This window comes from Streptomyces sp. JNUCC 63, assembly GCF_054366325.1.
On sequence record NZ_CM135963.1, the window covers coordinates 6,895,543 to 6,953,213 of the forward strand.

The following is a 57,671-nucleotide window of genomic DNA, read 5'->3' on the forward strand; positions in this document are numbered from 1 at the left end:
AATGCCGGGAACGCTGCTGGAAAAGGGACTGGGCGGTGGAAATCGACATCGCCAAGTTCTTCGACAGCGTGCCCTGGGACCTGCTGGTCAAGGCGGTGGAAGCGCACACCGACGCCGTCTGGGTGAAGTTGTATGTACGGCGGTGGCTCGCTGCCCCGCTCGTCATGCCCGACGGTTCCCTGCTGGAGCGGGAGTGCGGGACCCCACAAGGGGCTCCGGTGTCTCCCGTCCTGGCGAACCTGTTCCTGCACTACGCGTTCGACACCTGGTGGATGGACCGGGAGTTCCCGTCCGTCTGGTTCGAACGCTATGCGGACGATGCGGTGCTGCACTGCGTCACCGAGCGCCAGGCCCGCCAGGTGCTGGCCGCGCTCACGGACAGGATGGTCGAAGTCGGGTTGCAACTGCACCCGGACAAGACCCGGATCATCTACTGCAAGGACGGCCACCGCCGCGGCTCTCACGAGCACACGACCTTCACCTTCCTCGGGTACACGTTCCGCGCCAGGAAGAACCGGAGTCGGCACGGGAACATGTTCCTGTCGTTCGACCCGACGGTCAGCAAGGACGCCCTGAAGAAGATGGGGCGGGAGGTGCGGTCCTGGCACCTGCACACCCGCTCGGATCTGTCCTTCCAAGAGCTCGCCCGCAGGATCAACCCTGTGGTGGCGGGCTGGCTCAACTACTACGGCCGCTTCAGGGCGTGGGAGCTGATCCCCTTCACGATGCGCATCAACGCCTACCTGGTGCGCTGGATCCGCCAGAAGTACAAACGGCTCGCGGCCAAGCGGAAGGCCATCGCGAAGATGCAGGAGATCGCCCAGCGATACCCCCGCATGTTCGCCCACTGGCGGCTGACCGCAGGCGCCGTAACGGTCTGATGACCAGGACGACAAGAGCCGTGTAACGGGCGTGCCGAGGGGTGAGATCCCCCTCGGCTACTCGGCAGCGTGTTGTCGGGGCGGGTGCGGGCATGGGTACGGCCACCGTGATCATGAACGTTTGTGACGACGTATCAAGACGCGGTGGCCGTGGAAGCAACGATAGCCGAGCGGGCGTGGGGCGAGGCGTTCGGGAGGGCGATGCGTGCGGTCGCGGGCCAGGGCTTGGGCGAGTTCCGGGGTCGGGGCGGTTGGTCGGGCCGTGACCGCTTGGGGTGCGTAGCAGAGCAGGCACGGGCTTCGTGATCATTGGGGTGTCGAAGCTCAACGATCATGAGGTGGCCCGTGCCTGCCGCTGTATCTTCTCCCATCCCGCCGGTGCTGGTGAAGCTGGGTCCTCTGGATGCCGGTCAAGTCGCTGACCTGCGGCCCTTTCTCGAGCGGGTGCCCGACCCGAGGGCGAGGCGGGGCCGCTGGTGCTCGCTTGACCGCGATCCTCCTCGTCTGTGCCTGTGCGGCCGTGTCCGGAACGAGGAGTGTGGACGAGATCGCCGAGTGGGCGGCACGGGCCTCGGACACCGTGCTGACGGCCGTCGGAGTTCGCCGGCATCCGCTCAGGTGGCGCCGTGCCCCCTCGCGGACCACGATCGGCCGCGTGCTCGCGGCCCTCGACGGTGACGCCCTGGACCAGGCCGTCGGCGCCTACCTCACCGCGCGGAACACCGCGGGAACAGCCTCGGGGAAACGGCAGGTGATCGCCGTCGACGGCAAGTCGCTGAGAGGATCGGCCCGCCTGTCCGCCGGCCGCAGACATCTGCTCTCCGCCGTCACCCACCACCGGGCCCTGACCCTCGCCCAGGCCGAGGTCGGAACCAAGACGAACGAGACCGCGCACTTCCGGCCCCTGCTCGAACCGCTCGACCTGAACGGATCCCTGGTCACCTTCGACGCCCTGCACTCGGTCCAGGCGAACGTCACCTGGCTGGTCGAGACGAAGAACGCCCACTACATCGCCATGATCAAGCGGAATCAACCGACTGCCTACCGGCAACTCGCCGCGCTGCCCTGGCCGGACATCGCCGTCCAGCACACCGCTTCCTCCACCGGACACGGCCGCCGGGAGTCCCGCTCGATCAAGACCTGCGGCATAGCTGACGAACTTGGCGGGATTGCCTTCCCCCACGGCCGCCTCGCCCTCCGCGTCCACCGACGCCGCAAACAGACCGGCGGGCGCGAAAGCCGCGAGACCGTCTATGCCGTCACCAGTCTCGACGCCCACCAGACCACCCCGGCCGAACTCGCCACCGCCGTCCGCGGCCACTGGGCCGTCGAGGCCCTGCACCACGTGAGAGACGTGACCTACGCCGAGGACGCCTCCACCCTCCACACCGGCACTGCACCCCGCGCCATGGCCACCTTCCGCAACCTCGCCATCGGCTTGCTCAAAACCCTCGGCGCTGTCAACATCGCCAAGACCACCCGGGCAATCCGCGACCAGCCCGAACGAGCCCTCCCGCTCCTGGGCATCACCAACAACCCGGACGCTCAAGGAACTTGATCAAGCCCTGGCCGTGGACCGGGAGTTGTACCTGCCCACTGTGTGGACAGACGATCCCGAGTGGCTCCGTGCGGCGAACCTGGACCCCGACGAGGTGCGCTATTTGTTTGGCGCACGGAGTCCGCTTCGTCGAATTTTACCCGCAGCATCCCGGGGCAGAGCGGCGACAAATTCGAACGACTTCGGGATCATCTCCAGCTCCATGCGCTCGTGGCAGAACTCGACCAAATCAGTTTCCGACAAATTCGGCCGTGACCGGACGACAATAGCATGTGGCTGCGCGCCAAGAATGTCATGAGGGCGTCCGACAACTACGACGTCTCCAACGCCATCGCACTCCAACAGGACGTTCTCGACCTGGGTCGGATAGACATTTGCACCGCCTACATTGATCACATCACTGCGACGATCAACGAGATAGATGTACCCGTCCGAGTCGCGAAAGCCGAGATCGCCAACGCTAAGAAAGCCTGCATGCTCACGTAGCTTCCGACCACCTCCAACGTACGTTGGCTGCCGTGGTTCCGCTGACTTCAGATAGACCTGGCCAATCTCGCCACACGCGACTTCGTCCCCGATGTCGTCGAGGATCCGTACATCGACGGCTTGGCCGTCCGCTCCCTTGTCGGGTTGAGGGCGACCAACGCTACCGGGATGGTTCAGCCATTCGTCTCCTCGGATGAGAAGGAACCCGATACTTTCTGCCGCGCCGTAGATCTCGTACAGTCGATGAGCACCGACGAGTTCGATCCATCGTCGCTTGACGTAGTCCGGGCATGGCCCCGAACCGTGATAGACGGCCTCCACGCTGCTCAGATCGAATTGGTCGACGTCTTCGACAGAGATGATGGTGCGCATGAGAGTGGGCACGAGACTGACGAAGTTGACGCGGTGCTCCTGAATAAGGCGCAAGAAGTTTCGCGGTGAAAAGTTTTCCATCACGACGACGGTATGGCCGAGGGCCAGGCCGTTGTGAAGCTCGATGAATCCACCGTGAAACATCGGTAGTGCCACCAGCTGGATCTGCCCCGGTCGCATTCCAGGAACGTCGTAACCTGCGGGCCTGAGATTATTCATGTCATAGACCCACGGGGCCCTGCGCAGAACGACTCGCGACCGGCCTGTGCTGCCTCCGGTCAGTGCCGCAGAGCGCGGTGTGCCCATCGACGAGAAGGCTGAATCATGGCCGCTCTTGAGTAGCTCGGTCGGGGCCAAAGCACCTGGAAGGTCGCCGACCACGACTGCTTCCGGGATTATGTCGCATAGCTCAGTTATTCTACCCTCCGGTAGTGCCGGATTGACTGGTACGACAATGCCGCCAATCTTCCAACTCGCAATGGTTGCTACGATGTGTTCTATTCCGTTAGGTAAAGCGATGAGTGTGACGCCACCTGCGGCCCCCCTGTCACGCAGCACCCGGGCTGCCGCGTTAGCCCGGGCCTCCAACGTGGCCCACGAATATTTCCTCTCGCGCCCTTTCGGCCCGACGAGGATGATCGCGGCATCGTCAGGATGCTCAGAAGCCAGCATGGCGATTCTGTCGCCGATGTGGATGAGACCTTCGGATAGCGATGTGTCCAGGGGGTCCGCATGTGACCCGGCAGACAATTCGTCGTACCCTCCGGGCCTTGTCGAAATATCGAGTGGTTGTCCTCTGCTCACAGTTCCGGTGATCGAAGCCGTGGCCTCCGCCTTCATGATGACCGATCGGCACAGTCCCCCGAAGTCGCCATCTGCAATAACATCTAGAAAGTCCGCATAAGTCATTGTTTCGCCGCAGAAGTCAGTAATAGAGGTGTAAAGCGCGACGGTACCAAGCGACTGCCCGCCAGCCTCAAAAAAATTTTCGTCATTCGGGACGGCATCCTCGCCTTCTTTCCCTAGAGCCGCCAGCCACTGTCGCTCTAGTTCCTTCCGCAGAGCGCCAGCCTCAGTCCCCGATGCTTCGGACATGAATCCTCCTTGAATTGATTGGCTCTCGAAGAACCGCTCGATGGGATCTGAGCCGTTGCGACCCGGCTGAAACCCGATTCACAGATTTCATCGATCCAAGAGGTTAAAACCTTACCGCTCCGCGGTTGGTTGGCAATGCAGTCTATACACCGATCGTGACGAGTGCATCTCGGTCACCGGCACCGCAACGGCGCTCTGATGTTGACCTCGTTGGGCGAACACCCGTCCTGAGGAGACGCAGGTTCCGGATGGCGATCTTGTCGAAAGAGATCGTCTTCATTCCGAAGCCGTATCCGTCGGAGTTCCGGCGCCCTGGATATGCTCTCGACCGGCAGACGAGTTCGTCGCGGACGGATTCACCGTCTGGATCCTCGAGGACAAACCGGCTCCAGGGGACGCTGAACCGGGGATACGCCAAGGCCCGCGCCGGCGAGATCCGCGGCTTCACCGGCGTGGATGTCCCGTACGAGGTGCCGCTGGCCCCAGACGCCCGTGCTGGGGCCCGACGACGGGGATCCGACCGCGATGGCTACCGCCATCCTGCGGGAGATCATTTGGCCGGCTCGGTGAAGTGCTACTTCTACACCTGGCGTGACGACGGCATCGACCAGACCATTCGCGACCTGCTGCGCTGGCAGGTGCGGGAGATGGCGCGTCGAAAGGCGGACCCGAGCCTGGTGGTGCTCGACACCCAGAGCGTGCACGCGGCGGCCGGGCGCCCATGGTGTCGACGGGGCGTGATGTGGCAAAAGTACCGGGCCGCAAGCCGGCCTGGCCGTTGACGTTCTTGGGCTGGTGATCGCGGTGGCGGCCGCGTCGGCGCATGAGAACGCCTACGGAATCGCGCTGCTGGACAAGATCGCCGCCGACCCCGCCACCGTGCAGAAGGCGCTGGCCGACCAAGGCTTCAAGAACGCCGTCGTCGCGCACTGTCAGAAGGTGGGCATCGAGGTGGAGGTCGTGTAGCGCAACCCCGCGCAGAGCGGGTACGTTCCCCCAGGCCAAGCGATGGGTCGTGGAACGCGCCTATGGGATCTTGATGCTGCATCGCAGGCTGGTGCGCGACTACGAGCATCTGCCGCGCAGTTCGGAGTCGCGGGTGTACTGGGCGATGACCGCGGTGATATTGCGCCGGCTGACCGGGGCGACCACGTCGGCCTGGCGCGCCGCACGCGAGGCAAATTCGGTTGACGTGTCCACGCTCGGCGAGGCCATCGAGGCCGCAGCGTCGGGATGGGCGCGTGTCTCGTGGGACATCGTCGGGGTCGAGGGCGATGCGAAGCCGAACGCACTTGGCGTCACGGTCCGCTGCCTCATCGGTGTGGACGGGAGCGTGCCGGATGACGACGACGAACCGGGCATGGTCGCGATCCTCAGTCGCGCCTACTGAGGGTCACTCCCGGCTACCGGGTCCGACGACTAGGCCGTGGTAGAGCGACGGCCGACGATCCGTGTGGACGTTGTTGCGTGGCCCCACGTCCTTGGTCGATGCGCGTTCGAGGTCGCAGGCAGCGTAAGTGATGGTCGCGATCGATCCGCCCGGCCTCCAGGCGGAGGCGAGTGGCCACCCGTTGACGTCGACGATGGTGGAGGCACCTACCCAGCTCATCCCGCGCTCGGACCCAGCTCTGTCACAGGCAGCGATGAACAACCGGTTCACCGAAGCACTTGCCTGGATCCGCACGATCTCCATCGGCATCGCGCCGACCGCCAGGGGCCCTTTTGGCCAGTTCGTGGGTGCGCACAGCAGTTGAGCGCCTCCGAGTGCCGCCAGCCTCACCCACTCAGGAAAGTCCAGGTCGTAGCAGACCATCGTGGCTATCCGCCCGAACCGGGTGTCGACGACCGGCGGTTCTGCGTCGCCGCTCGCGAAGCAGTTGACCTCGCTGTCCCACAGATGAGCCTTCCGATACACCGCGCGGAGCCCTTGTACGTCGACCAGGGCGGCACTGTTGAACAACTGTCCCTGCGACACTTCGCAGAACCCACCGACGACGACGACATCGAGCTCGGCCGCCAATCGGACCCATGAGCTCACAGTTGGACCCTCGGCCGACTCAGCGCAGGCAAACGCCTCCCGATTGTCTTCGACCACGTGTCCACTGGAAACCAGCTCGGGCAGCACGACGACGGACGCCCCGTTCGTCACCGCTGTCCGCACTGCTGCTTCTGCACGTCCACGATTCACGGTGTTCGCGCCTGCCACGGGTGCGAGCTGACAGCAGGCAACCACGACCGACGTCATCGGATGGTCTCCTGTGCCGGCCCCGGGAGCGGCTGGAACGCCACCGGAGCCTGCCGCAGCGTGCTGAGCGGCGCACAAGGGACCCCGGTGGCCCGACTGAAGTCATCGAGGGACCGGCGACAGTGCTGGCGGGTCCGCTCACGGCCGCCCCGGCTCATGATCCGGTGACGAAGCCGACGGGGCCAGGGGAACCACCTCTCGGTGTCAAGGCCGTAGTCGAGGAGGGCTGACTTGGGGACGACGTCGAGGATCAGGCCGAGGTTGTAGGCGAGCAGCGACCCACGAACCCACGGGACCGCTTGCGGTGCCCTGCGGCGGAGATCGTGCCAGTTCAGCGCATAGAGCGGGACGGTGATCAGCTCGTCGAGGAACATCAGGTGGGTGAGGAAGTATCCGGCCGTCCCGCTCACCCCGGTCGTGGTCGAGGTGAGGTTGACCGACATCATCCGTCCCCCCGGCGACGCATACGGCTCGTGCGCGACCTTGCGTGGGCCGAGGAAGCCGGTGCAGTTCACGATCCAGCCGCCGTCGGGGATTGACATACGGGCACCGCTGCGCAGCACCATGACCGGCCCGGCAAGGGTGTCTTCGACGTCGATCAGGTGATCGCGAAGAACTCGGCTCACCCCGTTCCGCACGACATCGGTCTCGGTGCGGGAGAGCATCGCGCCCACGTTGTGGATCGGGTCACGCACAGGGCTGGTGGTGTAGCGAGACTGTGCCCAGCGGGAGACCTCTTCGCTGTTCGTCCCATCGAATCGCCGTAGCGCCTGGGCATACATCGCGCTGGTCGAAGTTCTGCCCCACCACCGTCGCATGCCGGTCGGGTAGAGCTTGTCGCGGTCGAAGAAGTAGGTTCCCGATCCGGCGACGAGGCCGATGCTTCGGCCGGACCCGGCCACCAGAGCCTGCACGGTGTCCATCGCTGTCTTGCCACTCCCGATCACCCAGACCGGTCCGTCGTCATCCGACGACAGGAGACCGTCCTGTGCCAACAGGTGCGGTGCGGTCGACCGCACCCGCTTGCTGGACAACGAGAGCGGGGGGTTGACCGATACGTCGAACCCGGCTGCGTGGATGAGTCGCGCGGCCCTGAACGTGTGCTCCCGCCCTTCGCGATCGCGGGCGCGGATCATGACGTCCTCGGGACCCTCGACATGCGACAGGTACTCCGACCCCCATCGTGCGTCGATGTCGAGATTGCCCGATATGACCTGGAAGCAGTGGCGGAAGTGGGCCTGCACCTCGTCTCCTCGCGCGAGGTAGCCGCGATCGGTGGTCAGGTTCCATGGGATGTTGCCGGCCGTGAAGAAGGAGTACGGCTGGTGCAGTCGCACGTAGGAGTAGGCGTCGTTCCACATGCCACCCGGCTGCTCGTGCCGATCGAGGAAGAGCACCCGCGCGCCCTTGGGCAGGTAACGGCGCGCGACGAAGGCTGCGTTGAGACCGGCGATCCCGGCACCGACGATGCAGAGCTCGTAGCTGGTGGAGTCCGCCGCTGCGGTCATTGATCCCTCGTCCTCGAGCCCGGCCCGGCATCGTCGCCTGCCTCGAGGGACCGACGGCTCGGCACGGACAGCGACCCGCTCGAGCGCACCGAGCGTGCAACTCTCGGTGAGAATGGTCGCGCGATCATCAACGCGTCAGCAGAGAGACGGCTGCCGGGTTCAGGAGGTTGACCCGCACGAACCCCGGGTAACCCTCCCCGCCGAAGCAGTTGATGTCCATCGCCACGTAAGTGGTGGCATCCACCGACGGACGGCCGAAGACGAAGAATCCGGACTCCGGCTCCACCGCCTCCGTCACAGCACCGCTGGCCATCAGTTGCCGATAGCGGTCGCGCGCAAAGCTCATCAACGGCAGAGCACCATCATGCGTGCCCAGCACTTCGACCGCTCGGTGGGCGAACAGGCGGTCCGCCAGGCCCGCGGCTCCGTGCAGTCGTTTGTGGAGCTCGGTGAACGCGGCCGCATGCTGAGACGGCACGACGGCGTAGGCGAAGCGGAATCCGTGCATCGCCAGAGTCTTGGTGGGGCACACCAACCGGAATGTCAGGTCAGGATCGAGGCGATCAGTTGCCTCCTTGGTGGCGCCATCCCACCTCATGTACTGGAAGGTGCCGTCCACGATGACCGTCGAACCCGTACGCCGCTGCCAGTCGGCGATCCGGTCGATGGTGGCATCTCGAAGCGGCACGCCCGCGAACCACACCGGGTCGGTGACCCAGAGCAGCCCGCGGCCCTGGGGCAAGCTCAACTCCGCGCTGTCGGAGAAGTCGACGTCGGATGCCACTCGGCGCACACTCATCCCGAGTTTGCGGATCCACCACGCAGCGTTGTAGTAGACCGGCGGCAGGTAGGCGATCTCCTTGACCCCCTGGAGGAACTGGTACATCAACAGCGTGGTGAGAAAGCTGGTCGAGCCAGCCCCCGTCACGCAGCGTCCTGCCGTGACGGAGGTTTCGCCGTACCGCCGCACGTGCAGCTCGGCGACCGCGTCTGACAGCTCCAGGTCCTCATCCATACGGCTGTACGTCCCGAGCGAACCCAGCTTGCCGATCGGTACCCCGCCGAGATCGCCGAGGAACTGATCCATGAAGGGGTGGTCGCCGTTCCAGTCCGACACGAAGACGCAGTCCGGTCGCTCGATCAGGGCGTCGCCGACCCGGTCGTGCGCTGCGAGCTCGGAGAAGAGCAGCTCCCGATCGTCGATGCGGCTTGCATCGGTAACAGGTAATGGCAACGTCATAAATAAACCTCACGATGAAGACCGACTGAGAAGGGGCGCGTTGCCGACCCCGGGATGCGCATTGGTCGCAAACTTTATGAGACGCGCAGGTCACGCGCAAGGAGCCGTAACGGCCGCCCGGCCCCACTCAGTGAGCCTCTTTCATCCTGAATACGTACAGGTCAGGAGGGTGTGGACGGCCTGGACGATGGTGCCGATGCGGCGGGTGGAGCATCTGGCCCGCCGGAGCAGTCGCCAGGTCTTCAGCTGTGCGAAGGCGCGTTCTCCAGGAGCCCGCAGACGGGCGTGATCGCGGTTGAACTCCTGGTAGTGCGCGGGTTGTTCGCTGTGGTGGTAGTAGGGGGTACGAACGGTGGCGCCGACTCCCTGATAGGCCCTGTCCGCGAGCACGAGGATCTGCCGGGTCAGGCACGCTTGGACGATGCCGTGGGCTCGTGCTGCGGTCAGATCATGGGTGCGCCCCGGTGTGGCACGCGAGAACCAGAGTGGGGTTCCGTCCGGCCGTGCGATGACCTGGACGTTCATGCCGTGCTTCTTGTGTTTCTGGGAGTAGTACGGCTCGTCCGCTCTGATGCGGTCGGTGGGGATGAGGGTGCCGTCGACGATCACGAAGTCGCCTTCACCGAGTCCGGTCAGGGCTTCGTGCAGGCCGGGTGCCCAGGAGGCGAGTATCTCGATCGTCTCGTCGACGTAGCGCCAGGCGGTTGCCTCGGACACCCCGAATCCGGCGCCGACCTGCCGATACGTCTCGTTCTTGCGCAGATGTGCCAGGGCGAGCAGGGCCTGCTTGAAGCAGCTCAACTTGCTCCAGGGCGATCGCAGTTCACGCCTTCGGGCGTAGATGAGCCAGGAGACGTGCTCGACGAGCTCGTGCGGGACGTCGAGCATGGAAGGATACGGAACCAACAGGGCCCCTCGGTCGCCGGTGTGATGAGTGGAATCACCACGCCAACGACGAGGGGCCCTGCCTCGTCACCAGACCCGCTGACCAGCCCCTTTCACCCGCCAGCACAGGATGAAAGAGGCTCAGTGAGCGTTTTCAGCGTTGCTTCTCCAGGGTGAGGATGGCTCTAGTGATGACGGTCATGCGGTTGGGGCTGATGCGGGATCTGCGGAAGATCCGCCAGGACTTCATCCGTGCCATGGTCCGTTCGACAGGGGCCCGAGCTTGGGCAAGTGCGCGGTTGACGGTGCGCTGGGTGGGGGTGAGCTCACCGCCGGGCGGCCGTTTGAGGCCCGTGGTGACCCAGGAGCCGGCGCCCGTATAGGCGCGGTCGGCGAGGACGGGGACGCTCTGGCGTTCGCAGATCCGGATGATGCGGTGGGTGCGTGCGGCGGTCAGGTCGTGGGTGCGACCCGGCAGGGCTGGCGAGATCCACAGCAGGTTCCCGTCCGGGTCGGTGACGGCCTGCACGTTCACGCCGTGCCGGCGATGCTTGGCCGAGTAGTCGGCGCGGCTGTCGCCGACGCGGTCGCACTCGGCGAGAGTCCCGTCGAGCAGGACGAAGTCGGGATCGTGTTCGCGCAGGGTCTTCAGCAGGCCCGGGGCCCGGTCGGCGAGCAGCCCGGTGACGGCGGTGACGTAGGGGTGCGCGGTGCCGACGGATATCCCGAATCCGGCCGCGATCCTCGCGAGGCTGTGATGGCGGCGCAGGTACACGAGAGCGACGAGCGCACGCCGGTGCGGCGGAAGTTTGCAGCGTCGGTCACCTTCACGGGTGACGATGAGCATTGTGACCCACTCGACCAGGGCGTGCGGGAGGTCGAGTGCGGCAGGATAGGGAACCAACAGGGCTCCTGTGCCGGTGGGTTGAGACTTCGAACACCTCCCTCAACGGCTCGGGAGCCCTGTGCGTTGCGGACTCCTCCCTCGCCCCGGCCACGTCACCTGATCGGTGGCCACGCTGAAAACGCTCAGTCCCGTCCACGCGGGCGTCTTGGGACCGGTGACGATCGTGCCGTCGGGACGACGGACACTGCCGGCGAGCCGTTCCTGTACGTATTCACGCAACCTGTCGTTGCCTGCGATCTTGGCTTACTTCGGGCGCTTCGCGGCCTGCTGTGCCTGCCACTGCGCGACCGTGGCGCGGTACTCCTGCTTCCCGCCGCGGGTGGCGGCGTTGCGGCACAACTCGCGCGAGATCGTCCCCGGGTCACGTCCGATCCCGCGGGCGATCTCGCGCACGCCCATGTCCCGGGCACGCAGAATCGCGATCTCCTCGCGCTCCTCGAAGCTCAGGTAGCGGCCGGTGGGCTCGGCCAGAGAGATCGACGCCATGCCGCCAGCGTGACGGAACCACCGAGAACCGACCGACACTGACACCCCGACCGCCAGCGATGCCTCAGCCGTCGTGACGCCCGTGGCGATCAGCCGCCAGAACTGCCGCTGCACCACCCGAGACGGATCAGGCCGGCCAGGCAGCGCATCGCCGGCCTCAGCGCCCGGTCAGCACGCCACTGCCGCCGAAGTTCCGCGGGCGCATCGCCGGTCTTCCTGCTCCAGTCCTCCGTAGCGATCTTGAACACCTCCGAAATCAAGGTGTTGCGACGACCGGTTGAATCCGCCCTGCGACCCGGCGTCCGAGTGGTGGATCGACTCGCCGGGCTGGACCGGGTGTTGGTCGCGGTCGCGCTGCCAGATCGCCATCTCCAGGGCGTCCAGCACGAAGACCGTCTCCTTCACGGTGGCCGCGGACCAGCCGACGATCCGGCGGGAGAAGGTGTCCACGACGAACGCGACGTAGACGACGCAGGCCCAGGTCTTGACGTGGGTGAAGTCCGCGACCCAGCAGCGGTTCGGGGCCCCGGCGACGAAGTCTCGGTCGACAAGGTCGGGGGCCCTCTCGGTCTGTCCGCCGGGAAGCGTGGTGATCACGCGTTTACCACGGACCGCTCCGGCGATGCCGAGTTCGCGCATCAGGCGCTCGACGGTGCAGCGGGCCACCGCGTGGCCCTGCCGGTTCAGCTCGCGCCAGATCTTCCTGGCCCCGTAGACACGGAAGTTGGTCGTGTAGACCTCCTGGATCGGCTCCTTGAGTTCCGCGTCGCGCACGGTCCGCGCGGACGGGGCCCCAAGCCGCTTGCGGTGGGCGTAGTACGTGGAGGGGGCGATCTTGCAGTCGTGCTCGGTGGGTACGCGGCAGATCGGATCGACACCGCCGAAGCGGCCCTGGTGCTCGTCGATGAACGCTACGAGCGTGGAAGTGGCCGGTCGATCTCGGCCGCGAGGAAAGACGCCGCCGCCTTCAAGATCTCGTTCGCCCGCCGCAGCTCGGGATTCTCCTTCTTCAACGCCTTCAGCTGAGCTGATTCCTCCGTACTCGCCCCCGGACGGGTCCCGGAGTCGATCTGGTCCTGCCGCACCCAGGTTGCGCAGCGTCTCGGTCGAACCGATGCCCAGCTTCTGGGCCACGGCCTTCAGGGCCGCGGACTCGGTCGGGCAGTCACCGAGGACCTCGGCGACCATGCGCACCGCACGTTGGCGCAGCTCAAGCGGATAACGGGAAGTCGTGCCATGACTCGAATCCTTAAACGGAATCGAGGCTCCACCTCACCCGGGGCGGTTCACGCACCGGGCCGATCGCGCCATCGCCTCGGTGGTGGGCCTGGCAGCCCCAGGACTGTTGGCGCCATCCGTCGCGCGACCGAGGACATTCCTCAGTTGCGCGCCAGGGTGGGTCGGGACGGGCGGATCCGCCCCTTCGATGCCCCGAAGGGGCGCCAGCGCGCCACCGAGCTGATAAGGGAGAATCCAGCGGCCTCGATGCGGCAGATTGTGGCGGCAGCCGGGATCTCGCAGGGAAATGCCACGGATGTGCGAGATTGACTGGCTCGCGCCGAGGACCCTGTAGCGCCTCAGCAGCGGGCGTCCTCGCAAATGAATCGGCAGCCGGATGTTTCGTGACAGTGGGGGAGAACCGGGACGGAAGGAGCTTGGCGTCCACGGTGCTGCAAACCGTGACGGCCGGGTGGTTCGGAGCCCCTAGAATACCGCCCATGGCTAAGGCACCTGTTCTCACCCCTCAGGCACAAGACTTTCCGCGCTGGTACCAGGACCTGCTGAACAAGGCCGAACTGGCCGATAGCGGTCCAGTGCGCGGCACCATGGTCATCCGGCCGTACGGCTTCAGCCTGTGGGAGCGGATGCAACAGGAGATGGACGCCAGGATCAAGTCGGTCGGCGCCCAGAACGCCTACTTCCCTATGTTCATCCCGCAGTCGTACCTACAGCGAGAGGCCGAGCATGTCGAGGGCTTCGCGCCGGAGCTCGCGGTCGTCACCCACGGTGGCGGCAAGGAGCTGGAAGAGCCCGTCGTCGTCCGACCCACCTCCGAGACGATCATCAACGAATACTTCTCCAAGTGGATCCAGAGCTACCGCGACCTCCCGCTGCTCATCAACCAGTGGGCGAACGTGGTCCGTTGGGAGAAGCGCCCGCGTGCCTTCCTGCGCACCACCGAGTTCCTCTGGCAGGAGGGGCACACCGCCCACGCCACCTACGAGGAGGCTCGCGACTACGCCGCCATGATCCAGACGGACGTCTACCAGAGCTTCCTGACGGACGTGCTCGCCATCTCGGCCCTGAGCGGGCGCAAGACCCCCAAGGAGCGGTTCGCCGGTGCCATCAACACCCTCACCCTCGAAGGGATGATGGGCGACGGCAAGGCCCTTCAGCTCACCACCAGCCACGAGCTCGGTCAGAACTTCGCCAAGGCGTTCAACACGGACTACCTCACGGACAACGGCGGCCGCGAATATGTCTGGCAGACGTCGTGGGGCAGCACGACCCGACTGATCGGTGGTCTCATCATGGTGCACGGCGACGACCACGGAATGCGGGTGCCTCCGCGCCTCGCGCCCGTCCAGATCGTCGTCATGGCGGTGAAGGACGACGAGAAGGTCGCGCCCCGGGTCCGGGAGATCGGCCAGGAGCTGCAGGCCGCCGGTGTGCGCGTCTGGGTGGACGACCGGGTCGACGTGCCCTTCGGCCGCCGGGCCGTGGACTGGGAACTGAAGGGCGTGCCGCTGCGCCTGGAGATCGGGCCCCGCGACCTGGAGGGCGGAACGGGAATGTTGGCTCGCCGGATCGCCGGCGGCAAGTCCCCGGTGGCGCTCGAGACGCTGACCACCGAGGTGCCGAAACTGCTTGAGCAGGATCAGGCTCTGCTGTTGCAGCAGTCTGAGGAATTCCGCACCTCCCGCACGGTGGACGTCCGCACCTTGGACGAGGCGGTCGAGGCTGCGGCCCACGGCTGGGCTCGCATGCCGTGGGTGGAACTTGGCCCTGACGGTGAGGCAGCTCTCGGCGAGCATGGGGTGACCGTCCGGTGCCTGGTCTCGGAGGATGGTTCGATGCCGGAGTCGGAAGATGCCCCTGGCGTCCTAGCCGTTGTGGCCCGAGCCTACTGAGTGTCTGAACCGGGCTTTCGTCCAGCGGCTGGCGGCTGTGTGCGCTAGCCGCTGTGCCGTTTGCGTCCTGCCGTTACGCCGCCGTGGCGAAGATCGGCTCCTCGTATTCGGTGATGCTGTTGGTCAGTTCGGGCCCTCATTTACACACCGCCTCGGCTCTCCCGGTAGTCTCCGAAGGATGAGCAACCTGTTCCAGCGCCCTGCCGGGCCAGCTGAGCACGTCGAGCGCGCGCTGTGCGTGGCCGCGCACCCAGATGACCTCGACTTTGGCAGTGCGGGCACCGTGGCGACGTGGACCTCGGCCGGCACCAAGGTCACCTACTGCATACTCACCGACGGCGACGCCGGCGGCTTCGACGAGAAGGTGCCGCGCGAGGAGATCGGACCGCTGCGCCGGGCCGAGCAGCGCGCCGCGGCAGCCGCTGTCGGCGTGACCGACGTGAGGTTCCTCGGGTACCCGGACGGCCTGCTGGAGCCGAGCCTGGACCTGCGCCGCGATATCGCGCGGGTGATTCGGGAGGTCCGGCCGCAGCGGGTCGTCACCAGCTCGCCCGAGCGGAACTGGGAGTGGATCGACAACTCACACCCCGACCACATGGCGGCCGGTGAGGCGACGCTGCGCGCGGTGTACCCCGACGCCCGCAACCCGTTCGCCTTCCCGGAGCTGCTGGGCGATGAGGGGCTCGAGGCGTGGACGGCGAACGAGGTGTGGCTCTACGGCACCGCGCGTGCCGACCACACGGTGGATGTCACCGACGTCGTCGGGCTCAAGTTGGCCGCGCTCAACAGTCATGTCTCACAGGTCGCCCACATCGACGTGGAGGCGTACATCACCGAATGGATGAGGCTCACGGCCGAGCGGTTCGAGCTGCCTGAAGGGCGACTCGTGGAGGCCTTCCACGTCATCCACACCGCTTGACGCGAGCGCATGTGGCGCGCGTACGTCCCTACTCGAACCCGAGCGGCGATCGGGTTCCGACCCTCGGGTAGAGATTGCGGACATGACGCACGTACTCACTCGGCAGGCCGAGAACTTCCCCCGCTGGTACCAGGACGTCGTCCAAGGCGGAGCTGGCCGACAACGGGCCGGTGCGCGGGACGATGGTGATCCGGCCGACGGGCTATGCGCTGTGGGAGCGCATGGTGGATGAGGTCGACGGGCGCATCAAGGCGGTCGGCGTGCACAACGCCTACTTCCCGTTGTTCGTCCCGGAGGAGTACTTCGCGCGCGAAGCAGACCATGTCGAGGGCTTCAACCCGGAGCTCACGCTGGTGACGCACGCCGGCGGTAAAGCGCTGTCCGATCCTGTCGTGATCCGCCCGACCAGCGAGACGCTGTTCGGTCAGTACATGGCCAAGTGGATCTCGAGCCATCGCGACCTGCCGCTGCTGCTCAATCAGTGGGCCAACGTGGTGCGTTGGGAAGACGGCCGCGCATCTTCCTGAGAGGGCGGTATGAGAGTCCATAGGATATTTGTCCTCACCTGATCGTGTGGCGGTGCGGCATCCCGGCCGGTCGGCGGCCATGGGCATGTTGGGCTGGTCTCCGTGAGCGAGCGCAAGCTTTACAAGACCGACGTGAGTGACGAGCAGTGGGCGCTGGTGGAGCCCGTGATCGCCGCGTAGAAGGCCGCGCATCCCTCGGTCAGTGGTCATCAGGGCCGGTACGCGATGCGGGAGATCGTCAACGCATTGCTCTACCTGGGCCGGACCGGCTGCCAGTGGGAGCAGCTCCCGCACGACTTTCCGCCGGCCGGCGCGGTGAAGTACTACTTCTACACCTGGGGTGACGACGGCATCGACCAGACCATTGTCGTGGCGACGAACTTGAGGCGGGCGATGTAGCGCTGGTCAGTCTCGACCGCCCGCAGGACTCGGGGATGACGGTGACAACGTCGCCGCCTGCTGGCACCATCGCGTCGGCGACGTACGTACCTACGCGCAGGGAGGGACCCCGGGCCGATCCCCATCAGGCCGACCGAGCCACTGCCCTAGACGCGAGACCGATGCCGCGCTCGGCGGACGCACCCCCGACGCGCTCGGCGCTACGCCGGGTCGGTCCCGGGTTTCACCCGCAAAAGACACTCAGGTTCGTCAGCTCCAAGGGCTTGATCCTGCCGGCCAGGTGCGAGATGCCTCACGCGAGGGTCGACCAGGCGGCGACTGCCTGGTGCGGGCTCGTGTATGCCAGCGAGTCGGGGCGTCACTAGCGTCACCGCGGAGATCAAGCCCGCCGCTCGGCGCGACGCCGCTAGAACACGCTGGCGCGCCCGATCAGAGCCAAGACCGCCAAATGCGACCCGTATCCCTCGTGGCCTCCGGACAACACCTTCAGGACCAGTTCGCCGTCATTCGGCACGGCGTTCGGGCTCAGGTCGGCGGTGAAGCCGAGGCTAAGGGCTTGCAGATCATTAACCCGTCGTCTTGATCTTGTTGGGGGGCTCGCCGGTTTGGGCGAGGACCCGAGCCTGGAGGGCCCTGAGGGCGACGGGTGGCGTCGTCGCGGGTGGGATGACGATGCCGTGTGCCTCGAGCAGTTTCCTGTTCTTCAGAAGCGTTCGGTGCATCGCGGTTCGGCTGCTGTTGAACAGCACGGCGAGAGGTTCGGCGGCCAGGGCGACCCGCAGATGAAGCACGGTGGCCAGGACCTGTTCGGGGAAGGCGAGCCGGGGCGGGCGGCCGCGCCGGGTATCGCCGTCGGGCGTCAACATCCTTGTGACAGCATCCAGTTGCTGCCGGGACATGCCGGTCAGGGCGGGATCGGACAGCAGGGCCTGGTCCCACGGCGGGGCCGCCTCCTGCGGAGCCCGGGGCGCCGGGACGGCAGGGCAGGGCTGTGGGTGCAGGGCATAGTTCCAGTCGCCGTGGAAGGCGTGCCGGATCAGCGGCAGTGCAGCCATCTCGGCGTCACCGATGCGGACTCCGGTGGGATAGGTGTTGGTGTCGAGTGCGGCACTCACGCGTAGTCCGGTGCGGGTGGTGGTCGCGGCGATGGACTGGACGATGACTTCGTGGCTGGTCAGCGGGCGGCCGCGCCAGTTCATGGTGATGTGCGAGAGAGCCGGTGCTCGATCTTGTTCCAGTGTGTCCTGAATGCAGAGGGGAATTCGATGTAGGACGAGTTGCCTGAAGCAGTGCTGCGTGACCGATGAAGGATTGGCCCTTCGAAGTCGCCCTGCGGGGGGAGGCTTCAAACCGCCTCATGCTGCGTTAGCCGAAGACTGTCGTGGTGAGCGATGAGGAAAAGGCGTCCAAGAGGCGTCAGGTGGGGATCAGGGAGACGAACGGGTCTGGTGCAGGTTTGGGTGACAGGTTCGGTCACACGGCCCGGAGAGCCGGTGCGGTCATGACGGTCTCGAATTCGATGGGGGTCAGCCGGCTGAGCGAGGCTTGTCTGCGGCGGCGGTGGTAGGTCCGCTCGATCCAGGTCACGATCGCGATCCGCAGTTCCTCGCGGGTGGCCCACGACCGGCGGTCGAGGACGTTCTTCTGCAGCAGGCTGAAGAACGACTCCATGGCCGCGTTGTCGCCCGCCGCGCCGACCCTCCCTATCGAGCCGACGATCCGGTGCCGATCGAGCGCCCGGACGAACTTCCGCGACCGGAACTGCGATCCGCGATCGCTGTGCAGAATGCACCCGGCGACGTGTCCACGCCGGGCAACAGCGTTGTCGAGGGCGGTGACGGCCAGGCGGGACTTCATGCGCGTGTCGATCGAATAGCCCACGATCCTCTTGCTGAAGACGTCCTTGATCGCGCAGAGATACAACTTCCCCTCTCCTGTGACGTGTTCGGTGATGTCGGTGAGCCACAGGCGGTTCGGGCTGGTCGTGGTGAAGTCGCGGCGGACGAGGTCGTCGTGCACCGGCGGGCCGGCCTTCTTGCCCCGGCCGCGTTTCTTGCCGAACACGCTCCACCAGCGGTTGTCCCGGCAGATCCGCCATGCCGTCCGGTCGGCCATGCCAGATCCCGCGCTGCGGGCTTCGTCGGCCAGGAACCGGTAGCCGAACTCCGGGTCCTCGCGGTGAGCATCGAACAATGAACCCTTCTCGGTAACGTCTCGTGACGGTTGGTGATCTTCGTTCAGGTGGTGCGGCCGTGTTCGAGCTGGAGCAGGACGAGGGCGGCGCGGGCGATCCGCGTGATGGCCGCGGGGTCGAGGCTGACTCGGCGCAGGGCCTTGAAGGTGACCTTCAGCAGGGCGTTGGCGCGTTCGGCGACGGCGTGGACGCCCCGGATCACGGCGTTGAACGCCTTGTCGTGGTCGGTGAGTTCACCGCCCTTGGGCTTCTTGATCGGGTGGCGGAAGGCGTCACCGGCGTTCTCGTAGCCGAGGTCGGTCAGGGTGGGGATACCCAGCGTGGCGGCGAGCCGGTTGAGAGCGTCGACGAGTCCGTGGGCGCGGGCGCAGGTGGTGTCGTGCTCGCGGCCCGGGCGGACCGGCGAGACCCACAGCGGCCATCCATCCGGGGCCGCGATGACCTGCACGTTCCCTCCGTGGTGCTTGTGCTTGCCGGACCACCACAGGTCAGCGCCGTTGGGGCCGGCGGCGGCCACACGGTCGGTGCGGATCACGGTGCCGTCCAGGTTGAGGTGGGTATACCCCGCTGCTGCCGCTCGCTCCAGCGCGGTGGACAGATCGGGCGCGTGGTCGGCAAGCACGGTCAGCCCCTCGTGCAGGTAGCGGTAGGCGGTCGGCAGTGAGATGCCGTTGTCCCGGGCGAGTTGGGCCAGCCGGGTGCCGTCGACGAACCAGCGCAGCACAAGCACGGCCTGCTTGAAGACGCCCAGAGCGCGGGTTCCCTTTCGGGTTCCGAGCCGCTCGCGGTGCCCGCGTAGCAGCTTCGCGAGATGCTCGGCGGTCGCCCTGCGGACATCGAGCACGGCGGTGTAGGTGATACTGGACGTCACGTGAAGCCTCTGGTTGTACGGAACGTGATCTTCGCAGACCTGTTCCTACCAGGGGCTTCACCTTTGTCTGACGCCAGGTCACCATCGCGCCGCCCACGCATCGTCACGCACCGCAACCATTACGTTGCCGAGAAGACCTCAATGCGTTCGCGCGCGTGGCCTGCTCGAACTCCGCACCGGTAACCGGCCGTTCGAGCCAGCGGTAGTAGGGCTGCCTGGCGAGATTCAGGACCCTGCACGTGACCGTGACGGGTACCCCGTCCGCGGCCAGCCTCTTCACGAGCGGGTAGATCCTTTTCCCGGAAGATTCGCCTGTGACAGGTAGGCAGCGGCCCGACGCAGGACCTCGTTCTCCTGCTCCAGCAGCTTGATCCGCTGACGCGCTTGCCGTAGTTCCGCGTTCTCCTGCGTGGTCGTCCCGGGCTTCACTCCGTTGTCGATGTCCGCGCGACGCATCCACTTCCACAGCGTCATCGCGTGCACTCCGAAGTCGGCGGCCACCTGCTCGACCGTGACGCCCGGGCCGCGGTTCCTCGCGACCCGCACGACGTCCTGGCGGAACTGTTCCGGGTATGGCTTGGGCACAGCGAAATCCTTCCCACCTACCCCGCAGGTGCAAGCCAGTTCAGATGTCACCCGATCGTGCAGCAGACCCTCTTGCGTCGGTGCGGCGTGTCGCGGTTTCCCACGAAATCCGGTGGAGTCTCCGCGGCCGGAAGTGGTTGGGCCCTGCTCAATGCTTCGCTGACACGGCCCGGCACAGAGCGAGGCGGAAGGTCCGAATCGCAGGCGCGGTCTAGCCCGCGCGTCGTCGAGCGATGGAGGTTATCGCGGTGGCTGGTTATGGGGCGCTTTCCGACGTATACGAGTGGCTGATCGGAGACGACAGGTTGACCCCCGCCAAGGCAGCCGCGGTTTACTACACCGATGTCGTGGGCTCTCTGCCGCCCAACACGCGCGTCCTCGACTGCTCGTGTGGAACCGGCCAGCTCGCCGTCGGTCTCGCGAGTCTCGGCCTCGACGTGGTCGCCGCAGACGCCAGCAGCGGGATGGTTCGCCGGACCGAGAAGGCCGCCGACGAGCAGGGTGTCTCGCTTCGAGCCCTCCGCGCGAGCTGGGACGAGCTGCCCGACCACCTGGAGGACTCCACGTTCGATCTGGTGTTCTGCGTCGGCAACTCGCTCGGGCACGCCGAGGGCGCAGCCGGGCGCCTGACCGCACTGGAAGCGATGTCGCGGCTGCTGAATCCGGGCGGACGCCTCGTGCTCACGTCGCGCAACTGGGAGCTCGTGCGCTCCGCCGGCTCACGGGTAGACGTCCGCGATCGACTCATCCGCCGCAACGACCGCGATGCGGTCGTCAGCTACTACTGGCAGATCGAGCAGCGCTGGGAGCAGGAACACTTCCTTGAGATCGTGGTCGCCCAGATCGAGCCGGATGGGGCAGTGCGAGCCTGCTCGGAGCGGTTGTCCATCTGGCCCTACCGGTACGAGGACCTCGTGGCGCAGTTGCGGAGTGTCGGGCTCACGGTGCAGTCCACCACCTTCGACCCCGAGAGCGATGAATACCAGGTGGTCGCCAGGCGCGACCAGGCGCGAGGCACGTCTGAGCCAGCGCGCTGATCCGCCTTTCGTCGTCATTGCCGACCTGCCGGCTCGCGACCGCCTGACGGTCGGCGACCCCTCACGCATGCTCATACTCCCCGCCTTCCCCACTCGCTTGAGAACTGGATCAAGTGGGACAAGGGTGAGTACCTCCGGCCGAATCCAAGAAGCCTCATCACCGTATGAGGTGCGGCGTGCCAAGGTCCGATTTCCTTTGCTCTCCCACGGGTTGGCGATGTATCCGATGCTGGCGACGAGTCGTGGAAATGGGCAGGAAGGGGGGCGTACGGTGATCGAATGGTGGCGATACTGCGGTGTACTCCAGGCGAGGCCAAGTTCCTCGGCAGCCGGAAGCGGCAGGAGCAACTCGATGCCGGCTGGGAGTCGGTCGGAGAACGGGACGAGTGGAAAAGCAGACATGTCGTCCTGGTGGTGACCGGGCAGGAGAGAGGTCGACCGCGAGTCGAATACGTGGGGCAGGCCCGGTGCGGTCGCCCCGCCGGGACCTTCCGGCGTGTGGTCGAGGTGACTCAACTCCATCGAGTCGCGCCTCCGGTCCCGATGGAAGATTTGTCCGACCAGCTTCCGCTCCGACACAGGGACGCAGTCGACTGGTCCGGCGTGCTGACGAAGCGGTCCGGCGAAGAGTTGCTGAACGCTCTTACCACGCTCCGCGCGGATCTGGCCGCGGTCATCGCCCAGTTGCAGGAAAGGGTGGGCGGTGTCCGGATCCTCGGCAGAGTGCGGGAGTTGTTCCTGGAGCAGAGAGATGCCACCGGACTGGCACTTCAACTGGGCGGATTCGACCGGAGCATCATTGAAGAGGCGAAGTTCCCGGAAGAGGGCGGGGATCAGATCCCCGTCCTCGCCACCCTGCCTGGACATCCGGCGCACGAGGATCACCTCGTCGCTCACGATGCGCAACGTTTCTCTGACTGGATCGGAAGTGACGCGGAGCATCTCGCGAAGCGTGTATTCCGCAAGGGCGACCAGCAACTGTTCATCGCCAACGTGAACCGCCTGCCGGCTGAGGACACGCTGGGGGTCGACCTGATCTATCACCATGTGAGCCGGGACAGCTTCATCCTTGTGCAGTACAAGAAGATGGTCCATGTCGGAGCCGGGCGCAGCGAGTGGGGATATCGGCCGGACGGTGATCTTGACGACCAGCTTAAGCGCATGAGGCAGGTAGAAGAGGCGTGTATGCGGCTGGAACAGGATCCGCCGGCCGATTACCGCTTCGTTCACCAGCCGTGCTGGATCAAGTTCTGCAAGTCCGAACAAGTGGCGCCGAAGGGAGATGCGCTGATCGGCGGGATGTACCTCACGCGCGAACACGTCGAGTGGCTGCGAGGGCGGCCCGGACTGGCCACCGGCCCGAAAGGGGGTGAGCTGTTCGGCTACCACACGGTGCCCCGGTATCTCGACAACACGACCTTCACCCAACTCGTGCAGGATGGCTGGATCGGAACCCGCGGCAGGGCCAGTGACATCATCCAGGCCCAGATCAAGGCCAGTCTCGACGGCTCGCGCGCACTGGTCTTCGCCGGGCTCATCGGCGACGACACGACCCAGGCCGAACGTACGCGGGAACGCAGGGGCGGTCTAACGGGCTGAGAGTGTGAGGGGTGAGGTCGACCGTGAACCGGTGGATCCGCCCTCACCACGGCAAGAAGCGGACTTGCGCCGCCGGTCCCGGGGAGAGCGGCGGGGTATCGGCGCGCCGCTGGCTCGGTCGGTGCTCTTCGGTGGCCCGCTCGGTATGGAGAAGGCTGGCCATGTGAGGATGCGGTCACCGTGGCAGCGGAACTCGGCGGTCACGGTGCTGCGGGTCCTGATCGCACGGCAGTCGGGGCACGCAGTCATTGCGGCAGGTTTTTGCCGCCTTGTGCGTGATCGTCAAGAGATGCGCAACGCTGCCGTGTACTGGCCGGCGGTGCGGTCATAGATGATCAGATCGGGGTGAACGTTGGCATCGTGGACACGGCCGAGCGTCACCGCAGCTGACACGGGGATAGCTGCCAGTATGTGCAGTCGTCGTAGGTTCTTGTGGTTGGCCTCCAGCTCGGAGAGCAGTTGCCGGAGCACCGAGGTGAACTCGTTGAGCGTGGGAACGGAATTGATTACGTCGACGGACGGGGTGACGTCGTGCGGGTGAATCGTCCAGCGCGGAAGCAGGGCAAGCTGTTGGGGTAGCTCTTCTGCCTGGATCGATCCGGAGATGTTCAATATCAGCACTCCGTCAGAGGCGTCAGGGGCAGGAGAGAGAGGCGGCTCGGTGACGAAGCGCACCATCGGGTCCGTCGTATCGGGCCAGGACCAGGATTCCGTGCGGCGGTGCCGTTGGTAGATGGAGACGGTGAACGTGTCGTCCAAGCGGGAGCCGAAATAGACAAGCAGTGGCAAGCGCGCGAAGGCGAAGGCACTCACGTGGTGCACTGAGTCCTCACGCAGCGCTTCCGCCAGCTTGTGTTCCAGGACCCGATCGATTTGCTGCTGGCACTGTTCCCAGTACGCTGGCCCGCCGGCGTTCTCACCGGGTATGCGTCGTAGATCGATCTCGAAGCCGTCGCCGTGCAGGCTGAGGGGGAAGTCGGGGAATCGCCCTTCGGAGCGGATGACGGCCTCGGCGGCAGTGGGCTTGGTGAGTTCGACTTCCTGGCCTCGGACTTGTCCGATCAGCCGGATTACCACGGTGCCGGTTTCCGGGTTAAGAGCGGTCAGCCGCCGGATCCACTCCTCCCGATCGCGCTTGATGCGCCGGAGCCGTTCGACCGTCATGACGTCGAGAGAGCCCTTGCGGTCGATTTCGTTATGCTCGCCGCGGCACAGCAGCATGAGGTTGTCAGCCAGGTCGCGCTGGTCCTTCGGGAGGGGGTCCATGCCGCGCGGTGACTTCGGCGTTGCGTCCTGCCCCACGATGTGGGCGAGCTCTCCGAGGGTGAAGTCCTGATAGGTGAGTTTTCCCTCGAGAAGGTAGGTCCCGCAAAGTTCACATCGTCCGCCGGCGCGGACCCAGACCTTGAGCCGCTCGACGTCGGGGATGGACTTGCGTGCCACAGGTCGACTCCTCTTGGCGCAGGCGGGGGTTGTGCGTCTCGCGTGTCTTGGTTCGGGGACACCGGGTCTGTTGCTGTGGTGCCGTGCAGCGGAAGTATGGGGTATGGGCGCTTGGTCTGGCCGCACCGGCCGGGCTAGGGGAGATGGGGGACGTAGTGATGATGCGGTCCGCTGCGGGCGTGCGGAAGCGCGACCAGGTGGGTTCCTGACTTCGACGCGGCCAGCTGCATGCCGAGAAACGTGGTGAGCGTGGCGGCGACGGCGGCGAGGTCTGCTGAGGATCCGTGGAAGGTGGGAACCGAGCAGCCGCGGGTCGGTACGAGTTCGTCGTCGGGCTGCGCTTCTTGCCACAGGGCGTGGTACAGCTCGAGTTGGTGGTCGTCGAGTACCGAGGGGCCGGCCAGGGAGTCCAAGCTGTGGGGGCCTTGGAGGGTTCCCGGTGCGCAGACGGTGAGGATGCCAAGTGTCCCGGTGCGGGTGTCTGTGGCGATCTGGGCGAGGGTTGCCTTGCGGTTGGATGTGCGGGCGAGGACATCGAGGCATTGCCCGATGGCCAGGCTGACCGTGGCGTCGATCACGAGGTCGGCCTGGTTCATGATCTGTTCGGCGTCCTCGGGGAGGAGGCCCTCGGCGATGTCGACGGTCAGGCGGTCGTCGATGTTACGCAGTCGGTCAGCGAGCGCGGCGGCCTTGGCCGCGCCGAGGTCGGTTTCGAGGAAGTTCTGCCGGACGAGCAGCCCGCCGGTGACGACGCTGGGGTCGCACAGCGTGATGCGTGCTGCTCCTGCGCGTGCGATGAACTCGGCGGTCCAGGATCCGATGCCTCCGCAGCCCCAGATGTGGATGTGTTTGTTCTGGTAGCTGTTGACGGGGCGGTTGTCGTCGCGGCGGGTTGTGACGGTATGCCGTTCGTCGGACACTCGGCACCACTCGATCGGGAGGGCCGGGTTGACCGCGCTGGGGGTGAGAGTGCTCAGCCAACCGGGCTGGCGCCTTGCGAGGCTGCGGAGTTCGTTGGCGGCGCTTGCGGGGATTCGGCCCGCGAGCAGATGGGGTGGGCCGCCGGCGGGGTGGGGCACGGCCAGGAGGAGGTATTGGGGTGTGTCCTCAGCGTTTCTCACCACGCTGGTCGCGAGGGAGGTCAGCACGGCCGGTGCGAACGGCCTGGCGGCTGGGGGCACGGCTGGCGAGTGGCGCATCGATCTGCTGGAGGAGTTCGACGAGTGTGGTGCCGGCTCCCATTGGCAGGGGCGCGGGGAGGATGATGACCGGCAGGCGTGCCGTGGGAGGTTCTTGTGGAGTGAAGGCGAGGTCCAGGCGCTGAGCGGTCCTTGGGATCAGGTATCCGGCCTGGACGCACTTTCCGAGGACGGGTTCACGCACAACGATGGTGGGTGTTCCTGCGGACTGATGCAGGACCCCGCCGACCGCGTGATAGAGGGCGGTTGAGGCGTTGAACCGGTTGCCGGCGGCATCGCCGAGCCAGGCCCACAGGCGGTTTAGGCTGGAGCGGATGCCGCCTGCCGGGTTCCATTCTCGCGCTGGGTCCAGGTACAGGCACAGCCGGTGGCCCTGCAGGACGTGGGGGTATCCGATGAACCGGGTGTGCGTGACGTCGACCTGCGGGGGGAGCAGCGGGGAGGACGGGACGCGGAGAACGAACCGCTCGCGCGGCTGAAGCCGAATCCCTCCCTCCACCGAGACGGTCCCCCTCGTGTCGATCTCGATCGTGATTGCCAGGGCGCCGTCGTCCGTACGGTCAGGCACTCCCACCACGCGCAGGGTGTCCGGCTGCTCGGCGCCGATCGCGCGGAGATCCGCGAGCGCCTGTCTCTGCCACGGTGTGGGAGCGCCGAACCGCCAGGGCCTTCGCTTGCTCATCCAGCGCGCCCCGACCGCCCCGTCGTCGTCACGGCGGCCACGGACGCGGCCGCGGCAGGGAACTTCGCGCTGCTCTGCTGGGCGTCGGGCTCCTTGAAGCCGGTGCCGAACAGACCCTGCCACAGCTCGATGCTGGTCTCCTTGTCCGCATGGTGGTAGGCAGACTCGATCTCCTCCGTGTGCACGCGGATCCGCTCGCGGAAGTAGGCGTAGGTGTCCTGGGTCCAGCGGTGGTCAAACGTGACGCCCGACCCGGAGGGGTCGGCGATCGACGGCTTGGTGGGGTTGGCCTGCAGGTAGGTGTTGAGGTCCTGGACCAGGTGGAGCAGGGTCGTGGGGACGTTGGCGTAGTAGCCCGGATCGATCAGCGTCTTGGTCTCGCTGACCTGGTTTCCGAGCAGAGTCGTGAGGATGATCGACCGGGTTCCGGTGAAGGAGTTCTTGTGGTCGCGTAGGTACTTCAGCAGCCGGATGACCCTGCGCAGGTTCCCGCCGGTGATGTCGTCCTGATTGCGCATCCAGGCCGTGAAGCCCTCGGGGTCCGTCGCCTCCCAGCAGTTGTCGTCCCGGTTGACGATGACGTCGCGGCCGTCGCTGAGCTGGACGTACGGGACGATGTCCATGTGCATCAGGTTCTTGTATTCCAGACGCACGCAACGGCACTTGCGCGAGTGCGGCATCTCGCGGTAACGGCTGTGGCGGTCCAGTGCCGCGTAGACCTTGTCGATGTAGGTCTTCGGGCTGCCGTGCCAGTCCGGGTTCTCCTCCATCAGGAGGAGGAAGTCGGCGTCGAACTCCTTGTCACCGACCGGGTTGATGATGGTCCCCTGCGCCCACGAACCCTGAGGAATCTTGTCGAGGACGAGGTGTCCTATCTCCTCGTCCGTCTTGAGGGCTCGGTAGACGCTGTCCACTCGGTCGTCGAGCATGTCGAGCTTGAACCGGCTCAGGTTGACCGTGTCCGTGAGGAGCGTGTTGAAACAGGTGGTGAGCTGCACTGGCGCCATCCCGTAAATCGCCTTCACTGAAGATGGTGACACCGTAGCGTGGAGGTACGACAGTGACGGCGACACGGCTGGCCAGTCTGCCTTCAGAGCGGGGCAGTGTGTGAGCGCGCGTGGAACGACGAAGCCCCGCCGGAAGCGGAGCCTCGTCGGAGCTGGCTTAGGACGTCGGGCGGCATCCGGCGCGTGCATCGTTATACTCCGGATCTCCGCTTTCGAGGACGCGGAGTAGGGAGGCCGTGACGACACGTGTCTTACGGCCGATGCGCAGCACACGGCACGGGAACTGCCCGCTGCGGATCAGGTCGTATCCCTTGGCCCGTGAGAATCCAAGCGCCCTTGAGGCGTCCTCCACGCTCCCCGTTCCGTCCCAGGAGGCGCGGATGTGAGCAGGGCTATAGCGAGGGCTCAGAGTCTCTTCGATCTTCGTGTGCATTCCGAGTTCTTTCGTCTTGGCGGGTAGCCCGTGCCGGGCCTACGGACGTCGCACGCGCAGGTCATCGCGGTGACTGTCAATACTCCGCGCTATTGCCGGTTTGGCTAACCGGCGATTCGGGGCTATGTTGCCCCGCATGTCGTAGAGGGCCCGCTCTGATGGCGTGAGGCACGATGCCGGAGAGGAGTCGGCAGCATCCAGCACGCCACGCCATTACCCGGCACTGTGACGAACGGCAGCAGTCACCCCAGGTGAGTTGGGGGTTGCACGGGTTTCCGATGACCTACCACGTTGAGTGTATCGCGATCCTTGAACCGGCCGCGAAGGGCTCCTGGCCTGTGCTTTCGTGCGTGCGCATTATGTGTGGTGTGGGCGTTACGGGTGATATCTTGATGCTGGAATGACGCTTTTTCTGACGGAATGTCACCTGATTGATCGTGCAGGTCACGTTGGCTGGGAGGCCCGCTCCCGAGGGCTGGTTTCGCTGAACTTGGAGAAAATTCGGTTGGGTTCCCGATGTCGCTGATTGTGGTGGCAGGCGCGCTGCCGCCGTATTTCGGCGGACCGGACGTTTGGCGGAGCGGGCGTCAGTATTGATCCGAAACGGTTCGGGTTCTGGGTCGTTGGTGGGGTGTGAGCGATCTGGTGGGGGACGCGCGGCATCTGTCGCCGTCGGCGCAGGAGGCCCTGCGGCTGCGGGCGGTGGCCGCGTTGGTGGCGGGGCGGGACCGTGAGGATGTGGCGGCGGTCTTCGGGGTGTCGCTGAAAGCGGTCGACAAGTGGTGGGCGAAGTGGCAGGCGGGCGGCCGTGGTGCGCTGGTCATGCGGCCGCGGGGCAAGCCGGTCGGCGTGCACCAGGTGCTCGGGGAGGCCGAGCAGGCCGCCGTGCGGCAGGCGGTGCTCGAGCATCGACCCTGCGACGTCGGCCTGAGCGGACAGTTGTGGACGCGGCGGCTGGTCGGCGAGCTGATCGCGAAGCTGTACCGGGTGCGGCTGACCGAGCCCGGGGTGGGCAAGTATCTGAGGCGGTGGGGGCTGTCCTTCCAGCGTCCGGACAAGCGGGCCGTGGAACAGGACCCGGAGGCCGTGCGCCGCTGGCACGAGGAGGCATGGCTGGCGATCCGGGCGAAGGCGAAGAGGGACGGCGGCGAGATTCTGTTCGCCGACCAGGTCGGCATCCGCTCCGACCAGGTCACCGGTCGCACCTGGGGCGAGAAGGGCAGGACACCCGTGGTGCGGCGGAGCGGGAACCGGTTCTCGGTGAACGCGATGTCTGCGATCAGCACCAAGGGCCGGATGCACTTCATGGTCTTCGCCGAGAGCTTCACCGCCGAGGTGATGTGCCGCTTCCTGGACCGGCTGGCCGGCCACTTCGACCACAAGGTCCACCTCGTGGTCGACGGGCACTCCGCGCACCGCTCGAAGAAGGTCCGTGACTGGCTCGCCGCCCACCCCGACGACGTCGAGCTGCACTTCCTGCCCCCGTACTCGCCCGAGCTCAACCCCGACGAGTTGGTCAACGCCGACCTCAAACACAGCCTGCCCAAGCAGCACCGAGCCCGGGACCAGGCCGAACTCACCGCAGAGACCCGCCGCTTCTTCCGCAGACGCCAGCGTCAGCCACACATCGTCCGCGGCTACTTCGGCGGCCCGCACGTCCGCTACGTCCTGGACGAGAACCCCATGAGTTTCTGATCAATAGGTGGGACCGTAAGGGCTCCAGTGCCCGAGGAAGGGCTTCAGGTCGTCGGCGCGTGGCTCGGGAATGTCGGTCAGCCGGGGCGGTGTGTTCAGTGGGTCGAGGCGCTCCACGGTGGCCGCTGCCCAGCTGATCCATGCTTCGGCCTCGGTTCTGGCCTGGCCCGGCGGCATGGCGTCGACTCGCCTGCGTACAGCGCTCACGTATCCGGTCAGTCGGGTGACGTGGCGCCATGCCGCTTCCTGCGCTTCGAAATGCCTGACGCGGTACGCCTCGGCATACCGGATGCGGGCTTCTTCCATGGCGGCTTCCCAGCGGATGCGCTTCTGGCGTGCCGCTTCGATCTCGTCCAGGCGTCTGCGTTCGGCGGCTTCGCCGCGGAGAGTGACCTCTTGGGCGATCTCGGCGAGCTGGTTTTCGAGGGAGCGGCCGGGGGTGTCGGACCATTCGCTCGCCCGGTGTGGTTGGCCGCCGCTGAGGACGACGCGGAGACGCTCGGACGGGGTGTAGTCGAAGCGGGGGATTCTGACCCAGGAGTTCTTCTTGGCCGCGGCGAGTTCCTTCTCGGTGGCGACGTGCTCGGTCCGGTCTTGCTCCTGGAGGACCAGGAACCCCACGGTCTGTCCCTGTGCGGTGATGGTGAAGTGGGGAGATGCCCTGCGGCGGCGATGAGACGGGGGAGCGAAGCCGGTCTGTCCTGCCGAACTGGAATGTCCTTCGGCCTCGGCAGCGGTGATCAGCGCCTGGATGAGCCGGAGGGCACGTCCTTGGACGGGCTTCGCGAGGCCCAGTGGCTGTTGTTCGTTCTGCATGGCCCGGACCACGGCGTGCGGCCGCGTGAGCCGGGAGGGAACGGGGACGGGTTCGAGGACGGCGAGGCGCCAGGCGGGAATGTCGACGAGCTTGATCTCGTACCCGCCGTGGCACCAACCCCCGTACAGCTCCTTCGTCTCCGGGACCCTTCCGGACCTGCGTGCCGCGGCGACGCGGGACGGCCACTTCTCCAAGTCCGGACCGCTGCCACTCTTGACGATCCTGCCGCCGGCCTCCGAGAGCTCTTGCAGCAGCTGCTCCGTGAACGTCACGCGAGGCTGCGATGGAGGGCTTGGTTTCCGCCCGGCGGCCGGAGTTTCCTGCGCTCGGGTGGACTGGGGTCCTGGAGCGGCGGCCTGGGTCTTGCGCGGGCGTGACCCGCGGGGAGGGTACGTGCCGTGCGCCAAGTAGTGCTGGCCTGCATTCGTCAGGGCGACGCTCCACTGTCCGGCCTTCCGGGAGACCGTGACCAGGCCCCGGTTCTGCAGTGCCTGACAGGTGGCCTTGTAGGAGCTGGTCTCCCAAACGCCGGCAGGGCACCCGTCTTCCACCCACTGCAGCACCGAGAGCTGCCGCTCATTGACCTGCCGTTCCAATGGCCCTCATTCGACTCGAGGTTGACGTACGACGGCGGCATATTGTCAGTTCCGTTTGTCAGCGCCGGGTGGTTCGAAGTAATTCGCTCGAACGAGCGGGGGTGACATGGACCGTGTCTATGTCCGCGCGCGGGCGGCGTCTTCACTGTTGCCGTTAGTTCGGCCTCCGTGAGCTGCTGGCGAGTCAGTCCAGTGGGTTTCGGTCGGAACTTTCAGCCACTGAACTTCGCGCGTAAGCGTTCGTTCTCCTCCTCCAGCGTCTTGACGCGTCGTTCGAGTTCGGCTCGTGTCGGCTTCTTCTTCGGCGGCGGAGGCAGGGGTTCTGTTGACTCCGGTGGCTCGCCACGCAGCCCGATGGGTTCGAAGGCCACGATTGTTTGCCCATCTTCCCCGCACCCAGAGCATCGTCTGCCGTATGGCCCGGAGGACAGAGGGTCGGTGTACGTGTAGTGCGCCTCCGTCTCGATGATGTGGCCGCAGTACAGCCGAACACGCCACCGCATGATCTCGTGGTCGGCCTTCTTGAAGGACTGAATCAGCTTCGCGACGTTCTCGAACGCCTGACGACGACGCTCCGCCCTCTCCGGATCTGCCCGGCACTTGGCGTTGTCCTCCTCGACCTGACGCCGAGCCCACTCCTTGCTCTCCTCGCTCTGCTTCTGACGGCGGTGGTCCCCGCGCGTGAGTTCATACTCCTCCAACGGAACCCCGATGCTCCGGTACTCGACTTGGCGCATGACGGCAAGCGTAGAAGCGGCGTCCACGCGGTCGTGGAGAAGAACGGTCTTGATCAACCAGCTCGCGGATTCTGCCCATGAGTGACCGCCGGAGTGCGTAATGGCCCAGAGAGGCTGGGATGGTTGATCGGATTCGTGGTCACAGGGTCGCTGCGGGCTGGCTGGTCAGTTCCCGCCAGTTAGCCGGTTTTGATCAATCAGTAGCCCGGCACTGACGTTGTTGGGCAGTATGCCGTCCTGGGGCATTGTCGGTTGAGAGAAGCGGAGGGGGAGCATGGCGATCAGAGTGCTGCCGGTGTCTGCGGAACAGTTGGAGCTGCTGGACGCGGTTGTCGCTTTGGGCGACCGATACACGAAGTATTTGGGGCTGCTCACGCCGCCTGCCTACCGTAAGCACGCCGAGGACGGCGGCCTGCTGGTGGCTGTGGATGACGAGGAGGTCGTCGGTTACGCGCTCTTCGGGCTGCCTAAGCGGAGTCTGTATGTGCGTCTGGCTCATTTGTGCGTGGCCGAGGAGCATCGAGGCAGGGGTGTTGCTCGTGAGCTGATCGAGGCGATCCGCGCGCGGCATGCTCATCGCCTCGGTATTCGTGCGAAGTGTCGGCGCGACTATGGGCTCAGCGGCATGTGGACGGCGCTGGGTTTTGTTCCCAAGGGTGAGAGCCTGGGGCGGGGCAAGGACCAGGAGACGCTGGACACCTGGTGGCTCGACCTGGGGCATGAGGATCTGTTCACCGAGGCCCAGAGTGATGCGCTGCTGGTGGTGACCGTCGACCACGGGGTGTTCGCCGGGCTGCGCGGTACGGGAGCGGAGCGCGCTGTTGCGGAGTCGCGTGCTCTCGAAGCGGGATGGCTCGCCGACCTGATCGAGCTCGCGTTCACTCCGCAGCTTCTGCACGATGTACGCGATGTCGAGGAGCGTGAGGCGCGCAACCATCAGCGTGCGGGTCTTGCCGAGTTGCGGTCACTGTCTCCTGACAGTGCTGCCGTTGCCATCCGCTTGGAGGAGCTGGCCGCGGCAGCGAGGAAGGAACTGCCTGATGTCCCCTTCGACGGTCGGCAGCGCTCCCGCTTGCGCTACGTGGCCGAGACGTCGTGTGCCGGGCTCCAGGTGCTGGTGACGCGCGATCCCGCACTGGCGGCTCTGGCCGACATCGCCTGGGACGTCGCACGGGTCAAGGTCGTCTCCCCGGCCGTGGTCACGCTGCATGTGGACGAACTGCGCCAGGCCCAGGTGTACCGTCCTGCGGATCTCATGGGAACTGCCTTCTCCGCCGAGGAGATTGCGCCAGGCCGTGAAGGAGAGCTGGTCGCCTTCTTCGACCAGGCCGAGGGTGACCGTGGAACGGCCTTCGCGGAGCGGCTGAAAAGTCTCGCCAATGAGGGGGTGCTGTGGCGCAGGGAGCTGCTTCGGGACGGAGAGGGGCATCCGGTAGCGCTCTATGTCTGGGCTATGGACGGCCGGACGCTGAACGTCGCGTTCCTCCGCACGGCATCGCACCCGCTGGAGGAGACACTTGCCCGGCAACTGCTGTTTATGCTCAAGCGGCTCGGTCGAGAGCGAGGGGCGCAGGCGGTCCGTATTACCGATCCGTTCCTGTCGCCGACAGCCATGTCGGCTGCCGGCGCCGACGGCTTCACGGAGGACGAGAGTGGCTTCATCGCACTCCTGGTCGACGTCTGCGGACCTGCTGAGGCCGTCTCGAAGAAGGCCGCGGAAATCGCGGGCAGGATGAGGCGGTCGACGCCACGGCTGGATGATCGCGTGTCGCCCGAGATCGCGAGCATGGCCGAGCGGGTGTGGTGGCCGGCCAAACTGATCGACACGGCCCTGCCCTCCTTCATTGCACCCATCAAGCCACGCTGGTCCACGGAGCTCTTCGACGTTCCGGCCATGCTCGTTCCTCGGGACGACGTACTGGGCATCAGTCGCGAGCACGTCTACTACCGCTCGTCCGGACACCGCGGAGAGAGTGTTCCCGCCCGGATCCTGTGGTACGTCAGCGAGGGGGCTTCCGGGCAGCAGGGCAAGATGGTCATCGGCTGCTCGCGCCTCGATGAGGTGGTCATCGACGACCCCGACACCCTCTTCTCGCAATTCGAACACCTGGGCGTATATGGTCATGCCGAAGTGCGTGCCGCAGCCGATGTGTCGGGCAAGGCCATGGCGTTGAGGTTTTCGGACACGGAGATCTTTCCCGTGCAGGTGACGCATGCACGAGTGACCGCGTTGGCCAAGGGACTGGGGCTACGGTGGGTACCGCCGATGCAGCTGTCAAAGATCAGCAACGCACTGTTCCAGGCCATGTACGAAGAGGGGCACCGAAAGACGTGAGTGATCCGGAGCGCGCGATGCTGCTGTCCGTCCACCCTCGGTTCGCCACGGCGATCCTGGCCGGAACCAAGACGGTCGAGGTCCGCCGGCAGCGCGTCGCCGTCCCTCCCGGAACTCCAGTACTCCTCTATGCGACCGCGCCCACGATGGCCATCGTAGGCATGGTTCGGATCGCTTCCGTGCAGGTGGCCTCCCCGCGGGAGGTCTGGTCGGCCAGCCGCACGAGCGCCGGGATCAGTCGTCGCGAGTACGACGAGTACATGAGTGGAGCGACTCAGGCCAGCGGTCTGTTGCTCGAGGAACCGATCACCTTCGAGGACCCGGTACCGCTGGCCGCGCTGCGAGCCTCGGGATCGTTCCATCCACCGCAGAGTTACCGGTACTTGACCGGTGAAGACCTCCGGAAGGTTGCTGAGGCGGCACCGGTGACCGGGGCGGTCCTTCAGGGCGCATTGAACGACCTGACGCTGGCCTAGGCCGATTGCACCTCCTCAACGTGCGGGAGCGGATGCGCTAACGTCAGGGCGCGCCCGCCTCCCTCGCCGATCTGGCCCAGGCCGTGGACGGCGATGGGACGAAGGCGCTGTGGATCCTGCGCCGGTATCTCCGGCTCCACCTTCGGCGGTGGCACCGCAGACCAGCTCCCGGCGCCCTCGGCCGCGTTTTGCCGCGTCTTGCGGAGGTTGTGGTGGGGACGATCTCGCTGGTTGGACCGGCGGTGCGGAGGTTGGGCCGTGGCGCTGGTAGCGCACAACGCCGCGGTCCAACGGGCTGATGTGGTTGGGAGGCGCTATGGAGCGCCGGGCCGATCCCGGCAAATCGCGGCGAAGTCGCAGGCGGCGCAGGTGCCGCACCACGAGGTCTTGCGGGGCATGTCGTTGTGGCGGAGTTGCTCCCCGGCCTTGGCGACCTTGCCGGAAATCTCCTTCAGCAGGGTGTCGTTGACCTCCTCGCGGCTGCTGCGGCTGCCCTCGTCGAGGTTCAGGACCTCGACGAGGTCGGCGCGCTTGCCGCTGAGCTCCTCGTACCCCGCGACGTAGATGTGCAGTTGATCGCGAGTGACAGCGTCAGCCTGGGCACGTTCCTTGGACTTGAAGTCCACGATGGACTGTTCACCGGTGTCGATCCGGCGGATCAGGTCGATTCGTCCGCTGACCGTCACCCCCGGCGTGAGGTGCACCTCCACCGGCTGCTCGGAGTGCTCGGTGAGGGCCAGTCGCGAGCCGTTTTCGCGGAGATAGCGGTGGACGGAGCGGATAGCCGCGTTGCGCAGCTGTTCCTTGAGCGGCTCCGGTGCGAACGGAGCGTGCAGGTGCCGGTCGACGAGCGCCTCCACCTCCGTCGTGTCGACGATGTCGCCCTTCACGGCGCGCTTGTGCACCTCGGCCATCACGTCATGGAGCGACTTGCCGTACCCGAGTTCCTTCTGCAACGGCGAGTCGAAGCCATACAGGAACCGCAGCTTGAACTGGTACGGACACTCGAACAGGTACTTCAGCTCGCTGAAGCTGAAGACGATGTCGGGCGTGTCGGCCAGGGGGCTCGAGGGCAGCCGCTTCAGCGTGGACTCGTCGGGCCTGGCGGCCTCCCGGGTCAGGACGTAGGTGTTGCGGGTCGCCTCGGCGAAGAACTGCGACTCCCGCTGGTAGAGCTTGCCCTGCCCGGGGGAGAAGGAGAGAGCGAGGTACTTCTGGGCGCGGGTCGCGGCCACGTAGAAGAGCCGGCGCTCGTCGTCCTCGCTGCCGCGGTAGCGGTCGGCGTCGTTGACAGCGGCCTCCGGGACGATGTGGAACACACCGAGTCCGCCCTGCCGTTTGCTGGGGAAACGGTTGCGGCGCATACAGGGCACGAACACCGCCGGCCACTGCATGCCCTTGGCCTGGTGGACGGTGGCGATCGTGACGGCGTCGGGCCGGGCGTATCCGGCGTCGGCGTCACTCTCCTCGTAGTAGTCGCCGGCCTGGTGCTCCAGCCACTTGGCGAAGGTGGCGAACCGGTCGGGCGGGCTGCTGAGGAAGTGGATGCGCTCGTAGTCGCCGATGGCGGTGCTGAACCGTCCCAGGTTGTAGAAGGCGAGCTCACTGCGCTCGCGACCGACCTCGGCCGTCAGGTGTTCCTCGCGGACGCCGACCTCGCCCAGGAAACGCTGGTAGGTGCCCTGGATCGTGTAAGTGTCCCAGGGCATGCCCTCAGCCCAGCCGCGGGCCTCGTCGAGGATCTTCACCCCGCGCTTCAGGGCCTCCTCGCGGAGCCCGAGCCGGGCGTCCGTCCAGGCCGTGACGACGGTGTCGCCGTCGACGGTTCCAGCGATGTAGTCGAAGCAGGTCTTGGCGGCCTGGACCTCGGGCGTCTGGAACAGGCGGCTCAGGCCCTTGATGATGTAACGGATCCCCCGGGCGCGCATCTCCGTGACCAGCGGGTCGGCGTCGCCCGACACGCTGCGGAAGAGGACGGCGAAGTCCGAGTACGCCAGGCCCCGCGGCGGCGCGCCGGCACGGTCGGTGAAGGGCAGGCCGATCATCCACTCGATGCGGTCGCAGATCCACGCGGCCTCCTCCTGCGGCGTACCGAAGGAGAGGGCCAGCAGGTCGCCGCGGTCATAGCTCTGGTGGCCACTGGCGATCATCGACTTACTCAACCGACGCGAGGGGTCGATGCCCTCCGCCACCCGGCGTGCAAGGTCCACCACCGCCTTGGACGAGCGGAAGTTCTCATTGAGCGTCACGGTCTTGGCGCTGCTGTGGCGGGTGGTGAACGTCAGGATGTTGTTCACCGCGCTTCCGCGCCACTGGTAGATCGTTTGGTCGTCGTCCCCCACGACGCACAGGTTCGCGCCGAATTGGATGAGGCCGGCGATCAACTGCTCCTGGACGGGGTTGGTGTCCTGGTATTCGTCCACCACGACGTAGCGGACCGTGTCCTTCACGTGGGCGCGCAGATTGACCACGGGTTCGGAGGCCGGCCCTCCCGTACTCGGTGGCGGGAGCAGCAGGTCCGCGGCGAGGCGGAGGATCTCGCTGTAGTCGAGGTAGTGCAGGCGCTGGAGCAACGCCCGGTACTTGCTCAGGCCGTCGAGCACATCCGACGGCAACTCGTCCTGTTCGACCTCGTCCTCTCGGAGCATGCCCAAAACTCGTTGGTAGAGACGGGAGTTGACGTACCGCTTCATCGGGCGGGTCGGTTTGCCCTTGGTACGGATCTGCGTCGTCGTCAGGCCGCTGGTCCGGCTGTTGCGGTCGATCAGAACACGAGCCTGCACATCGCTGAGGACAGTGCATTTGAACGTTTCCGGCACCTGGGACTGCAGCATGCTCAAGGCGTAGCCGTGCATGGTGCCGACGAAAAGCTCGGCCAATCCACGGACATCCCCCAGTTCCTCTCGGACGCGAGAGACGATGCGCTGCTTCAGCTCCCCGGCCGCCCGGTCAGTGAACGTGAAGGCGATAATGTGCCGCGGCTCCACGCCGGGCAGCCGGAGCAACTTCACAACCCGCCGGGCGATGACTTCGGTCTTTCCGGATCCAGCGCACGCGACGATTCCTAGGTGCCGGTCCACGGTGTCGATCGCTGCCAGCTGATTTGAGGTCAGTTGCACCGAGGTGCCTCCACTCGTTACGTCGGGGACCTGCTCCCCGAGCGATGAACTGTGTACCAAGCGGCACTGACAGTCGCTTCATTACTGCAACACGTTGTCTATCACCAGTTCGAATTACGTTTGGTGCGCCTGTCGGGCAATCCGTCTAATGGCCTCTGATTATTTCCGTCGGAGGTGCGTTAATGCCTCACTCTCACGTGTGTGCCTGTTCGATGTCCGGCACTGACGCGTTCGATGCGTCCCGTGGGGTGATTGTGCAAGCGACTGGGACTGGGGGGAGGCGGCGGGCGCTGCCGGATGGTTCCCGGAGAACGCCAAAATGTATCTCATCCTCGATCGCAGAGTCGCGGATTCGTTGACGGGCGGCGAATTCGATGGAACGAGTCGTAAGTCCTTGCAGGCATATGTGCATACATCTGAGGAACGACTGGGTAGCGGTACGAACGACGCGGTGCCGACCGCGTCGGCTGCCTTCCGATCGTCGGAATGATCGTTGTGCAGTGCAAGCGATCTGTTGCTGGAAAATGCGAACGTGCGTAAGGGGGTGCCGCTAGCACAGATGTACGCGCCATGCAGAAATGCACTAGGTGCTTAGAAGGCGCTCGGCCTATTTTGGCTCGCCCCTCTCCTGAGCTGCGCTTTCGCTTTATTCTGACGAAGCGTCAACGCAGCTGGGGGACGTATGGGGGAACCGCTACGCCCCGGTGGACCGGGGGACAGCGTGAACCCCATGGGGCAACATGGCGTCACCCACATCATCTTCACACGGCTGGAGGCTGCTCCGGAAACAATTCCGCCCACTCTCGGCGTTGGCGATCTCTGAGCCGAGGAGGGGAAGGTGTCGGGCCTGAAGCTGTTCCACACGACGAAGAGCGGCGTGACTGAGGTCATGCCGCGTCTTGCTGAGGTCGAGTCGGATGTGCAGGGCCTCGTCGAGGCCAACATGGAGATGCTGCTGGGCGTCCGGTTCTTGGCGAGCGAGTACAGCACCGGCCCGGTTCACGGCGGACGTATCGACTCGCTCGGTCTCGATGAGAACGGATCGCCGGTCATCGTCGAGTACAAGCGCGGTGTGGACTCTGGTGTCATCAACCAGGGCCTCTTCTACCTCAGCTGGCTGATGGACCACCGCGCAGAGTTCCAACACTTGGTGCGCGACCGGCTCGGGGCCACGGCCGCAGCCCAGGTGCTGTGGAACAGCCCGAGGCTGATCTGCATCGCTGGCGACTTCACCCGCTACGACGTGCACGCCGTGCGCGAGCACCGGCGCAGCATTGACCTGGTCCGCTACCGATTCTTCGGTAAAAACCTCCTTGGGCTTGAGCCTGTCGCTTCTGTCACCGGGCGAGCGTCAACCGCCAAGCGGGTTCGCTGGCACGGGGCCGGGCTGCTGCCTGTCCGCAGGCAGGGCGGGGCACTGGCGAAGCTGGCAGAGGCGGCGGATGAGGTATTGCTCGGTCTCGGGGATGACGTCAGCTGGGTGCAGCGCAAGCAGTACCGCGCGTATCAGCGGCTGCGGAACTTCGCCTGCGTCTGCCCGCCGCAGAAGACCAAGCTCCTCGTCTACCTCAAGGCCGACCCGAAGGAGGTCGACCTCGTGCCCGGCTTCACCCGGGACGTGACGGGGCTCGGCCATCATGGCACGGGCGATCTGGAGGTGCAGTTGCGCTCCGAGCGGGATCTGGAGCGGGCTGTGGGCCTCTTCCGTGCGAGCTACGCGGCGGGGTAGCCGTGTCGGTGTCTGTGACGTGACGAATGCGGGTCCCCTACCGTGGCGGCCCCGATAGTAACGTCCTTGAGGCGGTACTACCGGGGCCGTTGGGTTGATCAGTGCTCGGTGGTGAGGTGCTCCAGGATTTCTTCCGCGCACTGCTCGGCGTTGCGGACGATCTGACCGCCCCAGTAGGAAAGAACAGTCCATCCGTCGGCCCGCATGGCGTCCCGCTTGGTCTTGTCTGATGCCTGTCGTTCCGGGGTGTGGTGGTGCTTCCAGCCGTCGCAGAAGACGGCAACTTTCTGGTCGGGCCAGGCGAAGTCGGCCACGGTGACGGGGCGGGGTGTTCCGTCGGTGGAGCCACGGTCTCCCCAGTCGTACTGGGCGTGGCCGCGAGGTGCTGCGAGGGCCATCAAGGCGATGGCCAGGCGCCGCTCGATAGCGGAGCGCGGGCGGCCGTGGAAGGCGTCCGTGTAGCTGGGCACTCGGCGTCCGTCCACCGTCGGCGCATGGGCGAAGCGGCGCAGGAAGTCTGCGGCGACGTGACGGTCGAGCAGGTCTTCTTCCAGCTGGTTGCCGTACGAGCGCAGGCAGGCGTAACAGGAGCGCTCGCAGGTGCAGTCTTCCAGCACCGGGACGAGGGCGGCGGCCACTTCGCCGAAGCGGGCGGCGAGCTGGCGCAGATAGCCGGCGCCGCCGGGGACCTCTTCGTACAGCACAGCGAGTCGGAAGGTGGCTTCGTCGCTTTCCGGATCGGGTCGGGGCCAGTCGAAGCCGGCGACCTCGTCATCGCCGGCCTGGAGCATGACGCGGCAGCCGAGGTCCAGGGCGGCGCGGATGCTGGCGAGGAACTCCTCAAGCCGGTCCGGGCGGATGTCGAGTGTCTCCAGGTCGGGAAGGACCTGCAGGCAGTCGACGCGGCGGTCGACCTGCAGGATGCTGTATTCGAGCCGCTGGTTGGTGCAGATCTTGTCGTGGAACTTCTGGCGATCTCGCTGCGCGCGGGTCGGGGAGGGGCCAGGGATCGCGTCGAACCACAAGCCACATCCGGTGCAGATGACGAAGCGCTCGCTGGTGCCTTGATTTCTGGTGATGCGTCCCCGGTTGAGGACGGTCAGGTCCGCGCCGCGCTCCCATTGCAGGACCAGGCCGTCGCGTTCGAAGAGGTAGGTCTCGGCGGTGTTGGGGGCGCCGAGGTGGTGGGTGACTTCGAAGGGGGAGCGGGAGCGGTGTTCTTCGTCGGCGGAGATCCGCTGACGGCGTGAGGCGCGCATGGCGCGCATCGGCACGCTGAGCTGGGGGCTCAGGTCGTCACTGTCGCAGGACAGGCAGTGCGCGCTGGTGGGAGCGTTCACCGTGTCGCAGCGGTTGCACAGGTTGATGTGGTCAAGGGCGCCGACGCCGTCGGAGTTGATCAGGTTCGCGCGGCGGAAGTCGACCTGGTCAACAAGCCACTTGTCGCCGCGGGCGTAGACGAGCTGGCCGGGGGCGTAGTCCTTGAGCGCCTGGACGGAGTCCTGGGACAACTCGGCCGTCTCGCGTTCCAGCGCGAGGCTGGTGGTGTCGGTAGGGAAGGCGTAGGAGGGCAGGAAACCGACAGAGCTGAGGTAGGACAGCACGTACGCGCGGTTGCGGTCACCGCTGCGCATGGCCTCCAGGCTGGCGTTGATGCTGGTGAGGGCCCGGGAGGCTTCCTTGTTCCCCGGCTTGCTGGCGGCCTGCATCCACTCCTCCAGCAGGCCCTTCTGGCGGATGCGGTAGGGCTCGACGTGCTTGTTGAGGTGATCAACCCAGGAATCGACCACCTCGTGTGCCCAGTTTTCGGTGAGCCAGGGAAGATCCCCCTCGTTTAGGCCGAGGCGGAAGGCGGCGAGGATCTGGGCCGCGATGCGGTCGCGCCCTTCGGCGAGGGCGGTCTTGACTTCGTCGATGCCGTGGAGGTTGCCGTCCGCGTCCTCGGCGACCAGGCCCCGCATCCACTGGGGGAGGTTCTGGCCGCACAGCTCAAGCGCCATGGCTCGGGCGTGGCGCTTGAGCACGCGCTGGTTGTCCAGCAGGAACGCCGGCGGGCGGATGGCGCCGCGGATCATTTCGACCGGCCGGGCGTAGTAGTAGCTGTCGTGGGGCATGCTGCCGGCGAAGGTGACGACCAGCGCGACCCGCTCCTCCCGCCGTCCGGCTCGACCGGCGCGCTGGGCGTAGTTGCTCGGACGTGGGGGCACGTTGCGCAGGATGACGGCGAGGAGCTGGCCAAGGTCCACGCCCAGCTCCAGCGTCATGGTGCACACCAGCAGGTTGAGGTCGCCCTCCTTGAACCGCTCCTCGATCTGCACGCGGTTCTCCAGGGGCACCTGCCCGGAGTGCTCCTCGGCCTTGATGACGAGCGGAGCATCGCTGGCGGCCAGCAGCCGCTCGTGGTCGTCCGGGTCGCCCTGCCACGGCTCCATGGTGCCCTTGCAGTTGAACGTGGCGCACTTATTCTGCGGCGAGGGCCCGGGCTGCACCGCCCGGCAGGCACGGCACCGGTAGGTTGTCTCGCTGGCGGGCCTGACCTCCATCGCCTGCGGAGGAATTTGTCGCAGCACGACCCGCTGTCGGCCGCTGCCCACCTGGGTGCCGGCCAGCAGGTTGTGCTCGGCCAGCAGGTCAACGGCCTTGCGTACGCCCCGCTCGATGGCGTCCGAGCTGGTCACGCTCGGGAAAGCGGTCCGTACCAGGCGGCCGGCTGCGCCCTTGCGGCTCATGGCCAAGGGGTTGGCGCCGGGCACCCTGACGTTGGTTTCGCCATAGCCGGTGATGGAGTGCCCCATGCCCATGGTGGCGCCGGCTTCGACGAGCTCGGCCTCGGTCTTGGCGTCGAGGCGCTTCTGGAGCAAGTCGTGGCCGAGTCCGCCGCGGGTGCGCACCAGGTCAAGCATGCGGGCCAGCAGCCAGCGCGCCGCAGTAGTGTCCGCGCCCAGTGTGTCGGTGAGCGGCTTGAGCGCGTCCTCACTCAGCGCTTCCAAGCCGGGGTAGCCGACCGTGATCAGCCCGAGGCGTTCCAGGGTTGGCGGCCGACGCTCGTCGCTGGCGAGTTCCCCGAGCAGGTCCCACTCGCACACGCGCAGGGCACGGCGGCGGGCGTCCTTGCCCGCCGGGTCCTCGTAGAGGCCAGACTCCTGGCCGCGCCGGAAGACGTCCTCGACGAGGCTGTTGAAGCTGGCAGGCGGCTCACTCTGACGGACGCGGTCGGAGATGCTCTCCACGATCAGGCGGCGCACCTGCACGGCCCGGGATCGATCGCGCAAGTAGCCAGCCTGGAAGGCGGTGTCCTGCCGCGAGTCGGCGAAGATCAGCAGGCGTCGCAACATCTCGTCATCGCTCTGCGCCGCCAGCCCGGTGTGCAAGCTGAACGCGGCGGCCGTGACCGCGGCGGCGGTACGGGCGGTGAACTCCTGCACCGCCCCATGCGAGCGCAGATACCCGCACACCGGACACCGCGTCAGCGGCCGATCGGGTTCCGGCACCGCGACAACAACCTCCCGGGTCGCGGACCCGCATCCCAGACACGTGGCACCGTTGGCATCCTTGCCGCAGCTCGTGCACCGGCGCGCCGGATACCAGTTCCGGTCACCAGTCTGGGGGACCTGCATAGGTTCATCGGCCGTCAGGCGGCGGGCCACATAGCGAGCGACCGGACCGTCGGGGTCGTCCCGCTCCAGGTCGTAGTCCTGACCACAGCCCAGGCATACCCCCAACGGCGTTGTGGCCTTCGCGCCACAGTCTTCGTGGTTGCACGTCGTCGCGCCATCCAGCAACAGATGCTCGGCTTCCCCGGCGCAGCGCACCGGCGTGGGCAGGCTCCGCAGGAACAGGTGGACCTTGGCCTCCAGGACGGGCGGGCCCTCCGGGGTATGGGTGTCCGCCCCAAGCAACAGCCAGCCGGCCACTTCGTCTTCCAGCACATCCCGGTCGGCCCCCTGCCGCTGGGGCAGACCTGCGAGGAGCTCCACCAGCCCATCGACCGTGCTGGGCTCCGACAGGTGCGCCCGCAGCAGGTCCAGCACCGGACTGGCCTGTGGATCGCCCAGCACGACCCGCAGCCGCGAGGTGTCCCCGCCATCGGCCAAGGCCTGGCGGAGCTGCTCGCGGTCCGGCGCCGGGCCGATCAGGCTCACATCCGGCTCCGGCTGGGGCACGGCCGTTTCTTCGATGATGCCGTCCACGTCGAACGGGGCGGCAAACAGGCTGCTCGCGAACTCCGCAGTGCGCTGCAGATCGACCGCGCGGTCGCCTCCGGCGCTTACGGTCGCGGACAGGCCGACACACACCAGCCCCTCATCGGCGACATGACCGCGAAGCCGCCGCACCAGGCCGGCGATCTCGGTGCCCAGTGCGCCCTGGTAGGTGTGTATCTCGTCCAGGATCAGATGGCGCAGCACCCCGTGCCGGAAGAGTTCCCGGTCCTCTCGGCGGGTCAGGATGTACTCCAGCATGGAGTAGTTGGTCAGCAGGATGTCCGGTGGCATTTCCTGCATCCGGGTCCGATCATGCGTCGGCGTAGCGCCCGTGTAGACCCCGTAGGTCAGCCCCAGCGCCTCGCAGGCCGCCTTGATGCGGTCCTCCTGGTCGTTGACTAGGGCGTTCATCGGGTACAGCGCAATCGCCTTCACCCCCGGACGATGCGCGTTCTCGTAGGCATGCGCGATGACGGGGATGAGGAAGGACTCGGTCTTACCCGAGCCGGTACCGGTGGCCACCAGGGTGTTCAGGCCCTGCCGGATCCGGGTCACCGCCGTTACCTGATGCGTGAACAGCCGCTCCACCCGCGGGAACGCGCTCGTAACCTCCGGCGGCAATCCGATGGTCGTGGCGAGGCCGGCCAACGTGGCGTCCAGCTGGAAGCGCGGCTGGACAGACAGGTACGGGCCGCGCCACAGCAGCGCCTCGTCGTCCACCAACCGCTCCAGGCGAGAACGCAGTCCAGGGTCAGCGATGGGATAGGTGGTCCAGGTGAACCGCCGGTAGTCCTTCCGCAACCGATCAGCCAGCTCCAGCGGATTCATCTCTCGCCCTTCCTGCACCCGTTGTTGATCGCTCAGCCGCAGCGGAGGTTCTCCCGAACAGAGAAGATCCGCTTGCCACTTGAGTCGAGCGTAGTGCCGAGTGCTGACAACACGTCCCGCGCCAGCAGTCAAGATCAGCCAGTCAAGCGGGCGAAGTGCTCGCGGACGAGCGCCTTGTACTCCTCACTGGGCCGCACTGGACTGCCGTCTGCATCCGCACTCTGTCGGAAGTCAGCCAGGACCAGCTCCAACTGGGAGGCTGACAGACCGTAGAGCTGGGCTACCCGGGCGTCAAGCTCTGCCCGCAGGACGTACTCCTCGTTCTTGGATAGCGGGGCACACTCCACCCCCAGTACGGCGGCCAATTCATCAAATTCGACGGTGCGACAGGTAAGTCGAGCTGAAAGATCCACGATTCTTGCGCCGGGGCCGGTATCCAGGGGGACGTCGGCGATTGGGAGCGTTGCCATGATTGACTTTGTTACGTGGGCGCTGGCTTTCCGGCGCACGACGAAGTCCAGTGTCAGGCTGTTGAGCAGGGCCACCACGTAAACCATCGCCTGGGCGCTGAGGACAGTCCGATAGCCATTGGCGGCGGCGTCCCAGGTGGAACGGTAGAAATAGTGCAATGCGTGTGTGACCACCGTTCCAGGGGGCAAAACGGCGGCGATCAGTGTGCGCTCATCACTTCCTCGTGCGGTCTCTCGGAAGCACGGACGATAGTGATCGGAAGGAAGCTCAAGGACGCCAGTGCGAGGCCCGGGTTCAAGAAGACAGCGTTCGCCCTGTCTCCGTGATAGTGAGCGAACATCCTTCTTTTTGGCGCGCTTACGCGCCCGTGCCACCAGTGCGGCTTCGCCTATCCCTTCCTTCAGGTAGTAGGTCGGTTCCGCGAAGTCGTGTACGTATTGGTGAATGTGCTTGCCTTCGCGCAGCGGCATGCCGGTGCCGGTGGCGGAAAGGATTTGGCGGTCGTCGTGTAGGTCTAGCTCCCGGCCCCAATCGATTTCCCAGCCGCCCTCGGGCATCTTCTGCAACAGATAGGGGTGACCGGAATAGAGGGTGGTGAGCACGTTGAGAAGGGCTGGATCGCGGGCGTCCGGGATGGCCAAGGTTTCAGGTGCCAGGGCTTCGATTGTAGCCCGTGTGATTAGGAGAGTTCGGCTCTCCAGATCGAGGAGGTGGTCTAGCTGGGAAACGTTGCTCGTGAAGGGAAGCGGATCGGTCTCTCCGCCTTTTTCGGCCACAAGGAGGAGGAATTGTTCGCTCTTGTGGATGGGGAATATTCCCTTGATGTTATCGCACAGTACGAACTTGTCGACAGAGAAGTGGCCGAGCAGTTCGCGGCGATGCTCGCCGGTGGCGGCATCCGAGACGATCCCGGAGTCGATGACTACGCCCAGGCGCCCACCGGGGGCTAGCAACGAGAGTTCCCGCTCCAAGAAAGTGCGGTAGTAGTTGAACGTAGTTCCGTGGGCGTAGAGCATCCGATAGATGCCGGATTGCTTGATGAAGCTCTTTGCCCCAGCGAGCATGGCATCCAATTCCACGCGGGCCGTAGAAACCTCAGGGCGCTGGTCGAGTTCCCGTTGTCGACTTAGCTTCTCGTCCTTCTTTTTGAGTAGGGCGTAGGAAGGATCGAACCGACCGTAGAATTCTGCAGATTTGAAAGTAATGCCCTCCCAGGGTGGATTGCCCAGTATGGCGTCGAACCCTGCATCCGGACGACGTTCCCCCTTGTCGCCGAAGAATACTTCGGGGAATTCGACCTCCCAGTGGAAGGGGCGGACCCTGGATCGCACATCGGTTGGGATATGTGCGAGATGCCCGCGGAGTGGTTCGCCTCTCTTCAGGGCGTCGTGTGCCGCGAGCCACTGCCCGCTGTTCCCTTTGAGCTCTTCGGTGTAGAAGTAGGGGGCAACCCACCAGTCACCAAGGGCTTGCAGCCTGGTGAAATCGTCGCCTTCAAGGAGGCGCTCAAACCGCTTTTCTTTGGCGCGGATCTGGAGGCGGTCTTCCGAGGGGCTGGCCGCCAGGGCCCGACGTACCCGCACCAGGGAGGCGAGGTCGGGTTCCTCTATGGCGAAGAGCGAATCTTGCAGGTCACCGACTTCGGTACCGGCACGCTGGGACCGTCCGCCTTGTGCCGGCGCGGGAACGCCTGACCAGCTTCCGAACTCGGCCCCGACGACCGCGTTACCGCAGCGGAGGTGTGCGTCGAGGAAGGATAGGGGCTTTCCTGCTGCCGCTGTGGTGAGCCATAGGGAGACCTTGGCAAGCTCGACCGCCATTGGGTTGAGGTCGACGCCGTAGATGCAGCGTTCGACGATGAGGCGGCGATAGGCGGCGCGTTCGGCGTCGTCCAGTTTGTGGTCGAGTAGTTCACCTTCCCGGGCCAAGGCTTCACCGTAAGCCTCGGTCAACTGGTGCACGGCGGGGACAAGGAAGGCGCCCGATCCCATGGCGGGGTCGCAGATCCGCAGGTTGAGGATGTCTTCTGAAGTAGCGTCCTGGATGAGGGGGCGCAGGGTCTCGCCAACAACGAAGTGAGCCAGAGGACGGGCGGTGTAGTAGGAGCCGGAGCCCTTGCGCTGACCGCTGGCCTCGAAGAGGTAGAAGGTGCCTGGGTCGTACGACTCCAGGGGTTCAGCGCCCTTGGGCAGCCGCTCGGCGTCGAGTACCTGCACGATGGCCGACTGTCCTCGCCCGATGCGGGCGAGGACCTTGGGGGTGTCGGCGATCTGTGGTTCGAAGGAGAGCAGTCCTTCGTAGATACTGCCGAGTTGTTCGACACCGAGTTCACGGTAGTTGACTGCTCGCCGTCCCACAGCTGTCTTGCTGGTGGAGCGTTCAGTCTCGGCCCAGGAAAGGGCGTCGATCGCGTCTCGGACGAAGGTGTCGCCGACGGTCATGGCCGGGTCGTCGAGCAGTGGGCACTTGGCTGGATCGAAGAGGCCCCCGTTGAAGCCGGTGATCTGGAGTTCGCCGGCGTCGACGCCGTCACGCAACAGGGACCACGACGCTTGGAGGGAGTTCCACAGAAGACCGCCGTCGGGTGCCCAGCCAGCTTCGGCCAAGATCTCCCGCCGGAGGGCGCGCAGGGAGTAGCCCCGGTCGTAGGAGGGGGTGCCGACGGGCAGGAGGCCGCGGTCCTCTGCGTAGGCGACGAACAGCAGGCGATAGGCGATCTTGAGAGCTTCGGAGAAGAGGTCGCGGGGTTCGGGGATGAGCTGCTGGTGCTGCCGCCAGTGGTGGAGAGCGCCGTTGGCGATGGCGCTGATGGCGGTGCGTACACCGCCGGAGAGGTTCTCACTGACAGCGGTGGCGGCCTCGGAGCTCGCGTCCTCGACAAGCTTCCACAGGATTTCGCCAGCTGGGTCGGGGGTGAAGGCTTCGGGCCGCAGCAAAGCCCACAGGACCCGCCATTCGTGCTCGTCACCGAGTTCGGCCAGGCCGGCGAGGTCGACCGAGAGGTAGCTTGCTTCTCCGCCGAGCCCGGGGTCTCGTCGGATGACTCGCAGTTCGCTGCCGTTGCTGAGCAGGACGGCGGGGAGCCGGTGCTCGCGGGCGCACACTTCGGCCTGACGCTGGGGCCGAAGCTTGCCCGCGCGGCGGCCGGTGGGGGAGGCGTCCAGGTGCTGCCCGGGTGGGGTGATGAGCACGGAGACGAGGTCGGCCGAGCTCGGTTGGCCATCGGGGGCACTGGCGCGGCCGATGACGGGTTCCTCTATGGCAGGGAGGCTGCCGGTGAAGGTCCAGCCGAAGTACGAGAGCCAGGTGAGCATGCGCTTGCGGGTTTCCCCGAGAGTGCTGGTCTCGTCGATATCGGCGACCAGGCGGCGCAGCTCACGCTTGGCGTGGCGGATGCCCTCTGCCGCATCATCGGCTCCGACCCGGCCGCGTTGTTCGCGCAGGAACAGCGCGGGATCGGAGAGATAGTACGTGGACAGAGTGGTGCCGGCGACGGTGATGTTCAGCATGCGGGCACCTCCACGCACACGATGCAGCCGACTGGTTCACCGGCGGTGACATCGGCGACCTGATAGCCGCGGCTGAGGGCCTTGCGGCGCCGGTTGAACTCGTCATCGACTGCGGCCCGGGCTTCGCCGACGGTATGGAAGGCGCCGTGTCCCGTGTCGGCGAAGAGGCCGAGCTGGATGCTGTCACCGGCACTTGTGGCGAAGCGCCTCTCGGCCTCGGCCAGTTCTGCGGCGTGCCAGCGGTCGAGGTCGGCGTGTAGGCGTTGGGATTGGGCGGTCAAGTGTTCTCGCAGAGCTTCGGCGCGGACGGCGATTCGGCGGGAGGCTTCTTGCTGCCCGAGCAGGGCGGCGGTGTCGAATCCAGGAGCCAGTTCCTGACGGGCCTTCTCGGTGATGTCGAGACTGCCGGAGGGCGCGGGGCGCTGGCGTAGGCGGCGCAGGTCGGCGGTCGGGTCCTGGCTGGGCGCGGCGGGTGTGCCGTCGGCGCTGCGAGGGACGAAGACGGGCACCAGGGGCTCTTCCAGCACACGGCCGTCGTCGGAGGTGATCCGGCCGACGTAGGTGAACAACCACCCGCCGTGGCCTTCCACCACGGGGCGCACGGCGACGCGGTTGGCGGCGTGCTCGTCGTACAGGCGGGTGCGGACGCGCTGAAGGACCGCCCGCACCAGGGGGTGGGCCGGTGTGAGGAAAGCAATTCCGTGGTGCTCGGGTTCGAGCGCGACGGAACGGCTGAAGGTGGCTTGAAATCCCTCTTGGGGGACGAGCGGGTACTGCTTGAGGAGAGGCCCGGGCTCGATGGTCACGATGTCGCCGTTGCCCGTGACGGAGCCGCCGCACTGCCTCACCACGGAGGCCACCAGTTGCCGGAACTCGTCGAAATCCGGTAGGAGCCAGCCGGCCTGTTCGCGGGCGGCCGTGGTCTCGCCCTCGATCTGTTTCTCGTTCTTCATGCTCTGCATGAGCACGAGGGCGCCGCTGCGCTCGAGATAGTCACGGACCTGCTGGACAGCCCGTTCCAGGCGCTGCTCCAGTTCCTCAGCGTCGATGTCTTCCAGGAGACCGTCGATCACGTCGCTGCGGCCGGCCACGCCAAGGACGTCGCTGCTGGAGCCGAGCTGCTTGGTGATGGTGGAGAGCTTGTCACGCAGCCGCTGGAGGATTTCCTCATCGCGGGTCTCGGCCAGATAGAGGTAGCTGATCTCGACGACGTGCGGCTGGCCGTAGCGATCGACGCGGCCGTTGCGTTGTTCCAACCGGTTCGGGTTCCACGGCAGTTCATAGTGGACCACGACGTGGCAGGCGCCCTGCAGGTTGAGCCCTTCTCCGGCGGCATCGGTGGCCAACAGGATTGCTCCAGGCGTGGCGGCGAACCGCTCCAGCACCGCGCGTCGCTTCGCCAGTGGGATGGTGCCGTCGATCCGCAGCAGCGGCCCGTGGCCCAGGTTCTTCTCCAGGTAATCCAGGGTGTCGCGGTACTCGGTGAAGAGGATGACCCTCTCCCCGCGCCGCCCGGCACGGAAGCCTTCCAGCCAGCCCTGCAGCCGGGTGAGCTTGCTGTCATCGCCGGGGCTGAGGGCCTCGACCATGTCCAAGAGCCTGCCGACCAGGCGCTGCTCCTCGCGTAGATGGTCCTCCGGGAGGTGCGCAGCTACGCCCTCCAGCGCCAGCTCCTCGGCGGCCCGCAGGTCTGCTTCCGGCAGTGCGGTGTCCCCGCGGTATTGCTGCAGTACGTCCATGCGCTGCCGACCGGTGCGATCGACTGGCGGGATGCCGAGGTTCTCCGCTCGGCGGCGCAGGCTCTGCAAGAGCGCGTAGGGACTGGACAGAGCACGCTTGCGCAGCACCTCCAGGGCGAACGCCTGCACATAGTAGGAGTCGGTGCCGCGCAGGGCGTGCAGCATGCGCTTGCTGTGCCCGCGCAGCCGCTGGTGGATCTCCTTCTCCCGGCTCGTCGGGCGGACCTCGATGGGCTGCGGCGGCAGGCGCCGGCTGATCGGCTGAGGCGGTTCGCCGCGGGTGACGTCGTCCTTGAGCCGGCGCACGATGTACGGCTGGACCAGCTCGGGATCCAGCCGCCCGTCATCGGCGGCCAGGTGCGGAGACAGGAGCTGGAGCAGGCTAGCGAAAGACTCCTGGTACCCGTTGTGCGGGGTGGCCGACAGCAGGAGCAGCTCCCGGCTGTGGTCGGCCAGTGCGCGGGCCAGGCGGCTGCGGTCGGTGGCGCTGGAACGTCCCTCTCCTGCATACGCGCGGGCGACGTGATGGGCTTCGTCGATGATCACCACATCGAATGGGGGCGCAGCCTGAATGGCCCCGACGTTGTTCTTCAAGTAGTCGATCGATGACACTGCGTACGGGATGGCGGTCCACGGACTGACTGTGGTCGGATTGTCTCGGCGGACCTCCAGCCACTTCTTGCTGTCGACCTTGGCGAAGTCGAGGTTGAAGCGGAAACGCATCTCCTCGACCCACTGTTCTTGGAGACCTGCCGGGCAGGCGATTAGCACGCGGTCCGCGCGGCCACGGCGGGCCAGTTCCATCAGCACGAGGCCGGCCTCGATGGTCTTTCCCAGACCGACATCGTCCGCGACCAGCAGGCGTACGCGCGGCTGGCGCATGCCGACCAGGGCGGGCACCAGCTGGTAGGGCTCCACATCGATCCGGCCGTGCTCGACTGCCAGAAGGTCTCCGCGGCCGTGGGCCATGGTGAGGGCCAGCGCGTCATGAAGTTCATTGAGCAGGACGGCGTTGCCGGGCTCGAAGCGCAGCTGTGTGGCCGATTCCAGGCTGATCGTCGGCTCCTTGCCGGCAAGTACCGTCAGGTGGCGCGGCCCAGGGCGCTCATCGGCCCGGCGCAGATCGAGGAATGCCTCGCTGCCCGCGCCACGGACAGCCTCGACCTCCCACAAACGATCTCGGAGCCGTACCCGCATCCCGCGCTCGTACATGACTGATGTATCTCCCTACCTGCTGATCAGCAGGTAGCAGGCTACCGGGACGGACATCGGAGGGGGACGGATCAGGCAATCAGCCGCGACACAGGCTCCAAACTCCATGATCACTTGAGGTTGTGCGTCCGAGTGAGCATGGCGCAGGACCGTGCGCGGCATCGACCGGTCAGCGCCCGCAAAGGCCAGCATTCAGCGGCGGTAAGGAAGGTCGTCCTGGCGCAGCGCAAGGTAGGTCTCCGGGGTTGCGGCTTCGAGCAGGTCCGGATGATCGCCGAGGTCGAGCCGAGGCTCTTGATGGTCCGGGAGAAGGTCGCTCCACTCGCGGTCCGCGCCCTGTTCGTATGCCTGGCGGAGGAGCCTCCGGACCCGAGGACGAGCCTCTTCCTGCTGCTCGCGGAAGATACGCCGCTGGTTACGACGGTGCTCCTCTTCGGCTTCCTCGTCGGCTGGTTCTTCGGTGAGACGCTGATCTTCGGCGCGCAGCCCGGGGGTGCGTTCGGCGATCACCTGGTCCTCGTAGTGCAGCCGTGCGCACGCAGCGAAGAGACGGCGGGACATGCCCAGGTGCACTTCGGTGCCGGGGATACGGCGGGTGAGGAAATCGTCCAGGCCCATCAGACGTGCCCCCTCACGGAGAGATTGCTCATCGTCCAGGTTGCCGGCTGCACCGCGAGCGTCCGCGCGCAGGGCGCGTGTGGCGTCGTCTCGTTCCAAGGGGATGGTGATCCCCTCTCTCCGACGACGGCGGGTAGTGCGGTCGGCAGACAGGGCGATGGTGCGTAGCTGGGAGGGCGGCGAGGAGCGCAGGGCGAGGTAGACCAGCATCTGTGCGCGGGCCGTGCCCATCAGGGCGTCGTCACTGGCGCCCAGGTGGTCTTCGGGGCTGCCGGGAATGGTCGGTGCGGGGAAGGCGCCGACGGTATCGAGAGGTGGTTGGCCGGGGTGCTGGTCGTGGTCAATGGTGAGGAAGAGGTCGCCGTGGGGCTGTGCCGCTGCACCAACCAGGATGCGGCGGTGCGCGTAAGCGTGGAGGATCTTGCTTCCTTCGCTCAGCTGCTTCCAGCCGTCCCTGAGGGTCGTCTTGCCGACGTTGCCGCCTTTCGCCTCGATGAGCCAGTACGCGTTCTCTGCCTCGTGCAGGCCCCACAGGTCCGGCAGGCGCCGGGTGGGGTCCTTGAAGGCGTCGGCGAGTGCCGGGTCGGGGCCACCGTCTTCCAGATGCCATGTCTGCCCGAGGCCCATCAGGGAGCGGCAGGCCCACTCGGCCATGGTCATGCCCAGCCGGTAGCCGAGGGCGTTCTTCGCGGTCCGCTCGGTGCCGTGTTCATAGACCGCGTTGAGGGTCAGGCGCCGCCCCACGCTGTGCGGAAGTGGGTGCTTGGGCGTGACATCGTGAAGACCGAGATAGGCATACAGCGGAGAGACCCGGGCGACGAGTTCACCCCGCGCGAGCTGCGGAATCTGCTGCAGGTTCGGCGTGACGTCGCGGCCCACCTCGGTCGCCGCTTTGATGATTTCCCGCCAGGTGGTGGTGGGGGCGTACCACCCGTCGCTGGCTGGGAAGGCAGCCGCTGTGTCCCAGGGTGCGTGCGGGGCAGTGCGCCACTGGGGATAGGGGCGCCGTGCCGGACCGTTGCGGAACAGTACAGGTATGTCCAGACTGTCGGCGTAGACGGGGGGCGGCGCGTCGTTCACGTGTGCGGGAATCACGCCAGTCACTGTGGCACCGGTTGTCTTCATGGCTTCGAAGTGAGTCTTCTTGTGTCAGCCTTGTGTGGCTGGTCGGAGTTGATCGCGTTCGGGTGCTCTGGATGCGGAACGCTCGTGTGTGCCGGTGTTCAGCAGGCTCCGGTTGCTGAGTCGATGATGTTCTTCTGTTCCTGGTCGACTTCCCTGTCGCTGGGGGCGGATCGCCTGTACTGGGGGTGGTCGAGGTCCATCTGGAGTGCGGCGTGCAGGGGGGCGGGGTAGCGGGTGCGCTCGGACCAGGCCATGGCCTGGTGGGAGAGGCAGGCGGTGGCTCGGGCGAGGTCTTCCCGGGAGTAGCGGCGGGTGAACATGGGATTGATCTCTCGGGTGGTGATGGAGTGCCAGTTGCCGTTGAGCTCACTGTCCCTCCGCGAGTCTCTCTCGTCGCTTGCGCGCCAGCGGGTGCGGTCGTCCCCGAGGCGGCTGCGGTTGTGGGTGCGGGATTCGCTGAAGAGGAACCAGGGGTGTCCCTCGGGGCGGTGGCCGGGCCAGGCGAGATACTGGCTGACCTTGATGAAGGGGTCGAGTCCCTTGGCCAGCCGGCTTTTGGTCATGCCCTCTTTCTCGGCGTAGACGAAGCGCGGAAGTTCGTCCTGCATGGTGTTGATGCGGATGTAGCTGATCGGGTGCAGACGCTCGTCCGCGATGTCCTGGTGCGGAGTCCATAGACGCCTGTCGTCCTCGGGCAGGCTGTCGGGGGTCAGGCCGAAGCTCCTGTTGTGGAAGCCAGGGTAAATGCGACGCCATGCATGGCCATCGAGCATGACGGCGAGATCGAGACCGGCCATTTCGGGCCTCTGCTGGAGCTGTACCAGCGCACGGGCCGCGTCGCTGCCGACCTCGCACCACCGGTCCATTCGCGTCTTGCTCGCGTCTCTTTCGCTGTGCAGGGGGTAGTTCTTGGCGTGGAAGGCGGTGTTCGCGTCGTAGTACGGGGCCCAGGTGTTGGTGATGTTGCTCCAGCCGAGCATGGTCCACACGCCGCCGGGTTTGATGGGTGGGATGAGCGCGGCAGCGGTGGTGATCCAGAGGGGCTCGCCTCGGTAGAGGTTGCTCTTGGTCTGCATACGGCAGTGCAGGCCGCAGTAGGCGATGCGGGGCAGCGGGTTCTTGCCGGCGTGGAGAGTGGCTTCGTACCGGTCGTCGACAACGCCGAGGCTGCGGTGCATGTCAAGGACGGCGCTGAACGCGGCGTGGTCCTTGTGGTACTCCTTCTTCTGGGGCTGAACCTCGGTCAGGACGGGTGCGGCCGTTCCCTTGCGGTGCTGGAGCTTGGCGCCGATGGTGAATTGGCTGGGTACGCGTGCTTCAGCGAAGAGACCACGCACCGCGTGCTTGGCGTCCTTCTCGTTCCTCTCGGTCTCCTCAGCCCTCTTCCGGGCCGTGCGGCTGCTGTTGGCCGGCGTGTTTGCACCGTCCTGGTCGGTGCGGGGCATCTCGGTTTCGCACCAGACGACCAGGCGGGTCCCCGGTTCCTTGTAGCGGTTGATGATCGCGTCGACTTCAGCGCGGCGGATGTCAGCGCGTCCTGTGCCGTGTTGAAGGAGTTCTTCTGCCTTGTGAAGCACCAGGCGGATACCGGGGCGGAGTTCGACCTCGCTGAGTGAGGGTTTGATCGTCTCGGGATCGATGCCATAGGTGCAGGCGAGGGCCTGCACCATGCGCCGCCGCGTGGGGTATCGGTACCACAGGCCGAGATACACCAGCTTGCTCTCGCCCTGTTTTTCGATAGAGCGCTGGATGGATTCTGGGGAGGGGAGACCGACCTTGTCCTGGAAACGGGCAGCTGCTTTCTTGCTGCTTTCGTCGTCGCTTGTCTTCCCCTGCGCCCACTGCAGGTGGGATGTGTCCTGGAAGTACCGCTTGCCGAAGCCTTTGCTGTCACTGACCAGGGTCATCACGGGTACGGCGCCGCTTTCGCTGTCACTTTCGCCGTTCCCGGTCAGTTCCGAGGCGAAGGAGGCGTGGAGGTGCTCCATGATCAGGCGGTGGTGATGGGTGCCGGTGCCGGTGCCGACACCGTTGCTCTTGGGCGTGGTGGCGTGCAGGGGCCGGACCTTGCCGGGCGCCTCCATGGTGAGTGATTCGCCGCAGCTGCGTTTGTCGATCTCCGTATTGGCCCGGGTCTGGACCGCGAGCAGGCCCGTGTGGTCGACGTCCAGACGGGCGGCGATCTCCAGTCCGTATCGGTTGGCGGACTTCAAGCCTCCGGGGCCGTCCAGCTTGAGGGAGAGGACCGGCTTGTCGCCGCCGCAGTCGACCATGGCGGTCTTGGCGTAGATGACGGCGTTGCTGATGCGCCGGTTGCTGCCGTGGAAGTGGATGACGGGGTTGGTGTAGCCGGTGAAGGTGGCCATCTTGGTGTCAATGCGGGAGAGCGCGTAGTCCCGGGCGCTCCAGTCTTCTGCGAGGTCGGACCAGTTGTCAGCGATCTGTTGTGTCGCTTCGGCGCTTGGGGGGTGCCCGATGTGCGCGAAGGCGGGTCCGAAGGGGTGGTCCCAGGCGATGACGCTGCCGTCGCTGAGTGGCCGGTAGGTGAGGGTGACGGCGGTTTCGGTGTCCTTTGCCCATCCCGCTTGCCGGGGCTTGGCCGTCTCTTCTGGTTCCCTGCTCCCCTCTGTCTGTTCGGGCTCCTTGCTCTTCGGGGTCACCGGCTTCATGGCGTACTCGGTGAAGGGAGTCCTGGCGAACTTGTCGGCCATGCACCAGCGCACGGCCTGGTAGGCCCAGTCGGGCGGGTTGGGGGCCAGGCTGCCGCGGTTGAGGATGGCATCGGCCAGAGAGAGCTTCGCCGGCGTGGTGGCACGGATGAGGCCCGGCAGTGTGGACTTCCCGGTGTCGGAGGCGCTGTCGAGCGACGTGCCCTTGACCGCGGCTTCGAGGTAGGTGAACAGCTTGGCGAGCTTGACGGGGTCGATCTCCTTGAGGGAGATCATGTAGCGGAAGTGCTTGTCGAGGTGGACGTAGCCCTCGGCGAGGGCTTGCAGGGCGGTGGTGGCGATACTGAGCGGCCACAGCATCTCCACCTCTACACCCTCGGGGAGATTCTTGTTCTTTCGGCTCTCCCTAGCCCACGCACCATACTTGTGCCACTCGACGAGAATCTCCGGCTTGTCTTTTCGTTCTTCTCCGCCGAAGTCGCTCCAGTCGTGGAAGGACCACACGTACGCGTACTGGCCTGCCAGCACGGCGTCGTTCAGGAGGAGGGAAGAGGTGTAGATGGTAGTGAGCTTGGCCATGCGGCTGCCGGAACCTCTCTTCGATCAGACCGGCCGGGGTCAGGAAAACGAGTGCGAAACCTCGGCGTAGCGCAGGAACTCGATGATGGCTCGACCGTACAAACGGTTCATCATCTCGCGTTCCTCCGGTGACCAAGCATCGTAGATGAGCCGAATGACCTCTGCGAGCCCCGTCGTGTATTTGGTGCCCAAGGCGGCCTGATCGACTACGAATAGATCCATGTCGGTGTCGCCGCGTCGTGCCCGTCCGGCGAGTTGGATCAGCTCTACGAGCATGGAGCTGATCAACTCCATCTGAAGATCTTGATGCATGCTGGAGAACCGCGTGGGAGAGCGCAGGATTTTCACCAGGTGCTCACGGGATGCGGTGCGGGCGTGCTCGATCGCCTCGTATGGGTCGTCCCCGCTGAAGGAGCGCGCGACACGTTGGCCGCATGCGTTGACGCTGCCATGCATCCATGCTGGGTCCTCGATGCTGAGGACTGGCCGGACGCACAGGTAGACGTCGCTGATGGCCGAGCGGGTCTCGACCACGATGTTCAGGCCGCGGGCGATCCGGGCCATGGGGGCAATGAGGATGTCGCCGAACTCGTGGAAGTCCTCCAGCTCCTCGGCGACGATCGCGCGCACGCCCTTGGGGAGGATGTTTCTGTACTCCGCGAGATCTTCACGGCGCAGCAGCACGCATACGCGATGTGTCATCCCTTCCGCCTGCGCCATGCCGATGGCGAGGTAAAGTCCTTGCTTGTAGCCGTTGACCTGGAGGATGCAGCGGGCTCGGTCGGGGTCGTTGCGGGCGAGCCAGTCGAGACGCCCCCGAAGCTGTTGCTCGTAGATCGCCTGGCCCATCTCCCGCAGCGCCGAAAGCTTGTGCTCGTCGTAGAGGCCGGCGATCTGGATTCCCTCTCCGCCAGGCACATCGCTGTTGGTGACGGGCAGTCTGTTGGCCCTGATGGACTCCTTGACGTCGGGCATCCACCAGGCCACGGGGGCATGGACGTGCTCTCCGGAGGCGTGGGGGAAGAACGCAGTGGCCGACAGGCCAAGGACGGGACGTCGTACCCCGGCCTCCATCAACGAGGTCAGACGGCCGAGTTCGCTGATGAACGTGTGAGGGTCACCGATGGTGGCGCTCTCGCGGAGTTCGGCTGTCGGCTTGCTGTCGTCACCGATTCCAGTCACCTGGTACCCGTGGATGTCGCGACCCAGCATGCCAGTCGGATACAGCTTGGAGACCGTGCTCCGGTACGTCATGGCGAGGATGTCCCGGGCTGCGGCGCTGTCGTGGTCCTGGACCTTCTGCGCCTGTTCACGCAGGAGAGAAAGAGCCTGTCCCAATTCCAGCAGGATAGCGCGCACGGTGATGAGGTTGACGAGACGGGCACGTACGGTGTCCTCGGTGACCGTCTCCTCAATGGACTGGTGCATGGCCTGCTTTACGGGAAGCAGGTTGTGCCGGCCGCGTGGAGAGACGAGGTCGTAGAGCTGGTCGGCAAGACGCTCCCAGTCGGCTCCCTCCGGCATCG

35 protein-coding genes and 6 pseudogenes (2 of these 41 only partly in view) are annotated in these 57,671 nt (G+C 66.0%); 15 read left to right on the top strand and 26 right to left on the bottom strand.

Translation table 11 applies throughout. The annotated features are described in order from the left end of the window. Together ltrA and ACX25U_RS31850 are read left to right on the top strand one after the other, a co-directional pair. A protein-coding gene (ltrA, locus tag ACX25U_RS31845) for a group II intron reverse transcriptase/maturase (protein ID WP_454385147.1) crosses the window boundary here: on the top strand, positions 1–881 show its 3' portion. The gene continues 382 nt to the left of window position 1, outside the view; 881 of the gene's 1,263 nt are visible here — the last part of the coding sequence; its start codon lies off the left edge, out of view; its stop codon occupies positions 879–881. 484 nt (positions 882–1,365) lie between these two features. After that, positions 1,366–2,439, top strand: coding sequence for an ISAs1 family transposase (locus ACX25U_RS31850; RefSeq protein ID WP_454385140.1), 1,074 nt, complete (start codon positions 1,366–1,368; stop codon positions 2,437–2,439). 99 nt (positions 2,440–2,538) lie between these two features. Here the strand turns inward: ACX25U_RS31850 and ACX25U_RS31855 are convergent, their stop codons facing one another. Beyond that, positions 2,539–4,392, bottom strand: coding sequence for a class I adenylate-forming enzyme family protein (locus ACX25U_RS31855; RefSeq protein ID WP_454385149.1), 1,854 nt, complete (start codon positions 4,390–4,392; stop codon positions 2,539–2,541). 248 nt (positions 4,393–4,640) lie between these two features. Here ACX25U_RS31855 and ACX25U_RS31860 point away from each other — a divergent pair, with 248 nt between their 5' ends. From ACX25U_RS31860 to ACX25U_RS31870, 3 genes are read left to right on the top strand one after another with little or no spacing between them, the layout of a single operon-like run. Beyond that, a complete protein-coding gene (locus ACX25U_RS31860) occupies positions 4,641–5,174 on the top strand; it encodes an adenylyl-sulfate kinase (protein ID WP_454385150.1) in 534 nt (177 codons plus the stop codon). Positions 5,175–5,187: 13 nt separating this feature from the next. Then, positions 5,188–5,358 carry a hypothetical protein gene (locus ACX25U_RS31865; protein WP_454385152.1) on the top strand — a complete coding sequence of 57 codons (171 nt, stop codon included), beginning with the start codon at positions 5,188–5,190 and terminating at the stop codon, positions 5,356–5,358. A gap of 49 nt (positions 5,359–5,407) precedes the next feature. Continuing rightward, positions 5,408–5,782 carry a hypothetical protein gene (locus ACX25U_RS31870; protein WP_454385153.1) on the top strand — a complete coding sequence of 125 codons (375 nt, stop codon included), beginning with the start codon at positions 5,408–5,410 and terminating at the stop codon, positions 5,780–5,782. A gap of 3 nt (positions 5,783–5,785) precedes the next feature. On the opposite strand, the gene ACX25U_RS31875 is transcribed toward ACX25U_RS31870, so the two are convergent. From ACX25U_RS31875 to ACX25U_RS31905, 7 genes and pseudogenes are all read right to left on the bottom strand, one after another. Continuing rightward, positions 5,786–6,637 carry a nitrilase-related carbon-nitrogen hydrolase gene (locus ACX25U_RS31875; protein WP_454385154.1) on the bottom strand — a complete coding sequence of 284 codons (852 nt, stop codon included), beginning with the start codon at positions 6,635–6,637 and terminating at the stop codon, positions 5,786–5,788. Next, positions 6,634–8,145, bottom strand: a complete 1,512-nt coding sequence (locus ACX25U_RS31880) for an NAD(P)-binding protein (protein WP_454385155.1) — start codon at positions 8,143–8,145, stop codon at positions 6,634–6,636. Before ACX25U_RS31880 ends, ACX25U_RS31875 begins: the two co-directional genes overlap by 4 nt. A gap of 127 nt (positions 8,146–8,272) precedes the next feature. Then, positions 8,273–9,385, bottom strand: a complete 1,113-nt coding sequence (locus tag ACX25U_RS31885; protein WP_454385156.1) for an aminotransferase class I/II-fold pyridoxal phosphate-dependent enzyme — start codon at positions 9,383–9,385, stop codon at positions 8,273–8,275. Positions 9,386–9,526: 141 nt separating this feature from the next. Next, positions 9,527–10,332 (bottom strand): annotated as a pseudogene (locus ACX25U_RS31890) (IS5 family transposase). A gap of 92 nt (positions 10,333–10,424) precedes the next feature. Beyond that, positions 10,425–11,174: a transposase gene (locus tag ACX25U_RS31895; RefSeq protein WP_454385158.1), complete on the bottom strand. Its 750-nt coding sequence runs from the start codon at positions 11,172–11,174 to the stop codon at positions 10,425–10,427. A 123-nt stretch (positions 11,175–11,297) separates the two neighbouring features. Then, a pseudogene (locus ACX25U_RS31900) lies at positions 11,298–11,812 on the bottom strand (helix-turn-helix domain-containing protein); the annotation flags it as partial. Between the two features lie 19 nt (positions 11,813–11,831). Beyond that, positions 11,832–12,851: an IS3 family transposase gene (locus tag ACX25U_RS31905; protein WP_454385159.1), complete on the bottom strand. Its 1,020-nt coding sequence runs from the start codon at positions 12,849–12,851 to the stop codon at positions 11,832–11,834. 530 nt (positions 12,852–13,381) lie between these two features. On the opposite strand from ACX25U_RS31905, the gene proS reads away from it, so the two are divergent. The 4 genes and pseudogenes from proS to ACX25U_RS31925 all read left to right on the top strand — a co-directional run. Next, positions 13,382–14,794 carry a proline--tRNA ligase gene (proS, locus tag ACX25U_RS31910; protein WP_454394604.1) on the top strand — a complete coding sequence of 471 codons (1,413 nt, stop codon included), beginning with the start codon at positions 13,382–13,384 and terminating at the stop codon, positions 14,792–14,794. 178 nt (positions 14,795–14,972) lie between these two features. After that, positions 14,973–15,713: a PIG-L deacetylase family protein gene (locus ACX25U_RS31915; protein WP_454385161.1), complete on the top strand. Its 741-nt coding sequence runs from the start codon at positions 14,973–14,975 to the stop codon at positions 15,711–15,713. An 82-nt stretch (positions 15,714–15,795) separates the two neighbouring features. Next, positions 15,796–16,242, top strand: a pseudogene (locus ACX25U_RS31920) (class-II aminoacyl-tRNA synthetase family protein); the annotation flags it as partial. Positions 16,243–16,342: 100 nt separating this feature from the next. After that, positions 16,343–16,606 (top strand): annotated as a pseudogene (locus ACX25U_RS31925) (transposase); the annotation flags it as partial. A gap of 599 nt (positions 16,607–17,205) precedes the next feature. Here the strand turns inward: ACX25U_RS31925 and ACX25U_RS31930 are convergent. The 4 genes and pseudogenes from ACX25U_RS31930 to ACX25U_RS31945 all read right to left on the bottom strand — a co-directional run. After that, positions 17,206–17,876: pseudogene (locus ACX25U_RS31930) on the bottom strand (ISAzo13-like element transposase-related protein); the annotation flags it as partial. A gap of 236 nt (positions 17,877–18,112) precedes the next feature. Then, a pseudogene (locus ACX25U_RS31935) lies at positions 18,113–18,859 on the bottom strand (IS3 family transposase); the annotation flags it as partial. A 17-nt stretch (positions 18,860–18,876) separates the two neighbouring features. Then, positions 18,877–19,704: an HARBI1 family protein gene (locus ACX25U_RS31940; protein ID WP_202282946.1), complete on the bottom strand. Its 828-nt coding sequence runs from the start codon at positions 19,702–19,704 to the stop codon at positions 18,877–18,879. A 276-nt stretch (positions 19,705–19,980) separates the two neighbouring features. Beyond that, positions 19,981–20,289 (bottom strand): transposase, encoded by a 309-nt coding sequence (locus ACX25U_RS31945; RefSeq protein ID WP_454385163.1) that lies wholly within the window; start codon positions 20,287–20,289, stop codon positions 19,981–19,983. Between the two features lie 233 nt (positions 20,290–20,522). On the opposite strand from ACX25U_RS31945, the gene ACX25U_RS31950 reads away from it, so the two are divergent. Together ACX25U_RS31950 and ACX25U_RS31955 are read left to right on the top strand one after the other, a co-directional pair. Then, complete coding sequence (locus ACX25U_RS31950) at positions 20,523–21,326, top strand: class I SAM-dependent methyltransferase (protein ID WP_454385164.1); 804 nt, start codon at positions 20,523–20,525, stop codon at positions 21,324–21,326. A 279-nt stretch (positions 21,327–21,605) separates the two neighbouring features. Beyond that, positions 21,606–22,925 carry a hypothetical protein gene (locus ACX25U_RS31955; protein ID WP_454385165.1) on the top strand — a complete coding sequence of 440 codons (1,320 nt, stop codon included), beginning with the start codon at positions 21,606–21,608 and terminating at the stop codon, positions 22,923–22,925. Positions 22,926–23,207: 282 nt separating this feature from the next. Here the strand turns inward: ACX25U_RS31955 and ACX25U_RS31960 are convergent, their stop codons facing one another. The 5 genes from ACX25U_RS31960 to ACX25U_RS31980 form a co-directional block, all read right to left on the bottom strand. After that, positions 23,208–24,368: an SAVED domain-containing protein gene (locus ACX25U_RS31960; RefSeq protein ID WP_454385166.1), complete on the bottom strand. Its 1,161-nt coding sequence runs from the start codon at positions 24,366–24,368 to the stop codon at positions 23,208–23,210. Positions 24,369–24,502: 134 nt separating this feature from the next. Continuing rightward, the gene (locus ACX25U_RS31965) at positions 24,503–25,288 is read right to left on the bottom strand and encodes a ThiF family adenylyltransferase (protein WP_458633784.1); all 786 of its coding nucleotides are present in this window, start codon (positions 25,286–25,288) and stop codon (positions 24,503–24,505) included. A gap of 187 nt (positions 25,289–25,475) precedes the next feature. Further along, positions 25,476–26,249, bottom strand: a complete 774-nt coding sequence (locus ACX25U_RS31970) for a hypothetical protein (RefSeq protein WP_454385168.1) — start codon at positions 26,247–26,249, stop codon at positions 25,476–25,478. Further along, positions 26,246–27,256, bottom strand: coding sequence for an SMODS domain-containing nucleotidyltransferase (locus ACX25U_RS31975; protein WP_454385169.1), 1,011 nt, complete (start codon positions 27,254–27,256; stop codon positions 26,246–26,248). The genes ACX25U_RS31970 and ACX25U_RS31975 overlap by 4 nt, the downstream gene beginning before the upstream one ends. Positions 27,257–27,413: 157 nt before the next feature. Further along, on the bottom strand, positions 27,414–27,689 hold the full coding sequence (locus tag ACX25U_RS31980; RefSeq protein ID WP_454385170.1) for a helix-turn-helix domain-containing protein: 276 nt from the start codon (positions 27,687–27,689) through the stop codon (positions 27,414–27,416). Between the two features lie 633 nt (positions 27,690–28,322). Here ACX25U_RS31980 and ACX25U_RS31985 point away from each other — a divergent pair. After that, positions 28,323–29,384 (top strand): IS630 family transposase, encoded by a 1,062-nt coding sequence (locus tag ACX25U_RS31985; protein ID WP_454385172.1) that lies wholly within the window; start codon positions 28,323–28,325, stop codon positions 29,382–29,384. Here the strand turns inward: ACX25U_RS31985 and ACX25U_RS31990 are convergent, their stop codons facing one another. Together ACX25U_RS31990 and ACX25U_RS31995 are read right to left on the bottom strand one after the other, a co-directional pair. Next, positions 29,385–30,473, bottom strand: a complete 1,089-nt coding sequence (locus ACX25U_RS31990) for a hypothetical protein (RefSeq protein WP_454385173.1) — start codon at positions 30,471–30,473, stop codon at positions 29,385–29,387. Between the two features lie 536 nt (positions 30,474–31,009). Continuing rightward, positions 31,010–31,591, bottom strand: a complete 582-nt coding sequence (locus tag ACX25U_RS31995) for a hypothetical protein (RefSeq protein ID WP_454385174.1) — start codon at positions 31,589–31,591, stop codon at positions 31,010–31,012. Between the two features lie 217 nt (positions 31,592–31,808). Between ACX25U_RS31995 and ACX25U_RS32000 the strand changes: the two genes are divergently transcribed. Both ACX25U_RS32000 and ACX25U_RS32005 read left to right on the top strand, forming a co-directional pair. Next, positions 31,809–33,869 carry a GNAT family N-acetyltransferase gene (locus ACX25U_RS32000; RefSeq protein WP_454385176.1) on the top strand — a complete coding sequence of 687 codons (2,061 nt, stop codon included), beginning with the start codon at positions 31,809–31,811 and terminating at the stop codon, positions 33,867–33,869. 17 nt (positions 33,870–33,886) lie between these two features. Next, positions 33,887–34,345, top strand: a complete 459-nt coding sequence (locus tag ACX25U_RS32005) for an ASCH domain-containing protein (RefSeq protein WP_454385178.1) — start codon at positions 33,887–33,889, stop codon at positions 34,343–34,345. 314 nt (positions 34,346–34,659) lie between these two features. On the opposite strand, the gene ACX25U_RS32010 is transcribed toward ACX25U_RS32005, so the two are convergent. Further along, the gene (locus ACX25U_RS32010) at positions 34,660–37,464 is read right to left on the bottom strand and encodes an ATP-dependent helicase (RefSeq protein ID WP_454385180.1); all 2,805 of its coding nucleotides are present in this window, start codon (positions 37,462–37,464) and stop codon (positions 34,660–34,662) included. 838 nt (positions 37,465–38,302) lie between these two features. Here ACX25U_RS32010 and ACX25U_RS32015 point away from each other — a divergent pair. Further along, on the top strand, positions 38,303–39,193 hold the full coding sequence (locus tag ACX25U_RS32015; RefSeq protein WP_454385181.1) for a DUF5655 domain-containing protein: 891 nt from the start codon (positions 38,303–38,305) through the stop codon (positions 39,191–39,193). Between the two features lie 98 nt (positions 39,194–39,291). On the opposite strand, the gene ACX25U_RS32020 is transcribed toward ACX25U_RS32015, so the two are convergent. The 6 genes from ACX25U_RS32020 to ACX25U_RS32045 all read right to left on the bottom strand — a co-directional run. After that, positions 39,292–44,223 carry a DEAD/DEAH box helicase gene (locus tag ACX25U_RS32020; protein WP_454385183.1) on the bottom strand — a complete coding sequence of 1,644 codons (4,932 nt, stop codon included), beginning with the start codon at positions 44,221–44,223 and terminating at the stop codon, positions 39,292–39,294. A gap of 134 nt (positions 44,224–44,357) precedes the next feature. Beyond that, a complete protein-coding gene (locus tag ACX25U_RS32025; RefSeq protein ID WP_454385184.1) occupies positions 44,358–48,203 on the bottom strand; it encodes an Eco57I restriction-modification methylase domain-containing protein in 3,846 nt (1,281 codons plus the stop codon). After that, positions 48,197–51,154, bottom strand: a complete 2,958-nt coding sequence (locus tag ACX25U_RS32030; protein ID WP_454385185.1) for a helicase-related protein — start codon at positions 51,152–51,154, stop codon at positions 48,197–48,199. Before ACX25U_RS32030 ends, ACX25U_RS32025 begins: the two co-directional genes overlap by 7 nt. 192 nt (positions 51,155–51,346) lie before the next feature. After that, the gene (locus ACX25U_RS32035; RefSeq protein WP_454385186.1) at positions 51,347–52,897 is read right to left on the bottom strand and encodes a gamma-glutamyltransferase; all 1,551 of its coding nucleotides are present in this window, start codon (positions 52,895–52,897) and stop codon (positions 51,347–51,349) included. Positions 52,898–52,995: 98 nt separating this feature from the next. After that, on the bottom strand, positions 52,996–56,145 hold the full coding sequence (locus ACX25U_RS32040) for an RNaseH domain-containing protein (protein ID WP_454385187.1): 3,150 nt from the start codon (positions 56,143–56,145) through the stop codon (positions 52,996–52,998). 39 nt (positions 56,146–56,184) lie between these two features. Next, positions 56,185–57,671: the final stretch of a hypothetical protein gene (locus ACX25U_RS32045; protein ID WP_111004828.1), read on the bottom strand. The gene runs 1,825 nt beyond the window's last position; only the last 1,487 of its 3,312 coding nucleotides appear in the window; its start codon lies beyond the right edge, outside the window; it ends in the stop codon at positions 56,185–56,187.

What these genes read in the sequence shown, in the direction of transcription:
- ACX25U_RS32020 (WP_454385183.1), bottom strand. Translation starts at nt 44,223, where the DNA reads ATGAATCCGCTGGAGCTGGCTGATCGGTTGCGGAAGGACTACCGGCGG.
- ACX25U_RS31855 (WP_454385149.1), bottom strand. Translation starts at nt 4,392, where the DNA reads ATGTCCGAAGCATCGGGGACTGAGGCTGGCGCTCTGCGGAAGGAACTA.
- ACX25U_RS32040 (WP_454385187.1), bottom strand. Translation starts at nt 56,145, where the DNA reads ATGGCCAAGCTCACTACCATCTACACCTCTTCCCTCCTCCTGAACGAC.
- ACX25U_RS31955 (WP_454385165.1), top strand. Translation starts at nt 21,606, where the DNA reads ATGGTGGCGATACTGCGGTGTACTCCAGGCGAGGCCAAGTTCCTCGGC.
- ACX25U_RS31885 (WP_454385156.1), bottom strand. Translation starts at nt 9,385, where the DNA reads ATGACGTTGCCATTACCTGTTACCGATGCAAGCCGCATCGACGATCGG.
- ACX25U_RS31950 (WP_454385164.1), top strand. Translation starts at nt 20,523, where the DNA reads ATGGAGGTTATCGCGGTGGCTGGTTATGGGGCGCTTTCCGACGTATAC.
- ACX25U_RS32035 (WP_454385186.1), bottom strand. Translation starts at nt 52,897, where the DNA reads ATGAAGACAACCGGTGCCACAGTGACTGGCGTGATTCCCGCACACGTG.
- ACX25U_RS31905 (WP_454385159.1), bottom strand. Translation starts at nt 12,851, where the DNA reads ATGGTCGCCGAGGTCCTCGGTGACTGCCCGACCGAGTCCGCGGCCCTG.
- ACX25U_RS31970 (WP_454385168.1), bottom strand. Translation starts at nt 26,249, where the DNA reads ATGAGCAAGCGAAGGCCCTGGCGGTTCGGCGCTCCCACACCGTGGCAG.
- ACX25U_RS32030 (WP_454385185.1), bottom strand. Translation starts at nt 51,154, where the DNA reads ATGTACGAGCGCGGGATGCGGGTACGGCTCCGAGATCGTTTGTGGGAG.
- ACX25U_RS31860 (WP_454385150.1), top strand. Translation starts at nt 4,641, where the DNA reads ATGGCGATCTTGTCGAAAGAGATCGTCTTCATTCCGAAGCCGTATCCG.
- ACX25U_RS32005 (WP_454385178.1), top strand. Translation starts at nt 33,887, where the DNA reads ATGCTGCTGTCCGTCCACCCTCGGTTCGCCACGGCGATCCTGGCCGGA.
- ACX25U_RS31880 (WP_454385155.1), bottom strand. Translation starts at nt 8,145, where the DNA reads ATGACCGCAGCGGCGGACTCCACCAGCTACGAGCTCTGCATCGTCGGT.
- ACX25U_RS32025 (WP_454385184.1), bottom strand. Translation starts at nt 48,203, where the DNA reads ATGCTGAACATCACCGTCGCCGGCACCACTCTGTCCACGTACTATCTC.
- ACX25U_RS31980 (WP_454385170.1), bottom strand. Translation starts at nt 27,689, where the DNA reads ATGCACACGAAGATCGAAGAGACTCTGAGCCCTCGCTATAGCCCTGCT.
- ACX25U_RS31875 (WP_454385154.1), bottom strand. Translation starts at nt 6,637, where the DNA reads ATGACGTCGGTCGTGGTTGCCTGCTGTCAGCTCGCACCCGTGGCAGGC.
- ACX25U_RS32000 (WP_454385176.1), top strand. Translation starts at nt 31,809, where the DNA reads ATGGCGATCAGAGTGCTGCCGGTGTCTGCGGAACAGTTGGAGCTGCTG.
- proS (WP_454394604.1), top strand. Translation starts at nt 13,382, where the DNA reads ATGGCTAAGGCACCTGTTCTCACCCCTCAGGCACAAGACTTTCCGCGC.
- ACX25U_RS31915 (WP_454385161.1), top strand. Translation starts at nt 14,973, where the DNA reads ATGAGCAACCTGTTCCAGCGCCCTGCCGGGCCAGCTGAGCACGTCGAG.
- ACX25U_RS31975 (WP_454385169.1), bottom strand. Translation starts at nt 27,256, where the DNA reads ATGGCGCCAGTGCAGCTCACCACCTGTTTCAACACGCTCCTCACGGAC.